Genomic DNA, 53,096 nt, shown 5'->3' with positions numbered 1-53,096 from the left:
AAAGAATTTAATAATATAATTAAACCAAGATAAGGTTAAAGCAGTTATACTAAGCTTAAAATTATCCAAGTAAATTCTACGTTATACAAAGCAAGAAAGCGGATATTTCGCGGCGCTTTTATCCGTGAGTGCGGCAAGGAATAGGGTGATAAACTCCTCGAAGTTATGCGCGATGACCAGGGTATCCTCATAGATCGGTTCCGCGCCGAATACGATCCTGCCCGCGTCCGCACCCTGCGCGAGGATGCCCGCGAAGCAGCGCTCGCCCCTGACCGAAAACAAAAACGGCAAGCACCCGCTCCAAAACGCGCTCACGGCGGCTCTTTCCGCATCATTAGCCGCGCATTCCAGGCTATCTTTTTCAAAATCTCCGTAGCAAAATTCCGCCTCGTCCGCGCCTGACGACGCATAATCCCTAGCAGACACAAACCAAACGGCGTCCGCAGCGTCATGCAAAGTCTCAAAAGAGCAAACGAAGCGGTAAAAATCTTCGCTTAAATTTTTAAATCTGCCGCCCAAAAATTCGCTTTGCGGCGAGCAAATTTCATCCCTACGCCGTATCTGCCAGCCGTTTTTCGCCAGCGCATCCATAAGTTCGTCAAAAATCATCTCGCCTCCCGTAATTTGGCGCCGATTATAGCATCTTACTCAGCGCAGCGGTTAAATGCGGCTAAATTTATAAATTTGCCTACCCGTCGCGCATTAAAGAGAAATTTTGCGCGAAATTTTATAAATTCGGCTAAAAATAAAATGGCGTTTCCAAATCGCCGCTAAATTTAGGCTCGGCGGAAGGCGTAAGCCGCAGATGAAAAACGGGCGTATCGTCGCAGGAAGCGGGCTCTCCGTTAAAATTTGCGCTTCTGTATCCGCCTAAAATTTCCAAGCGGTACCGACCGCGCTTTAACTTAAAGCTTAGGCTGTTTTGCTCGCCGATGCGGCTCATATCTTTCAAATAGCCGATGCCTGCGATCTTTAGCGTGCCTGATGAGTGAAAGACCCAACCGCGAGAGATGATTTCCGCTCCGTTTTGTGCGAATATCTTCTCATCCGCCTCGCCCACGGTAACCGCAAAATCGTAATAATCGCTGCGAACGCCCAATATCGGCACGGCGATGCCCTCTCTTGTGACCGCGTTCTCGTGCTCGGTCTGCGTAAAATAAGCAAGAACGTCTCCGTTCGCAAGCCCGTACTCATCCAGATAGCGCGCTAGCAGCGCGAGGACCCTTTATCACGAAGCCGCCCAGCTCGGAGAAAATTCGCCTTTTCATTCGCGCCTTTCTTTGATCGCCGTGCGCGTCGTACGCAGAAATTTTACCGCTCATTTGCCCTCTTTATCTTTGTTTTTGCAGCGCCGATGAAATTTTATCACAGTGTCCTCGGCAGGCTAAATTTTATCTCTGCAGTCGCGTCGCGGATGAAATTTGAGCTCCGTTTCGCGCTCAAATTTTACAGCCCGCGGTTTTTGCCGTCCATGCCTTGGCATCTGTCTACGAGCCAGCGTCCGTCCTTACGCACGAGTAGGAAGCGGCGCGCAAAGCCGTGTTCGTCCTTGGCGTAGATGTAAATTTTATTTTTGCTCTCGCATTCGGCGTCCGTTAGCTCGTATCCGCCGTAGGTGCCGCCTTCCGCCATCGAAAACGAAATGCCCTCGGGGCGGAAGCCGCTGCGCCTAACGGGCGTGCAGTAGCGCGCAAAGAGTTCGTCGCATCTGCGCTGCACCTCGCCGTCGTCCAGATCATCAATTCGCGATGTGGCAAATTTCTCCCACTCGCTCATCGCCGTGAAAAATTCTAAAAGCGCACTCTGCGCTGCCGCCAGGTCATCTGGATCGAGCTTCTTTTTGTTCTTTGCGGCGTCTCTTTGCGCCTGCTCAAACTCCGCAATCTGCTCCTTGCTAAACTGCCCGCCGTCTAGATAAAACTGGATTTTCGTATCCGCTACGGCTAGCAGCCCCGCAAAGCTCACGCGCGAATTGACCAGGCGCAGCGATTTTAGCTTCGGGATTTGCACGATCGCTTTTAGCCCCTCATCCGTGATGCTAACGTTTTCGATACCGATGTGTTCGAGCTTGGCGTGTTCTGCAAAGTATCTAAAGCCCTCGCCGCTTATCTTATCGCTATCTTGCAAAAACAGATACGCAAGCTTCGGCAGCGTGGCTAGATGCTGTAGCGCCGTGTCCGTAATCGCCGTGGCTATAAAGCCCATATTTATGAGGCTTTTTACCTCGCAGATGCGGCGCACCATCTCATCGGTGAGTGCTACGTTTTCGTAGTGATGGCCTTTGCAGTAGCGCTCGCTAATCGCGTCCAAAGCCTCCTGCATCGTGATCTGCCTCATCATCTATCCTTTAAATTTGATTTTAAAATTTTAGTGAAATTTTACGATTTACGCAAGGCGCTGAAATTTACGCGCGGATTTGCACGCCGCCGATGTGTTTTAAGGCGCCGCGCCGCCGCACGCTAAATTTCAGCCGCCGTCCACTCGCCTAAAATTTTACTAAAATCCTCTATCATCGCGGCGAAATCATACTTAAGCCTGCTTTGCTTTTGCGCGATCTGCTTTAGCGCCGTCAAAAAATACTCGCCCACCTTTCGCTTTTGCTCCATGGGCGCTAGCTCGCTAAACTCGCGCTCGAAATGTATCAGCGCGCCCGTTTTGCCCGTATCTTTTCTAAACGGCGAATACTCAAATCTATTTCGCAGATAGTAACCGCCCGCGCGCCTCTGCTCCTCGCTCATCATTTCGTGTATCAGCTCCCAGGCGCGCTGCGAGCTTAGGCGCGGCTTATCGGGCGCGATGATGTAGTTTGTTTTGCAGCCGTCATCCGAGAAGCTAAATGCGCACGATAGCTTTATGTAGTTGATCGCGCAGCCGTAAATTTTTAGGGCGTATTTTAGCATTAAGCGCCGGTTGTAGATCCTCAAATAGGCTTTCTATCGCGGCGCGCGAGTTTTCGTAGCAGTTGCTGATAGCGCGCGTGATGCGGACCGGATTTTTGGCTATCCAGTTGCGCTGGCTATTTAGCTTGAGGTCACAAATGTCCTCTTTTACGGGGCGTGCGAGCGTTTTGCCCGCCGCGTCCGGGCTTTCGTGAAAGAACGTATCGTCGTCTTGCATACTTAGCCCAGTTTTGCGTTTCGACCACGTAGCTTCTACAAAGCGCGGCTCGCCGTGCGCATTTAAAAAATAGGTCGCGGGCTGCCCGTTGTAAAATTTCCCGCGCAGCGCTTCTAAGCTCTCGCGCTCGTCCCAGCCTACGATCGCTAGGCATTCGCAAATTTTAACGGCCCTGTTCCACTCGCTAGCGTTTTTATAAAAGGCGTAGCGGTCAAATTCGCCTAGCAGCCGCTCGCGGATTAAAATTCGATCCCAAGCGCGCAGAAAAATTTCTAATTCGGCGATGTTTTCTATTTCGTAAATTCGCTCTAAAATTTCGTTCATTATCGACCTTTAAATTTGCGTCCGCGGCGTAAAATCGCCTCCGAGTTTTACGGCTCGCTTCAGGCGTGCTTTGCTCTAAATAAACTCGCGGTCGCCGCAAGGCAGAATTAGCTTTTTTCGCGACGACGCTTTTCTTCGATGCCGCTTTGCCCTTGCCTGCGCGCTAGCTCGTCAAGTAGGGCGTCCGGGTGGATATTGTGCGCCGTAAGTGCGAGCAGAAGGTGAAATAAAAGATCGGCTCCCTCGTAAATCACATCGTATCGCGGCTCGCCCACTCTGTGTTCGCCGAAGCTCTCACGCGCGACGTCTGCGTAAAGCTCGCTGCGCGAGAGGTCCTTGCACGCCAGCGCGAACTCGCACGCCTCCTCGGCGATCTTTTTGAGATAGGCGTTTTCGCCCTTCGCGTAGAGCGAGGCGACGTAGGAGAGCGCGGGCTCGCCGTTTAGTTTGCGATCCAAGCAGACGTGATAAATTTCGTCCAAAATGCCGTACGGGCCTTTTTCTGTGGAGCTTTCGAGCGTGGAATTTTGCGCGGCGGCGTCTAAATTTTGCTCGCTGCGCTCTGCGGCGGAATTCGTCGCGATGAAATTTGCTGCCGTAAAATTTTGTGTCGCAGAGCTTTGTCGATCGCAAGAGGCAGTGGAATTTTGAGGCATAAAATTTTGCGAGCCGTCACGGGCAATAGAATTTTGGGGCGCGTAATCCACCGAGCCGTCGCAAGAAGCGGAATTCTGCCCTGCGCGGGAATTCGCGGAATGTTTCTGCACGAGAGAGGCTGCAGAGCCGTACTCTGCAAAATTTATCGCGCCGCAAGCACTCGAGCTCCCCACATTTTCGCCGTATTTTTGCAGAGAAATCTCTTTGAAAAAGCAGCTTCGCGCGCCCGTGTGGCAGGCGGATCCGCCGCACTGCTCGACTTTAAGCAGCAGCGCGTCGTTGTCGCAGTCCAAAAACGCCTCTCGCACAAGCTGAACATGACCGCTCTCTTCACCCTTTTTCCAGATGCGTCCCTTGCTGCGCGAAAAGTAGTGCGCGTAGCCGGTACGCAGCGTCAGGCTTAGCGCCTCTTCGTTCATATACGCGAGCATCAAAACCGCGTCGTCACCCGCGTCCTGAACGATCGCAGGGAGCAGCCCGCCTAATTTTTGCCAATCTACCTTCATCTTTGATCCTTAGTTTGCGAAGTCACGCGCCTTAAATTTAGCCGCCGCACGCGGAATTTGAGTTATGAATTTACGAAGCGGCACGCCTCGTAAATTTAAAGGACAAATCTAGCGGCTAAATTTTAAGCGACCGCTAGGCTCAAGTTACGACGAGCGCGAGTTCTGTTTATCACAAGCTTTCGCACTCGCCGCTAAGATTAACTCACGAAGTCGCGAGTTAATCTTATTCGCCCGGAGCAACTCGCTATTAAATTTAGTTCGCGAAATCGGGGCGTATAACTGCCTGAAATTTTAATTTTCCCGCTCGATGGCGCTTTGCTTCGCCTTATCTTTCGTATCGACCCAGATATTAGGTACCGCGCCGCCCGGCGTTAGGAAAATTTTCGCGTCGCTGTTTTCGCGCAACGCCTCATTAAATTTAGCCTGCGTCTCGATCTGCTTGAGGCTTAAAAGATTTGCATCCAAGCTCTTTGCGATCTCTTTGTTGGCGTAGGCTTGCGCGTCGGCTTCGATCTTGGCGGCATCGGCGCGACCTTGAGCCTCGATTTTAACGGCGTCTGCGTTACCTTTGGCAAGAGCTGCCTTTTTAAGAGCCTCTTGGTTTGCGCGCTCGACCTCGTATTTGGTGCGCTCGGCCTCCTGCTTGGCGATCTGCACGCGCTCGATCTGCTCCTTTACCTTCGCCGGTAGGATGATCTCGCGAAGCTGCACGGCTAGCAGATCCACGGGCGAATTCGCCAGCGCTTCGATATTTTTGCGGATGCCGTCGTCGATCGCTTTAGCGATCTCGTCGCGTTTGGTCGGCAGCTCCTCGGCGGTGTAGTTGCCGATGACGCTACGTACGACGTCCTTTACGCGCGGATCGATGATCTTGTCTTCCCACAAAAAGCCCCACTCGGCGATCGTGTTGGGCGCCGTAGCTTCGTTGAGCCTGTATTGCACGGTTATGTCGATGCTGACGGGCAAGTTTCTCGAATCCAAAACAGAGAGGGAATTTTTGCGGATGATGCCGCCCGCGCCGCTTTTAGCCGGTATATCCGAGCTCAAATCCTCGCTGCTGGTGTAGTTGATGATACGCATACGGGTATCGACTACGAAGATGTTTTGTATGAACGGCACGAAAAAGTGAAGTCCCGCGCCAAGAGGCGTCGGATCGTATTTACCTAAATTTGACTTGATCCCCACTTCGCCCGATTGGATCGTAACGAAGGGCTTTGCAATCACGAGCAGCGCGATTAGCGCGATTATCACGTAAAGCACGCCGCTAAACTTGCCCATCCCTCCGAAATTAGGAATTTTAAAATTTAAATTCCCGCCTTTTTTGTCGCTGTTTTTCTTATTAAAATAATCATTCAAATCCGCAGGCATGCGCGTCCTTATTTAACGTAAGTGAGCCAGTGCTCAAATTTCGGGTCTTTGCCCGTAACGACAGCGAAATACGCCTTCTGCAAGCGGCTCGTGACCTCGCCCATCTCACCCTTGCCGATGATCCTGCCGTCGATGTTGCTAATCGGCGTGACCTCCGCGGCGGTGCCGGTAAAAAACGCCTCGTCAGCGGCATAGAGCTGATCGCGAGCGATGCGCTCTCTGCGGACTTCGTAGCCCAGGCTGCGCGCGATTTCTATGACCGAATTTTGAGTGATGCTCTCTAAGCTGGTGTCGTTCGGCGGAGTGATGATGAGCCCATCTTTTACGATAAATAGGCACTCGCCCGGCCCCTCCGCGACGAAGCCCTGCGGATCGAGCAGTATCGCCTCATCGTACCCCGCATCGACCGCTTCGAAATTTGCCATCTGCGAGTTGAAATAATTCGCGCTCGCTTTGGCTTTTGCCATCATCGAAAATTGCGCCGGCTTTATCCACGATGAAATTTTGGCTTTGATGCCCTTGCGTAGCGCCTCTTCGCCCATATACGCGCCCCACTGCCACGCTGCGACGACGACATTTACAGAGCAGTCCTTGGACGAAACGCCCATCGAGCCGTAGCCGAAGTACGCTAGCGGGCGGATATAAACGGTCTGATCGAAGCGGTTTTTCGCGACAACGTCGATCTGGGCCTGACGAAGCTGCTCGAAGCTAAACGGAAGCTTGATTAGGCAGAGTTTTGCCGAAATTTCAAGACGGGCAGTGTGCTCGTCTAGGCGAAAAATCGCGTAGCCTTTGTCGGTTTTATAAGCGCGTACGCCCTCAAATACGGCGTTTCCGTAGTGCAGAGAATGCGTCAAAACGTGGGTAGTGGCCTCCGCCCAGGGGATTAGTTTGCCGTCTTTCCAGATGAACTCGGCCTCTTGAATTTGTGCCATTTTTTTGATCCTTTTGTTTAAAATTTAATCTGTGATTTTAGCTAAAACAATATTAATTTCTAAGAAATTTAAAAGCGGTTGAAATTTGATGCGATTTTAAGACGCACAACGAGTCGTGAGTTTAAATTTGGCCCGCAACTCGGTGCAGATGGCATTAAAATTCTACGAAAGAAAGCCCGATGCCGATCTTATTGACACTGCGTTTATAATCCGCGAGGCTTTCGCCGTAGCCATTGAAGTAGCGCAGATAGCCGTAAAATCCGCTATTAAAGATCGGGAAGCTGTAGTTTAGCTCGATCGCGCCGCGGTTACTGCCGTCAAAATGCAGGTTGTTTCGCCACAGAGCGCTAAGTCGTTGTTTGCCGAAGGTGTATGACGCGCGCAGATCGCCGTAGCCCATATAATCCGCGATGTCCTCGTTCGTGCGGTCCAGCCAAAACGCATACCACACTCTGGGGGTGATAGAAAATCCGTCCGCACTCCAGGTACTTTGGGCGTAGAGCCTATTCCATGAGCGCGATTCCTCGCCGCCCTTGCCGTTTGACTCGTGCATTGCGCCTAATTTTAACTCGTCCGCAAACGGCACCGGCGCGCTAACGTAAAGCTCGGGGCGGTAGTTACTCTCGCGGAAAGGGGCGCTATCCTGCGTGATCTGCCACCAGGAATTTTGCGCGTAAGCAAACGAAATTTTCTCTCCAAGTCCCAGCGCGTCGTAGGCAATCGGGCGCTCGAAGCTAAACTCAAAATGCAGCTCATCCGCCTTGCGATCGGGTTTTTTGCTAAAATCGTGAGTAAAGAGCATATAGATCGGCTCGTAGTATTTAAGCCCTAAAAATCCAAAATTTCGACCATTTTGATCGCCTTGCGGCGTGGAATCCAGCGCAGTGGAATTTTGCGAGAGCGAGGCGGAATTCGATGTTAAATTTGACGCGGAGCCTGACTCAGCCGAGCCTGCGTCTGCGAAATTTGATGCAGCGGAATTTAGCGCGCTGGATTCCGCCATGGCGGAATTTTGTGCTAAAGAATTTTGCGGCACCGCAGAGTTTAAAACGGCGGTATCATCGTGCGAAGCGCGGTTTTCTGCGGGCGCGATAGAATTTGTTTCCGTAGAATTTCGGCGCGACTTTTCGCCCCTTTCCGCTAGACTTGCCGCGGCGATCTTTTTGTAATAGATCATCGCATTTTTGTAATCGCCCCTGGCCTCGTATTCGCCGGCCTTTGCGTACAGCTCGGTCAGGTCTTGCGCGGCTAGGCTCATAGCGCAAAGCGCGAGCGCTAAAGCTTTAAATTTCATCTACGCCCTTTAAATCGTTTTGATAATTTATATTTAAAAACTGCTCTTTGTTTTTGAAATTTAGCACTTTGGAATTTGCAGATCCGATGAGTGCGCCGATCTTATGCTCTCCTGCGCGGTAGAGCTCAAGCGCGCGCGGCGCGAGATCTGCGTCAAAAAATCCGCACAGGCTGTGTCTGTGCAGGTCGTCGCCCGCTACGCAAATTTGCCCCTCCTGCTCGCTAAGCGCGCGAATGGTGGCAATTTCTACAAATGGCATATCGGCGGGGATAATAAAAATGCGCTCGCCGCTAAATGGTTTCAGCGCCGAATACAGCGCGCCCATCGGCGAAAATTCCTCAAATTCGTCGTAGATCATAGGAAGCGGCGGGTTAAATTTAGGGCTTTTGGCGCAGGCGAAAACCCGCTCAAACTCGCGGCTTAGGCGCGAGAAAAGAAAGTGCGTCATGCTGGGATGCCCGCGGAATGGAAACAGCGTTTTGTCGCTGCCGAAACGCGAGCTTTTGCCGCCGCAGAGAATGACGCAGGTTTTCATCGAAATTTCACCGGCTTTTATCGATCTTTATCGCGGCGAAATTTTAAATTTGAAAGTAAAATTTGAAAGAAGCGCGAACATATCAGTCTTTTTGCATATATTTAGCTTTGCCAAGAGCGTTATTTGCGATGAACTGATAAAGGCTCGGCGCTTGAAGCTTGGCTAGCTCGGGGTATTTGGCCTTAAGCGTCTTCCAGATATCGTAGACGCGCATGCCGCTTGCGTAAAGCTTCATAATCTCGCTAAAATGCGGATCATAAAGGCTCGGCTTTTTATACAGCGAGAGTTTGCGGTCGGTATCAAGCACGGCGTTTGCCTCGATAAAAGCGGCAAGATCGCGCTCGCTTACTTTTGCAAAATCCTTTTCGTATTGAGATTTCATATACTTTAAAATTTCTTTATTGCTAACGCCTTGGAAGTGCATTTTCTTGATCTCGAAGCGATACGCGTATAAGAAATCCTCGCTTTTTTTGGCGGTTGCGCGAAGCCTTGTTTTTTCATCTTTGAATGTCACGGAGATAAAGTGCGTAAGCCCTGCGGCGGTGACGGCGCTTTTAAACGCTTCGTCCTCCTCGCCGATCTTTTTTAAGATCGCCTTGACGGTGTAGCCCTGGGCGATGAGGTTTGAAATTTTATCTTTATACGGTTTGTAGTCGAATCGCACGCGTCTAAAGCCCGTCTCGGCGCTGATTTTTTTATAAATTCTAGCATGCTCGTTGGCCGTAAAATAAGAGGATTTCAGTGCTTTGCGGAGCTGCTCGGCGACTGCGGTAAAATCGTCGTAGTCGATGATGCCTGCGATCAGCTCTTTTTCGTTTACGACCTTGCCGTTAACGATCGCGATGGTAATGACCTTCATATTTTCTCCTTTGATTGGGCACAATTCTAACTTAAAACTATAAACTCAAATTTAATTATTTATTATCAAGGATTGCGGAGGATTTGCGTTTGCAAGGCAGAATTTTAGGCGCTAAGATTTAGTATTTTGATTGATTTTTATATCTTTTTTACGCTTGTTCTCACGCTGCTTTTTTATACTTTTTTGTGTAGAGATGAAGCGGGTTTGCAGAGATAAATTTTACCCGCAAACTTTAACTAAATTGCCCGCACAAATTAGCTTTTTCTAAACGAAAAAATCTTTTTGATCTTCGTAAGCCCAAGCTTCATGCCGCTATATTTCATCATCTTAGCCATATTTACCCACATTTCACGCTCGTAGCACGGATGCGGGCAGTGGTGACAGCGTGGCTTTTCGGTATGCGGGCAGGCGCGCAGGCGCGCGTAGGCGTAACGTAGCATCCGCTCGCAGTCGCTACAGAGATGAAAGTGGGTCTGCACGAGCCCCTTATCGTCTTTGTAGTCATGAAGCACAGCGCCATCTTTTTTAGGCGCATCCGCATGCTTGCCATCGCAGTAAATTTGAATAAATTTCGTCACCGTGTTTACTTCGTAAATAAATTTTTCACTCGTCATCTTTGATCCTTTGGGGCAGATTTTATCTAAAAGAGACAAAAATACTCTTGAGCGCGCTCAAGCTAAAATTTATAGAATTTTAAATTCCGCGGAATTTCGCTTTATCTCTCGACCTTGTTGCTTAATAGAGTCGCAATGAAGCGTGTTTTGTCGTTTGAAGCAAGCGCGATTTGCAAGCTCATCGTAAGCGGCACAGCCAAAAATAGCCCGCCGATACCAAGCACGAAGCCCCACAGCAGTAGTCCTGCAAGCACACTGATCGTTGAAAGCCCGAGCCCTTGCCCTAAAAATCGCGGCTCGATGATATTTCCGATCGCTACGTTTACGACTAAATAGATTGCGATAGTCCAGATGCTAGAGCTTATATCCATCGTAGCTAGCGTCACGAAAAGCGTCGGAAAGACCGCTACGATCGAGCCTATCGTAGGAATAAAATTTAGCACGAAAGCTAAAATCCCCCATAGCGCAGCATAAGGAACTCCGAGCGCCCACAGCCCAAGTCCGATGAGCGCGCCGGTGCAAGCTGAAGCGATAGTTTTGATTAGTAGATATTTTTTGAGGCTGGAGGCAAATTTCTTCACGAAAGTGTGCGTAGCACGGCTACTTTGCGAAAAATAGCGGATTTTTTCGTCTATTACGGAGCTTTCAAAGACCATAAATGAAACCATTATAAAAATGAAAAATCCCGTCGAGACTATCGAGCCTGTTTTGCGCAGTAGCGCAGATAGCTGCGCGGCGGCTTCGCTCGGATCGATGCCCAGACTTGCGGCGTTAAGCTCTATGCCGAATCGAGAGAGCTTCGCACTCACGCCTCCTAGCACCTCTTCAAATTTTGCTTGAAGCTCGGGCAGGCGCGCTGAAAATTCCTTGATCGCATCGAAGATGACCGCACCGAAAAACACTATAATCGCCACGAAAGCGAAAGTAATGATGAGGAAGCTAAAAACACGCCCGACGCGGATCTTTTGGACGTAAAGCACCAGTGGCGATACAAGCACCGTGATGAAAATAGCTAGCAAAAATGGCACGACGATAGCCTGCGCGGCTTTAAGACCAGCCAGGATGATTACGACGCAGGCAACCGACATCAAGGACATTTGAAGCTTCAAGGATTCTCCTAAATTTGACATTTTCGCAGAGCTTTTACGCGAAATTTTGATGAAAGGATTTTAACTAAAATTCCATAAATTTATGACTAAAATTTTATATATCATTTCTTATCCCATAAATTCAGTTCACTTTGAATTTCTGTCTTTATATAATAAGAATTTTCTGTAATACCTGCAAATTTTGCCAATATTTTTGTCTCATCGGAGGAGTTTAAATGTACTGGAAATGATTTTACTCCATTAGAAAGCAGCCAAATAGTACGTGTTATTCCGTCAGAAAATGAACAAGCGTATTTTGTTTCTTTCACATATTTCTTTTTAAAAAACGGAATACATCTTGCTTTTATTGGTACATAATACTCATCAGAATAACAACAAACTCTAGCCAATGGCACAGGATTACCAAGACCCTGTTTAAAGCCCTCTTCTGCCCAACTATATTTGTAATCGTCTCGCCAACCATCTTCCGTTTTATTGCTTATTTCTTTATCTACATCAATTTTACTATTACGCCATAATTCTAAGAATTTTATGCTATCAACAAACGCAATACCTCCAGTGTTATTTGTAAATGGGTGGCACATATATACAGATTTTTGGTTTTTAATTTTTAATTCGAAAATAACACGTTTTTCTTCAACTATAATGTTTATACCAGGAAAACGTTCAAGCTCCATATTACATTCGAATCCTTATAGGCCTATCACACAAAATACTCGCGGGCGGCATCCTTGCTCTCAAAGGGGCTTGCGCTCAGCTCGCTGCCCTCTATGAGCAGGGCGTAGCTGCGCGCGGCATCCGTTTTGGCGTATGTCAGCGCCAGACTCGCCGCAAGCTCTCTATCCGCCTCGCTCGCGCCCCTGCTTATGAGGCTTAGCGCGCCCACGACGTCATCTTTAAATTTTATCTCGCTAAATTTCGGATTTTGCACTTCGGCAAGCTTTTTGTTATCGCTCTCATCTCGCCCGATTATGAGCTTCGCGCCCTCAGGCAGGCGCAGATGGCGACCGAATTTTAAAATTTCAGCGTCCGCGGGCGTTTCGATCTTTTCAAATTTTACCGCATCCTTGATCCGCTCGCTGAAGCTCTGCACGGTCAGCAGACAGCCTCCTGCGGGCGTTTCGTAATCCTCAAAGCCGAACTCCGCCGCCAGCTGCATCTGCCTAGCCCGCCCGCGCCCGCTGATATCAAGCAGCGCGCCCCTATCGACCCAGCCCTTGATCTCAGGCGTCGTGGGCGGCAGCAGTTTCGCGCACAGCGGACGCAGTATCAGCCCCTCCTCATCGCCGCTAAGCCCGCCGACCTGCGCTAGAGCCTGCGCGCGTTGGCTCATCGGGCGCTGTCCGAGCACCTCGCCAGTGATGATGAAGCTCGCCCCTTCGCTTTGCAGCATCGCAAGCGCGGTCTTAAACATATATCCGTGGCAGTCGATGCAGGGGTTAAAGTGCTTGCCGTAGCCGTATTTGGGCTCGAAAAGCACCTGCCGCAGATATTCGCTTCTGATATCGACGCTTTTAAAATCTGCCCCCGCGGCTGCGGCTCTGCGGCGCATAATCTCGCTCTTATCGTCCTTACCGCTAAATCCGATATCCATATTCAGCGCGAGCACCTCGATGCCTTGCGAGACGATGAGTTTGATCGCGAGCATGGAATCAAGCCCGCCGCTAAAGAGCGCCAATGCCTTCATTTCGTTCCTTTACTTGAGTTGATTGATCTTTTTTTGATACTCCAAGATACGCTCGATCTTGTCGGGCGCATCGGAGTTTTTGAGCTTTTGCATCAGATCTTGCAGGGCGTTGCGGCGTAAAATTTTGCACGCGTCGTTAAAAAGTGCCGCGCCGCCGATCGGCAAAATTTCATCGTCCAGTGCTAGAGCGCGCAGATTTTCAAGGGCTTTGCTTTCGGCGTTTTGAGTATTTTGGATACTTTGAGCGCTTTGAACATTTTGAGCGGCAGCTTTCTTTTCGCCTTGCTTTGCGACGTTGTTTGAGCTCCGTTTCTCGCCGTTATTTGCACCCTCTTGCTTCTCGCCGCCGTTTGCGCCCTGCTGCGCAGAATCTTTTAAATTTACGACGCTTGCGGAGCCCTGCCCGTTAAAATTTTGCTCGCTAGAATTCTCGCCGCTTTTTAAATTTACGCTCTCGCTACGGATAAAATTTTCTCCAGCGCCGTCTGCGGTAAAATTTTCGGAGGCGCTGTCTACATTACCGTCCTCGCCCGCGATGAAATTTTTAAAATCCCCGCCGCTGCGAGCGAAAGCCAAAAACGCCTCAAAAATATCGCCGTGCATGCGAAAATCACGCCGCTCCAAGCAGCCGAGCCCGAGCTGTGCCATCTCGCCATCAAGCAGCATAGATTTTATGATCTGAAGTTCCGCGATCTCCTTGCGGCGCAGTAGCGTCCGCCCACCCCTCGCCGAAGCCGCAGGCGGCGCAGAGCTCTCGTAGCGCGCCGTGTTTTGCGTGCGAACAAAATTTCCGCCGTTTAAGCTCCCGCTCGCACCGCCCCTGCCGTCTGCACCGCGCCCTTCGAAAGAGCCGAAATTTCCGCTTGCATTAAAATTTTGCGAGCCGAAATCCGCGCCGCCGTTAAAATTTCGCCCCTCAAAGTCCGCGCCGAAATTTTTACCGCCGTCAGCGAGATTGAACGAGCCCGGCGAGACGTTTAAAATTTGCGCCACTAAACTCTGATAGGACTCGGCGAGCACGGGGCCGAGCGCTGCGGTAAATTCTTTGATCTCATTTAGCGCCGCTTCTTTTTGCACGGGGCGGGCGAGGTCGTATTTTTTAGCGATTCTTCGGATCAGAAACTCCCCACTTTCCATGCCGCTAGCATAAATTTGCTCTAGCTCGCGTACCTTGCCCGCCGCGATCATATCCGCAGGATCGGCGCCGCCGCCGATTATAGCGACGCTTGAGTCGATCTTATTCAGGCACAAAAGCCGCGCCGATTTTATCGCCGCATTGATGCCCGCAGCGTCGCCGTCGAAGCTAAGCACGACGTTAAGCTCCGCGCGCTTTATAAGCGGCAGATGAGCAGGCGTCAGCGCCGTGCCGAGTACCGCTACGGCGTTATCGATGCCCGCTTGATGAAGCATGATAACGTCCATGTAGCCCTCGGTGATGATGAGGGTTTTTTTAGCGATCGCGCTTTTTTTCGCAAGGTCGAATGCGTAGAAAATTTTAGATTTATCAAACAGCGCGCACTGCGGCGAATTGACGTATTTGGCGGGGTTATCGCTTATCGTACGACCGCCGAAGCCCACAAGCTTGCTCGCGTGATTGTAGATCGGAAAGGTAATCCGCTCGATGAAGCTAGCATAAAGCCCGCGCTCGTTTTGCTTCACCGCGCCCGCATTTAGCGCGTCTTGCGGCGGAATTTCTTCGTTTTGCAAAACCCTGATCGTCTGCGCGCTAGCTCCAGCGTAGCCAAGGCCGAATTTGCGAATGCTTTGATCGCTCAGTCCGCGATCGTGCAGGTACTTCACGGCGACAGGATTTTGATAAAGGCAGCTTTGGTAGTAGGCATTTAAAATCCCGAGCACCTTCTTCTCTTCGCTGCGCTCCTGGACTTTGGCGCCGGTGTATTGCAGCGCGAAATTATACATCCCCGCAAGCTTTTCGACCGCTTCGGGAAAGCTTATCTTTTCGTAATCTTGGATAAATTTAATCGCGTTTCCGCCTGCTTTGCACGAAAAGCAGTGAAAAATTCCAAGCTTTGAACTCACGCTCATGCTCGGGTGCGAATCGTCGTGGAAAGGGCAGACGCCTACGAAATTTGCGCCGCTGCGCTTAAGCGGGACATATTTTTCTACGACGTCTACGATATCTACGGTGGCCAGCAGATTTTCTATGCTTTCGTTTTTAATCATAAGCGAAATTATACCCGCACTTTGCTATAATTGCCCTTTATTTTTGCGACGAGGTTTGATTTGGATAATTTTTTCTTAGACGATCGCGACCCGATTTTCGGGCTTATCATGCTGATAAGCATAATCTTGCTAGTGTCGATTCTAAGCTACATTTGGGGAGTTTTTTCTAAAAAAAACGAGAGGCAGAGTTTAGAGAATTTCATCAAAAAATTTGACACCCTAGACGCGCTTAGCTCGGAGCACAGGCAGCTTTTGGCAAGCCCGCAGATAGACATCCCGACGCTTGGAATTTTAGCTAGCTCTTTCGTCAAAAGCGGCGACTTCGAGCGCGCGATAGAAATTTATCTAATCGCGCTAGGCAAGGCTAGCGGCGGCGTGCAGAGGGAGTTTATCCTCACCAATCTCGGTATCGTATATTTCAAAGCGGGCTTTTTAGGGCGCGCCGAAGAGGTGTTTTTGCAGGCGCTGAAGCTGCGCCCGAGAAACAAAGAGGCTCTTACGCATCTTACGGTGATTTATGAGCGGCTGAAGCGCTTTAATGAGGCGCTTGAGGTGCTTGACGCGCTGCGCGAGCAGGACGCCGAAGTATATGCCCAAAGCCAGTTCGAGCGCGCCCAGATCATCGCAAACGACGCCAATACGCCGTTTAATAAAAAGATCGCTAAAATTTCAAAGCTAAATTTCAAAGGCGCGGGGCGGTTCTGCATGGAGCTTTTTATCAAAAACAAAGAGCCTATGGATGGCTTTGACCGCTTCCCGCCGATCGAGCAGGCTATCGATCTGATCTATGATTCCCCTGCGGCGGTAAATACGCAGGATGCGGAATACAACGCGCTTTTTTACGCGCTTGGAAAAAGCGATCAAAAGCCGCAGAGCGCGAGTAAAATTTTTGAGATCAATGCGCTTATGGCTATGAAGGACGCGGGCTTTGAGGACGCGGGGCTTAGCTTTAGCTACACCTGCGCGAAGTGCAAAAGCTCGGTGGGGCTCTTCTCGCACCGCTGCCCGGTCTGCTACGAGCTAGGCAGCATGGGGATTAGAGCGCAAATTTCGGAGAAAAGCGGTGAAATCGGTCAAACTTTTTAGCGACGGCAGCTGTCTCGGAAACCCTGGAGCGGGCGGCTGGGCTTACATCTTGCAATACGGCGACGCGATAAAAAAGGCAAGCGGCGCGGAAGCGATGACTACCAATAATCAAATGGAGCTAACGGCCGCTATAATGGGGCTTAGCGCGCTTAAGCAGCCCTGCCGCGTCGAGCTTTTTACCGATAGCGAATATGTCGTTAAAGCGGTAAATTCCTGGCTTGCAAAGTGGATCGTTACCGATTTTAAGGGCAAGAAAAACGCGGATCTGTGGCGCAGATACCTTGCGGCGGCAGCACCTCACGAGATCAAAGCCTCGTGGGTCAAGGGGCATGCGGGTCATCCGCAAAACGAGGAGTGCGACGCTATGGCTCGCGCGGCGGCGGAAGCGATAAAGGGCTAAAATTCTGCGGCGAAGCTTGCGGTTGCGCGGATTAAGCATAGATTTACCCGCGTTTGCTTTGCACGCAGAGCCGCTTCGGCGTAAATTTTATCGCTAAAGTCGGTTTTAGTGCGTTTGCTTACACAATCGGGCTTCGGTGCGCTCTATTCATTTGCGTCGTTCGCGCAAGCTCGCACTTATTTGTGCGTGGATTGGGTCTATGAGCGGACGAGCTTCGGCGGAGATTTCGTTAGCAGCGAGCAGGCTTTAGTGCGACTTATATTCTCGGCGGGTCTGTTTTTAGTGTAGATTTCGTTTGCGGCAAGTGGGCTTCGGCGCGGTTTGCGTTAGAATTGGCGGGCACGTTTAAATTTTATTCGCCGCAGATTGGCGCTAGCGCGTTTCATTCGGCGTTAATACAAATTTAGCGCGGGCTGTGCTTGCGCTCGTTCGCTTCGCTTGCGTAGGTTTTGTTCGCACCGGATGCCGTTTGCGTGCGAGCTGCCGCGGATTTTGTAAAATTTTATAAAAAAGGGCAAAGATGCAAAATTTAGAAAAATTACAAGAAAAACTGGGCTACAAATTTAAAAATTTAACCCACCTCAAGATCGCTCTTACGCACAAAAGCGCCAAAAACGGGCATAACAACGAGAGGCTGGAATTTTTAGGCGATGCGGTGATGGATCTGATCGTGGGCGAGTATCTTTTCAAAAAATTTAGTAGCGACGAGGGCGATCTGAGCAAGCTGCGCGCCGCACTCGTGAACGAAAGCAGCTTTTCTAAATTTGCAAAATTTTTGGGCATCGGCGAGAACCTGAATATGTCGCTGTCCGAGGAGCGCAACGGCGGGCGTGAGAAGCCATCGCTGCTTTCGGACGCCTTTGAGGCGATAATGGGCGCCGTCTATCTTGAGAGCGGGCTGCAAAACACCGCCCGCATCGCGACCGCAATCTTAGAAATCCTCTATCCGCGCATCAGCTTTAACGAGCTCGTGCGAGACTACAAAACCGCGCTGCAAGAGCTCACGCAGGCAAAATTCGGCGTCACGCCCGAATACGTCCTTTTAGGCTCGAGCGGCCCCGATCACAAAAAAAGCTTCGAAATGGCGGCGCTTGTTGGCGGCAGGCGGCTCTCATCCGCCGTGGGAGCTAGCAAAAAAGAAGCCGAGCAAAAATGCGCGCAAATCGCGATAGAGCTTTTACAAAACGGCGCCTCGCACGGCACTAGCGCGACAAATGGCGAGCAAACAGCATGCGGCGACGCACAAAGCGGCGCAAACCGCGCTCAGAACGGTGAAAAAGGCTCAAGAAATGGCGGCGGACGAGCGCGGGGCAGCACAAAGAGCGAGCATAATGATAGAGGCGGCAAAAAGAGCGACCGTGCCGGCACATCGGGCGGCACGCCGAGCGCTAAAAAAAGCAATGAGCGAAGCGTGCGCGATACGGATAAGCAAAGCAGCGGCGACCAAGGAGACGCACTATGAACACCTTCGGCGAGAGATTGCGCCTTAGCACCTTCGGCGAGAGCCACGGCGCGGCGATCGGCGGCGTTTTGGACGGCTTTCCGGCAGGCGTGGCGATCGAGATTTCAAATATCCAAAGCGAGCTTGACCGCCGCAAGCCGGGCGGCAAATACGCTACGCCGCGCAAAGAAGCCGACGAGATCGAAATTTTAAGCGGAATTTTTGACGGTCGCAGCACCGGCGCGCCGATCGGATTTATCATCCGCAATGCAAATCAGCACTCAAAGGACTACGAAAATCTCAAGGATATTTTCCGCCCCGCACACGCCGATTTTTCGTATTTTGCCAAATACGGACTGCGCGATCACCGAGGCGGCGGACGGGCAAGCGCGCGCGAAACCGCCGTACGCGTGGCCGCGGGAGCGTTTGCGCAAATTTTGCTAAATCACTTTAAAATTTCCGTAAAAAGTGGGGTTTACGGCGTGGGCGAAATTTACGCGGAAAATTTGGACTTCGACTTTGTGCAAAACAGCGAAATTTTCGCGCTCGATCCCGCTGTGGAGGGCGCACAGAAGGAACTAATCCTAAGCGTCAAAAATGCGGGCGATAGTATCGGCGGCTGCGTGATAACGCGCGTTACGGGCGTGCCTGCTGGGCTCGGCGAGCCGCTGTATGGTAAGCTGGATGCGACGCTTGCGGGCGCGATGATGGGCATAAACGGCGTAAAGGCCGTGCAGATCGGCGCGGGAGTGAAGGCAAGCACGCTAAAAGGCAGCGAAAATAACGATTTCATGGGCGCTAGCAAGGATGCGATCCGCACCAACGGCGGCAAGATCGGCGCAAGTTTCGCGAGCAACAACGCAGGCGGGATCCTAGGCGGCATAAGTAGCGGCGCACCTATCGAGATTGCGACGCATTTTAAGCCCACTCCGAGCATTTTCATGGCGCAGCACAGCGTGGACGTGCGCGGCGCAGACGCGATCTACGAGCTGCGCGGGCGGCACGATCCGTGTATCGCCGTGCGCGGCAGCGTCGTAGCCACCGCGATGGCGCGGCTGGCGATCGCCGATGCGCTGCTGCTAAACGCGAGCGCGACGCTGGGGAATTTAAAGCGAATTTACGGCGAGGATTAAATTTAGACGGGCGCCCTTAAATTTTGCGAAATTTAATGAAATTTTAAGGGCCGAGCGATGAAATTCCCGCGAGTGGGGCTGGCAAATTTTAAATTTACGCGGTAAGCCTATCGCGACAAGGAGGCAAAATGAGACTTGAGCGTATCGGCGAGGACTCGGCACTGATCGTGCGCATAGAGGCGATCAACGTCGCAGCCTTCCCCGAAATCGAGCGCATCAGCATAAAAAATTTTTTAAAAATGTCGCGTAAAGGACAGCTTGAAATCGCAGCGATTTTCGAAGATTTTACTGCCCTGGTCGCTGGCGGCGCTACGGGTAAAAATCGTGCGGCGGCGAGTGAAAATTTATGCGTGGGATCGCAAGATCGCGGCGAAGCTAGCCAAGATCGTGACGCTGCGGGTAAAAATTTCAATGCGAGCAACTGCGGCGCGGCAGAATTAGCCTCTTTGAGTTCCGAAAATCGCAGCGCGATAGGCAAAAAATCCAATGCGGCGTGTGAAAAATCCAGCTTGGAAAGTAAAAATCCCAGCGCGGAGGCAAGCGAAAATTCAAATGCGGCGGCGCAAAATTTAAGCGGCGAGGAGCTGGTGGGCTTTTTCGTCTATAGAACCGAGCAAACTTACAAGCGCGCGGTTTCGCACCACAAACAGCCGCCGCCGCGCCTAAATGCGGATAAAATTTTAAGATCCAAAGCCTATAGCGGTGCGGAATTTGACGGCGCAGATGATAAAATTTCAAGCGACGAAGTAAAATTTTCAGAAGCAAAATTTTTTAGCGTTACAAGCGGTAAAATCGCAGACCGAAAAACGCAGCCTTTTAGCGGCGATGAAATTTTAAATGCGAGCGCAGATAGCAAAATTTCAATCGCCGCGGACGGTTCTATTTGCGGTACGGGCGGCGAAATTTTATCAAGCGCCAGAAGGGGTGAAATTTCATCAAGCGCCGCAGAGGGCAAAATTTCGTCAGGTACCGCGGAAGGCGAAATTTCGCGCTACGATGAGAGCGAACCCTCAAGCGGCGGGGAGAGCGAGATTTTTTACGTGGCCTACCTCGGCATCGATGCGAAATTTCGCGGGCTGGGGATCGGCTCAAGGCTGCTCGCGCTCATCGCCGAGCAAAATCCGAGCGCGCAAATCGTCCTTGACGTCGAGCCGCCGCACGAGGACGCGCCCAACCTCGCGCAGCGCCTGCGCCGCATAGAATTCTACGGCAGGCACGGCTTTCGGCGCTGCGGCAAGTTTTTCAACTACGCGGGGCTAAGCTTCGAGATCCTTGCTAAGCCGCCGCTAAGCGCGTCGCAGCAGGGATTTGACGTAGCGAGCTTCGTGAAATTTATCGGCGCGGGTAATAAATTTAGATTTAAAATCACCGACACGCCGCTATATAAAAACTAATGCAAAAGCCCGAATTTAGCCTCATCTGCGACGATACATTTTATAGAATTTTCTCCGCCTCTATCCTTGCGTTTTTTTGCATTTTTATCTCTTTAGACATCGGCGGATCGGGGGAGCTGTTTTACACGGACAGCCCGCTACGCTCGCAGCAAGCCAAGCCCAGCCTGACGATCGTTTTTATGTTTTTGGCGTTACTTTATCTGCGAAGCGGTAGCAAAGAGGCGGCGCGCGTGGAATTTGACGAGCTTAAAATATCCTTTCGCAGAGGGCTAGACAAATACGATCTTATGCTTGGATGCGTCGATCTGATAGAGCCGTCGTTCGGCTTCGTGCGGACGTTTCGCGTGCCGTTTCTAAGCTACGAACGGTTTTTGAAACTGCAAGAAATTTTAAAATTCTTGCTTCTTTTCGCATACGTCGCAGGCGTGTTTTTGACGATCAAATTCGGCTTTGCCGAGGCTGCGATCTATGCAGCGGCGGGCATTTTTGCGATTTTGATCGCTTCAAAGCTCGTCGTCGCGCGAAGGCTAGACGGACGAGCGGGGCTACGACTGCGCGATTGCCTGCTACTGCGCGGGAGAGACGATACGGGCGCGGCGGTATTTTTTTGCATCCGTCCCAGCCGCGCCGAGCGCGAAGCTTTACGGATATATTTTTTGAAAAATTTCAGCTACGACATTAAGGCGTGAAATTTAGACCCGCTGGATGTCTGGGTAAAACTAAACGTAAACGAAGCGCAAAGGCGGATACTGCGCGAGTATTTTGCGGCGAGATTGGGGCTGGATTCGAGCAAAATTCTACTCACAGCAATCGTAGATGGGATCTCTCGGTACTCGAAGCAGTCGCAGATGAGATCGCTCGGCACCCGAAGCAATCCTCTAAGCAGCTTCAGATGAGTTGCTAGTGTCTGCTTGACTGAGATAACCACGGCTTGTCGCAACTCGCCTCGCCGCAAGCGCCTCTGCAAATATCCTGCGCTCTTAAACGCGTCGAAAGCGAGACGGTGATAAAATGCGCTTCGTCAAAAATCATACCGAAAAGGAATTTTATGAGGGATTACGACAAAGAGCCGATCAAAATCATAGACAGAGCGGTGTATTTCCAAGCAAATAGCCTATTTATCGCCTTAATATCTTTTTACGCTCTGTATAGATCCGACACTACAGCCATCAATCTCTTAAAATTTAACAACAAAGATTCGTTCCTGCTCCTTATAGCCGCAGTTTTATTTATCGCACAAATACAATGGTATGTAAAGTGCAGGCGCAAAATTTCGTATTTTGAGTTTTTTAACGATAAAATCTCTTACGAATTTGCGCACGATTCAGAGCGCAATAAATGTATCGATGCTTCAAATGCCGATAAGATAAACTTCTGCATCGTATCCGAGCTCATAGATAGCTTCGGTAGATTTCACTACTTTACCTCCTACGAGCTTTATAAAAAATCATCTATTGGAGTGCATATCGGCAAACTGGCGCTGTTTTTATACTATACGATAAATTTTATCTTGCTTGTTTTGCCGTTTAAAATTTTTATGTTGATTAAAAATAAAGAGCCGCTAAGTCTGCTAAATAAAAATGTCGTGATTAAATTTAAAAATCGTAACTATTTTTTGATAAACATCTACTCAAAGCGCGAACTGGATGAAATTTTGTGGTATTGCAAGGACAAAAATATAGCCATAGAGCAGAAAACAAATTTTATCCCGCATTGGCAAAATTTTACCTATTTCACTGACAAGAACGAAATTTGGAGCGATGATTTTAGCGATACGCAAATTCCAAAAGACACGTTTAAGCGAAAGCTTAGGCGGTTTTTTAGCTTGGATTGAAGAGCGATTCCGCCCGTTTCAGCGTAAAATTTAGACCCGCGGGGTAGAATTACAAAAATTTTTACATGGAGCAAACAATGAAAAATTTCTTTCTAGCCGCAATAGTTTGCGCGCTTTTTAACGGTTGCGCATATGAAGCGCAGTTTAATCAAAACGCCGATGTGGCGCCGTTTGACGACACTATAAGCGCGACCAACGCCATGCAAAGTGCGCTCATTTATATCCCTAGCGAGCTAATGGGGACGAAAAGCTACGCCGCAAGCTCGAAGTTAGGCAGAGACGATGAGCTTAAAATCGACGTTGGCGAGTTCGTCGCAGGCGAGGCAAAGCGCTTCTTCGGCACCTACCTAAGGCGCGTAAGCGTTACCGACGACGAAAAAGCGCTGCAAGGTAAAGGGCTCGTTATCGCGCCTGAGCTTAGCTCATTCGGCTTTGGCTTTTACAGCTCCGACGGCATCGATGTTTCGGCAAAGCCCTATGTGCGCTACAATCTACGCCTAAAAATGTTTAAAAACGGAAAGCCGATCTACAACCAAAATATCGCCGTAAACGAGCGCAACTTCGGCGAGGAGGAATTCTTCGGCGGCGGTCAGGGCTCATACGCGCAGATCGGCGGGATCTTTCAAAAATCGATGGCGAATGATTACGCCGTGCACGCTAGAGAAATTTTGGACGTAATCAACGATAACTAATCGCGCTTGCGCCTTTGTGCGTGGTAAGCGGCATCTGGTCGATTATTTTTGCCTGCCGTCTTGTGATAAAATTTGTCGCGGCGATCTTACGACACGCGCTTGCGGATCGTTGCGCCTAAGCTCTGCGATATAATTAGCATAGCTTTAAAATACTCAAATGCGCGCTTGCTTGTAAGATTTATCCCGCCTGCGACATTAAATCATTTTGATACCGAGTTTGCCAGCGCTCTAGGCATCAAATTTAATCCCGCAAGCTGGGTAAATTCCGTAAAATGCACTATGAAATTTAACTCAGCAGTTTATATTTAAGTGCGGCGAGCCGATAAATTCCGCACCTTGGCATACTGCCTAATTCCATTTTTTAGGGCTAAGCTCCGCAAATAAACTTTTCGCGTTCGCTGCTACGCTTGGATCAAATTATATGCTCGTGGCACCAAAAAATTCGCCCTAAATTTAAAGCACCGATTAATATTAATTTTTATATCATTACTAAATTTTTTAAGGAGAGAATTATGAAAAAGTTTTTATTGCTTCCGTTTGCTTTCGCGGCGCTTTTTGCGGCACCAAGCTGCGATAATGTCCAGCTCAAAGCGGCCGTGGAAGGTATCAATAAGAGTGCGCCGATGCGAGTCGACGAGATTACAACGTTAACTGGCGCTGAGTGCAAAGATGGCAGTTTCATCTACAACTACGAGCTAAATGACGGCATGGGGATGAAATTTGACAGTGTCGGAAATGATCAAAAAACCGTGATACAAAATGTCATAGATAGCCAAAATAAGCAAATTTTTTGCAACCAGATGAAGGTAATGCATCCGCTAATAAACAGCGCGATATGGAGCTATAAGATAAAAAGTGGCGAAGAATTTATAAGGGTAGAATTTAAGCCTAGCGACTGCAAGTAGCGCTTGCGCGAGATTTAAAATTTAGCGCGGCGTGAGCCTTTGCCTGCTCGCCCGCGCCGAATTCGCTTAAAATTTATCCGCTTCGCTTTCGATTTCGCCTGCGCAAAAGCAATATGCTAAAATCTCTGCTTGGCTTTTATCGCGCCGCCGCGTATAGCATGACGCGGATCGGCGTGTATTTCGTCACCACAAAGCGCTAAAACGCGCGAGTCCTTTTTAAGCCGCGATCTAATTTTGCGTCAGATTCTGCCAGCGGCGTTTTTCATTAAAATTTCACTATTTCACACGGAATTATATCTGTGCAGCAGCGCAAATACCGCGTAAAGCTTTAACGCGAAATTCTATAATTTGCGCGGAACTTTATTTGAAATAGCATCGTAGATTTTGAGTCAGAATTTTATGATTTATTACTACGCTGCACTTGCTGCGATAAAATCTTGCTAAATTTTATCCGCGACCTGCTCACATAAATTCTGCGTCAAAGCATGAGCCTGTTCACAAACTTGCAGATATGTCAGCCGCCAATGTGCCGCCACACAAAACGCGACTAATCAAATACCTCGCTTGGGTTTTAAAATTCACCGTTCGCAGCTATTTTTATCAAGCTTTAGCTGTATCGGCGGCAAGCCCTCTATTTCGTAATTTAACACCATCGTTTTGCCGAGCTCCCGCAGGCGCCGCGAAAATTCCGCGCTGCAAAAGCCGGCCTTCGCCTTAGCAAACAGCATCTCTTTTAAAATTTCCGCATCACCCGCATCCAGCGCACTGAGATCTAAATTTGACGAGCTATTTAGCGCGTAATCGTATATGAAGCTACCCTCTTCGCATGCGGCGCCTTTTAAAGTCGTAGCATCGTCGATCCTACGCGGCGCGCCCTCGTTTATCCGCGCTAGCGCATCTCGCACCTGCTTGCTTTCGCAGAAGTTTCGCTCTAGCTCGCCGCGTTTTTTCTCCGCATAAAATTCCATCGCCACATTTGCTAAAATTCCGATTCCAAAGAGCACTAGCAAAATTTTAATTGGCTTATTTAGCTGCGCGCTTAAGCTTCGCGCGTCCATCATCGTGCCCTTTCGCAGCACAGCAGCGTATGTCCGACGCCCAGCCCGTCGTGAATTTGCGAAATTTTAAGTCCCGCGCGCTGAGCAAATTTAATCATATCGTCCGAGTGATAAATTTTGCTATTGCCGTTTGCCATCGCGGCGAAATACACGCTGATCTGCGTCATACTATACGCGGCGGTTTCGTAGCGCTGCCTATCCCAAAACGGCTCCAAAATATAAAGCCGCGCCTGCTCGCTCATCGACTCCGCCGCGCGCGAGAGGATGCTTACGATCTGCTCCTCTGCAAAGCAGTCCAGAAACTGACTAAGCCAGATCGCATCAAAGCCGCGCGGAAAGCGCGTGGCGGGATCAAGCAGATCGGCTGCAAGCCCGTCTATGCGCTCCGCGCCCTGCGCGCCTGCGACGGCGTCTTTCATCATCGAAATTTGCCCTGCAAGATCCATTATTGTGACGCGCACATTTTCGTCGTAGCCTACGCACCGCTTGGCAAAGCGCCCCGTGTTGCCGCCTACGTCTAAAATTTTATCCGTCTTGCGCGAGAAAATGATCTTTAGCGCGGGCTCAAACGCCAAATCCGAATAAAAATGATCAAACGCGAGCCAGCTTTTGCGCACGTGCGGCGGCAGATGCGAAAGTGCCTCGTAGATCGTAGCCCACTGCCCAAAAACCTTTAGCCCCTCTGGTTTGCCTGATTTTAGCGTCTCTTCGAGCCTAAATAGCCCCTCGTAGCACACGTCGTGGATGAAGTCCATATCCACGCCGACGAGCTCGTCGGTGAGTAGAAAATACCCCGCCTTGCTAAGCCGAAATTTCTCGCCGCTAAGTAGCACCGTGCCGATGCTAAGCGAGCTTTCCAAAAGCAGCTTTACGGCGTATTCGCTAAGCGAGAGCTTCTTCGCGATCTCTTCTATGCTTAGCCCGTCACGTGCCTCATTAAGCGCGCTTAAAATTCCAAATTTTTTCATCAGTCGCGAGACCTGAAAGACCACCGGCGCAAAGGCGATCTCATTCGCCGTCCGCTGTGCCTCACCCGCGCTTTGATGCTCGGTGCCGTAGCGGTCTAAAAGCTGTTTGGGAAGTTTCATTTTTAATCCTGCTTATGTAAATTTCGCAAAATTTTAGCAAAAAATTCTAACTTTTCTTGCGCCCGCTAAGAATTTGCGCATATCTTAGAATTCTGCGATGAAATTTTAAAATTCCGTCTTAAAATTTAAGTCGTTTTGCAGCTGTATGTTTATTGAGATAGATTTTATTTTGAGATCCTAAAAAATTTTAAATCTCGCCGCACAAGATTTGCGGGCGAGAAAAAAGGCTAAAGCGCGGTAAATTCCTAAAAAACGCGCTTGCCGCTTCGCGCGCCGACTTTGGAATTTTGTGCGCTGTAAATTTAACGCCTTAAAGCCGTTTTAATTTATTCGATCCACTTTACCACATCATCCATGCTGCGGCGGATCTTTTGCGGCTGTGGATTTACGCGGTAGCCGAAAGGCACGAGTAGCGCCACGCGACGCTCATTCCATTTTAGATTCAAAATCTCTCCGAGCGCTGCGCGATCAAAGCCCTCCATTGGGCAGCTGTCGATACCGCGGCTTGCGGCCTCGTTCATCATCGCAAGTGCTGCAAACATGCACTGCGCGTGCGACCAATTAAATAGCTCCTCATCGTCGTTGTGAAAATAACCGCTTAAAAAATCTTGATAAAATTTATGCCTGTCGCCGATATATTTGGGCGCTTCATCTTTTTTACGCGTAATCATTCGCTTGATATAATCACTTCCTAGCTTTATGTCCTTGATCTTTGCTAAAATCACGACCAGATGTGAGCAAGAGGTGATCTGCGGCTGATTCCACGATTTTTCGCGGATCTGCTCGCGCAACGCCTTGTTTTGCACAACCAAAAAGTCCCATTGCTCTAGCCCCGTAGAACTAGGTGCTAAGATGCCTGCCTGCAAAATGGCGTCAAAATCTGCTTTGCCGATTTTTTTGTTCTCGTCAAAAATTTTGCACGCGTGGCGAAATTTCATAATCTCTAAATGTGTCATAGTCTCTCCTTAATTAGAATTTTTGTAAATCAAATACCCGCCATCTTTGGGTCTGATGCTGAGGTTGCCCTCGCGCGAGCGCACGCCGATGCGGTAGTAGCCGTCCTCTTTAGTGACATTGATGTCGCTAAAGCCGCCGATATTTACAGCAAAGCTCGCGCCGCTAAGCGGGATATCTTGCCGCCAAAACTCCGCTTCAAGCGTGCCAGAAGCATTTGCGTCAGAGCTTTTGAAATCGTCTGCGGTGATGAGCTGCACGCTGTCTTTGCGGATGACAAATTTTAGTCCATCGTCAAATTTAAGCGTCTCTAGCGGTAGCTCCAGGCGCGGCGCGAAGCTAGGCGTGATGCCACTTTGCGAGGCCTGCTTTTGTAAATTTGGATCAGTCGAAGTAACCGAGACGTCCAGTGCCCTATGTAGCGCGGGTTTGGCGCTAGCGCTTAGCACGAAGTCATCGTGCCAATCAATCGAGCGATTGATATCAACGATCTTTTCGTGCAGGACCCCGTCGTCGTCCCTATATCGCACAATTAAGCTTTCGATCGTAAGGGCGTCGGAGGGAAGCGCAAAGGTTTGCTGCGTAAAATTTTTAGGCGCGGGAGTATTTTGCGACGTGGCGGCGGAACTTTGCGTCGGATTGGAATTTTGCGGAGCAGATTGCGCGTTTTGTTGCGCAGTGGAATTTTGCACTGTAGAATTTTGCGCTGTAGAATTCTGTGCCGCCCTAAAATTTTGCGCTATCGTAGAATTTGGCTCGCTTACTTCCGGCAAGATCGGTAACTCATCAGGAGGCGGAAGCATTGCAACTGAAGGCTGCGCAGAAGAGTTCAGCTCCGTTTTTATGACCTGCAAAGGAGCGCCGATGCCCACTTTGGGGCCAGGAGCTTTTTTTTCGGTCTGCGAGAGCTGTGCGCTCACGGCTTTTTTGGCGGCGCTTGCTTTAATACTGGAATTAGCTTCTGTGGCGCTTTTTTGCATTGCTGCGATAGGACTTTTAGATGTTTCAGGTCTCATTACAGCTTGCTTTTTAGCGTTTGGGCTTTGTGCACCTGTTTTTGGCTCTTTAATCGCCAAATCGGTAGAATTTTGCTCTTTTACCGCGACGATGCTAGGTTTCGTAGCGTTTGAATTTGCGCCATTTAAATTCTCAGCGTTTAAAAAAGCGCAAAGACCTAAAATTAGCAAAGAAATTTTTCTCATTTTTTAAGGTCCGGATCGAGCGAGCGACGCTCTAAATAAAGCTTTTGCATCTCAGCGTTTTCCTCTTTTAGCCGCTCGACGTCGGTGAATAAAAACGCCTTTTCTTTTTGCAGCTGGCGCAGCACTTCAAACGATCGCTTGCCAAACAGCACATCACCCACGAAGATGCCTGCAAAAACAACGCAGACGATCAGCGCAAGAGCTGCAAAAATCTGCTTAAGCGGCGAAAACGGATTGATAAAATTCAGCCGTTCTTTTAAATTTTTACGCTTTTTTAAAGCTTTTTTAGCTGTGGGGGCTGCATTTTGCGGCGCAAAAGAAAATCCTTGCGTGGCAGAATTTATGTCTTGCGCCATAAAGCCCGTGCCTTGAGAGCTGCAGTCTACGCTCTGAGCCACAAAATCCGCGTCGTTTGGGAAGTGGTTTTCTTTCGCGTATAATTCTGCATTCTTTAAATCACCACTCCCAATAAATTCTGCGCCGTAAAAGCCCGCATCTGCTTGCACGCTGCCTTCGTAGTTTCCGCTTGCAGCGGAGCTTTTGCCACTTAAATTAGAGCTGCTGCTTGTGGCATCAGAGGCAGAGCCTGTTTCGTCTACGCCGTGTGAGGTTCCGTTGCGATTTTTGCGGAAGCCAGCCCCTACTGCGCTAAAACCTCCGCCAAAATTTTCATCGCTATAAAATTCATCATCGTCAAAAAAATCGTCCTCGTCAAAGTCTGCGTCTGAATATCTGCCTTGCGTGTCCGTATAATTCGCTCCGTCCGTATAGGGGCGTTGCGCACCGCCTTTTAAGCCCCGCTTGGACTTTTTTTTAAAAAACATTTTAAATTCGGTTTCCTAAAAACTCGTCCGTCTCGCGCTCGATCTCAAGCAGGCGGTTGTATTTGGCGTTGCGTTCGCTTCTTGAGGTCGCGCCAGTTTTGATTTGGCCCGTATTCATCGCGACGGCGAAGTCCGCGATAAAGCTATCCTCGCTCTCGCCGCTTCTGTGGCTCATCACGCAGCGATAGCCTTTGCGCTGCGCTAGGCGGATCGTCTGCATAGTTTGGCTAACGGTGCCGATTTGATTTGGTTTGATTAGGATCGCGTTAGCTACGCCTTTAGCGATGCCTTCGCGCAAAATTTTCTCATTCGTTACAAATAGATCGTCGCCCACGAGCTGCACTTTAGAGCCAAGCTTGCTAGTTAGCTTCGCCCAGCCCGCCCAGTCGTCCTCGCTTAGGCCGTCTTCGATCGAAAATATCGGATACTTATCGCAAAGCTGCGCGTATCGCTCTATCAGCTCTTCGCTGCTAAATTCCTTGCCTTCAAGCTTATATTTGCCGTTTTCGTACAGCTCGCTAGCCGCGACATCAAGGGCTAGCTTGATCTGCTCGCCTGCCTTGTAGCCCGCTTTTTCGATAGCCTGCATGATTAGTTTGATCGGCTCTTCGTTATCGTTTAAATTTGGCGCAAATCCGCCCTCGTCGCCCACTGCCGTGCTGTGGCCTGCCGCGTTTAGAAGGCCTTTTAGCGTGTGGTAAATTTCAGTCGCCGCTCTCAGCGCATCGCTAAATTTATCAAATCCAAACGGCATAATCATAAATTCTTGAAAATCCACGCTGTTGTTCGCGTGCGCGCCGCCGTTGATGATATTAAACATCGGCACCGGCAGTACGCTAGCGTTCGCGCCGCCCAGGTAGCGATACAAAGGCACGTCAAGGCTTTTTGCAGCCGCGCGCGCTACCGCCATAGATACGCCAAGCACGGCGTTCGCGCCTAAATTTGAGTAATTATCGGTGCCGTCAAGCTCGCGCATCTCATCGTCAAGCGCCTTTTGACCAAAAGCATCCAGTCCGATCACGGCTTCGGCGATCTGCGAATTTACGTTTTCTACCGCCTTTAGCACGCCCTTGCCGCAGTATCTATCGCCCCCGTCGCGAAGCTCCAGCGCCTCGCGTTTGCCAGTACTTGCGCCGCTTGGCACTATCGCGCTTGCTACGGTGCCATCGCTTAGGGCCACGGTCGCTTTCACGGTCGGGTTGCCACGGCTGTCAAGTACTTCTATCGCATAAACATCTTCGATATAAATCATCATTCATCTCCACTTTGTAAATTTTCTTCATCGTCCGCGTCTGCGCTGAAATTTACGCTACCCATCTGCTCGCGGATCTTTGCAGTGATCTCTTCGGCGACAGCAGGGTTATTCTCTAGATAAATTTTAGCATTTTCGCGTCCTTGACCCAGCTTAGTGTCGCCGTAGCTGAACCATGCGCCGCTTTTATCGACGATGTCGAGCTTGACGCCGTAATCGATCAACTCGCCCACCTTGCTGATACCCTTGCCGAACATTATGTCAAATTCCGCGATTTTAAACGGCGGCGCCACCTTATTTTTCACGACTTTGACCTTGGCGCGGTTGCCGATGCTCTCTTCATTTTGTTTTAAAGTAGCGATCTTGCGTATATCGATGCGCACCGAAGCGTAAAATTTAAGCGCATTGCCGCCAGTCGTCGTCTCGGGCGTGCCGTAGCCCATCGCGCCAATCTTCATACGGATTTGGTTGATAAAGATCACTGTCGTATTCATCTTATGCACGACGCCCGCGAGTTTGCGCAGCGCCTGGCTCATAAGTCGCGCCTGAAGCCCCACGTGCTGATCGCCCATGTCGCCCTCGATCTCGTTTTTCGGGGTGAGCGCGGCGACGCTATCTACGACGATAAGATCGATCGCGCCGCTCTTTGCTAAGGTTTCTACGATGTCAAGAGCCTGTTCGCCGAAGTCGGGCTGGCTGACGTAGAGATTGTCGGTATCGACGCCTAAATTTGAAGCGTATTTGACATCCAGCGCGTGCTCAGCGTCCACAAATGCGCAAATTCCGCCGGCCTTTTGGCACTCGGCGATGATATGAAGCGTAAGCGTCGTCTTGCCCGAGCTCTCAGGCCCGTAAACCTCGATGATACGTCCCTTCGGCACGCCGCCGATGCCAAGCGCGATGTCAAGCCCCACAGAGCCCGTAGAGATGGCGTCTATCGGCTCGACCTGCTTATCGCCTAGCCGCACGAGCGTGCCCTTGCCGAAAGCTTTGTCGATCGATTTTAGCGCCGCATCCAGCGTCTTTTTCTTTCCCTCGTCCATGTTTTTCCTTAAAAATAAATTCACTTGATTTTACCAAATTTGAAATGAATTTTTGATTATTCGCGCAAATTCGGCGCGGCATCGGAATTTGAAATTTTTAAGAAGCGCAAAAGCTCTGCGCGGCAAGCGGAGAGCATTAAATTTACACTTCTAAGCACGCCTGGTTTTCACGTTTTTCTTTAGAAATTCCTCATTTTTATGAGGGTTGTAGCAAAATTTCACTATAATTTCGCAACATTTCAAAATCAGGCCGCGCACCGCGCGCGAAATTTAAAGTGGAGCAAAAAGGATAAAATTTGAAGATTTTTAAGCATATAAACGTCGCCCACTCGCCCGACGCGGATGATATTTTTATGTATAAGGCGATTGATTTTGGCTGGGTGAGCTCCAAAAATCTAAAGCTTAGCGCAACCGCGCTTGATATCCAGACGCTAAACGACGAGGCGCTAAAAGGCACCTATGAGGCCACGGCGATCAGCTTCGCGCTGTATCCGCTCATCTGCGACGAATACGCGCTTTTACGCACGGCGGTGAGCTTTGGCGAGGGCTACGGCCCAAAGCTAGTTAAGAAAAAGGGCGCGGTTTTAAAGCGAAATTTTAAGGTCGCGCTAAGCGGCAAACACACGACAAACGCCTTGCTTTTTCGCATGGCCTACCCGCAGGCGCGCATAGTTTATAAAAACTTTCTCGAGATCGAGAGCGCGGTTTTAAGCGGCGAGGTGGACGCGGGCGTGCTGATACACGAGAGCATTCTTGACTTTTCGGAAGAGCTTTGCGTGGAGCGCGAGATCTGGGATATCTGGAGCGAGCTAGCTGGCGAAAATTTGCCGCTACCGCTGGGCGGTATGGCGGTTCGCCGCAGCCTGCCTATAACGGACGCTATCGAGTGCGAGCGCGTATTAACCGAGGGCGTGCGCATCGCCACCGCGCATAAGCCGTTTTTATCGCATATGCTCCTCGAGCGAAATCTCATACGCGTGGACGACGCAAAGCTCGAAAAATATCTGAGCCTTTATGCCAACGAGGCCTCGATCGAGCTTTCGGGGGCGCAGATAAGGGCGATAGATAGGCTATTTGAGCTTGGTTACGAGCACGGATTTTACCCTGCGCCGCTTAGCGCGCAGGAGAATTTTATCCCGCGCGAATATAATGAGATCCGTTTTGCGGACTGCGGCGGGCAAAACCCAATGTAAAGCCGGGCGAGGTTAAAATTTGCGCGCAAATTTAACGCCGAGTTTGCCTCGGATCGCCGCCAAGTTCGTCAATCGACCGCGTGCTGTGGCGTCATTGTCGCGGTGCGATGTGCCGCGTTAATTTACGGCTACGCGGCGATGAAATTTTACACGCGGTGCTACATTGCGCGGCTGTATTTTGTGCCGCAGAGTGCGAGCTGCGCGTGTGACGTAGTGCGCCGCTGAAAATGTATCGCAATCGAGCTAAATTTAATCGCAGCAGCAGCGTTAAATTTTGAAATAGCGTTCGCGTTTCGCACCGTGCGGTGCGGTGGTATCGCTAAATTTTAAAACGATACGGGGCGAGCGGCAAGCGCGAAATTTAGAAATGAAATTTAAAAGGCAAAATTTTGAAAACAAAGCAGATAGATTTTAGCAAATACACCTCCGTGCGCATCGGCGGGAGCTTTGCGGTGCAAATTTTAAAGGACGAGGCCGATTGTGCGGAGTTTGAGAGTATCCGCGAGCGCGCGATCATCGGCGGCGGCAATAATCTACTCATCTCGCCCGCGCCGCCGCACCTTGCGATGCTAAGCGAGGAGTTCGACCGCATAAGCCTAAGCGGAGATGTCCTTAGCATCGGGGCTGCGACGAAGTCGGGCAAAATTTATAATTTCGCCAAAAAGCAGGGTCTTGGCGGCTTTGAGTTTCTGCGAAACATCCCGGGCACGCTCGGCGGGCTAATCAAAATGAATGCGGGGCTCGCCGGCGCTAGCATCAGCGATAGCCTGCTTGCCGTGCGCCTAACGCGCGGCTGGGTGGAGCGCGAGCGGATAAACTTCGGCTACCGAAGAAGCGGGATCGAGGAGCCGATTTTGGGCGCCGAGTTTAAAATTTCGCGCGGCTTTGATGCCGAACTCGCCGCGGATTTCGCCGCCAAACGCGCCAACCAGCCAAAGGGAGCTAGCTTTGGAAGCTGCTTCAAAAATCCGCCGAATGATGCCGCGGGCAGGCTGATCGAAGCGGCGGGATTAAAAGGCCACGCGATCGGCGGAGCGAAATTTAGTGAGCAGCACGCCAATTTCATCATAAATTTCGGCGGCGCAAGCTTTGAGGATGTGATTGCGCTCATAAATTTAGCGCAAAGCCGCGTTTTTGAGGAATTCGGTATCGAACTGGAAACCGAGGTCGTGGTGCTATAAAAGGAAATTCGTATATTTTGCTCCGACTAAACTTACTCGGTTGTCCATTCCGTCTTTTTGCACTGGATTTTTTTATGCTTTGAAATTTTAAAATACCGACGAAATCGTCAAATTTAAAAGCGCTCGAATACAGTGCGCCGATGATACTAACTGTCGTTTCATCGCTTAAAATAGTCGCTACAAAAATAGTCCGCAAAAGCAATCAATTTTATCCCGTTTATCTCGCCGTGAAAAACAGTTGTTGAATTTTGCGCGCCAAACCGACGCGGCCGTCTAAATCGGCGTTCCGTAACCGTCTAAGCGAGCAACGAATTTAGCTCAGATAGTAACCCACAAAAGCCGCGGCAGCAACGACGATAGTAAGCGCGGCCGTTAGTTTATATAGCCGCAAAGCTCCCGCGCAGCGACTTTTCATATCGCGGATTTTGGGCGGCTTGCTAGCTAAATTTAGCTCCGCAAGCGCCGCGTCAAATTTACCGCAATTTAGCCTCCCCTCCGCAAAATCTCTAAAAATCAACGTATCAAAATGCAGCCTAACGTGCAGATAAAATAGCCCCGCAAAAGCCGTCAAAAAGCTCGCAATCACGGCAAAATTCGTAAAAATCGTAAGACAGACGGCTAGCTGGAGTAAATTTAACAAGAAAAACAGCCTATGTGTCGCCAAAAACCTAGCTGTAACCAGCGCCAAGGCTCTATCGTCCGCCCTTTGGCGGCATTCCCGCTCCCCGTCTTGCGCCGCTTTTTTGCTTTGCTCCGCATTCGTCATTTTCTCTCCTCATTTTGGGCGTTTGTCTTTAGTTAAATTCTCGTTTGTTTTCGCCGAGAATTTTGCCATGCCGCTTGTTTCCAGCCTGTAGATTTTTTCAATTTGATCCCTCAAACCGGACTTGATCAAATTTGGCCCGCATCTATTTCGCGCTTAAATTTGCCGCTTCTTTACTCCGCTTTCAAATTTAGCTGGTGCGGACGGCTATCTGCTCTATCCGCTCGCGCAGCGAGCTAGCGACTGCAATCTTTTCTCGGCGAGATTTTAGTAAATTTAGCGCGTCCTCAAAACTAAATCCCGCGTAAATCACCATCCAAGCTAGCAGCACAGACGCGCTCCTGCCGTAGCCAAGCGCGCAGCACACTAACACCTTTTTATCGTTTTGTTCGGCGGCTCGTTCGTTTGAACCCGTGAGAATTTGCCCAACCTCGGCGATCTTGCTTTCGTTTGCCGAGCCGCACGTTTGCAAATTTACCCGCGAGCTCGCTTGCTCATGAAATTTAAAATCTCGCCCGTGCGCGCAGCCTGCCTTGGCGCTAAAATTTAATCCTAGCTCCGCCGCCCTTTGCGGTAAAGTTTCGCCGCCGCAAAGAGCCCTTTTTACGAGCCGTTCAAGCTCGCCCGCGCTGCGTTTTAGCTCGTCCGCGCTCGGCGTTATCATATCTAGCATAGGCACGCTCGCGTAAATTTGCGCGCCGCCAGGCCGCTCAAACTCGGCCGCGCAGTCTAGCACCGCGCCAAATTTGCCCGCCTGCTTAACCGAGCCTAGATACAGCCCGGGCAAAATCTCGTCTGAAAGCCGGCGTCCGCGCAGCCAAAAAAGAGCATTTAACCGAGCGACGCAAAGATAGGGAAAAAGTAAAGCTTTAGCAGCGGCGGCGTGACGGCCTTGCCCGTTTTTAGCAAAAACTCCCGCGCCCAAAAACGCGTAACCGCAAGCGACCAGCGCGAAACTAAGGCTCACCCAAGATAGCCACAGCATCCACGCGCCCCAAATTTTAGCTCCCAAAATCGCCGCAAAAAGCGTCATAAACGCAAGTCCTAGATATAGCGCCGCCCATTTGTAGCGAGCAGCCTCCCTAGCTATAGCGAAACCAAGCGGCGCGCCCTCTAGCGGGCGAATTAGTAGCACGAAACAACCGGCGGCTAACCCCGTCGGAATGTCGATAAAATGGTGCTGATACGTGGTCAGCACGCTAAGGCCGATGAGCGCAAACCACGCGACAAGCGCCGCCTTAAGCCAAACCGAGCGCGCCTTGCGAAGGTAAAATGCGCCCACCACGACGCAAAGTATGATGTGTAGCGAGGGAGCTTGATTAAACGGGAGGTCAAAGGCGGCGAGGCTTGAGAATAAAAAGCCGCTAAAGCCCGAAACCGCGGGCTTTTCCCACGACATTTGCAGAGGAAAAGCGATAAAAAACAGCGTCGCGATCATTTGAGCGACTAGCAGCTGCGTAACGTAGCGCGCGAGCTCCCCGGCGTCACGGCAGAGGAAAAATCCAAGCGCGTAGAGCAAATTTAGCGACCAGTACGGCACGATGCTCCACGCCCAAAACGGTAGCGCGCGCTCCCACGCGAAATAGATCTCCGGCACGTTCGCGCGAGCGCTCGCGAGGGCATTCGTGGCGCCGTAGCTAGCGTAAAATATCGCCGCAACGACGACTAGCGCGGCCAGCTGATATAAAAACGGTTTTGTTTTCATTTTTGCCTTTTTTGCTAATTCTATCAAATTTTAGCGGATTTGCGCTTTGGCGGCTTAATGGGCCGAGATCGCTCGCTTGACGCAAAAGGCGTAAAATTTACTCGCCGAGACCCGTATCTTTAAGGTGCTAAATTTTAGTTTTGTCAAATTTAAGATTCTCTAAATTTTTTTAGTTTTTCTTTTTCTTGGGTGGCGGAAGGGGTTTCTACTTACGAAGCGTCGCCCCTTCCGCCTCCCAAACCCCCACCTACCCCACTGCATGTGAGAGGTGGCGACACTGCTTTGCTGACGCAAAGCGTCGCAAGTTTAAATTTAGCATTTTTGAGGTGCAGGTCTCGGTGGGTAGAATTTGAAGCCGAAACAATAAGGCGAAGTATTTTGAGATCATTTTTGGGGTTTTGAAGTTAAAATTTGACGAAGATAAGGCATGTAGCCTATCGAGTCAAATTTTAACGAAATCCACAAAAAGCGCTCAAAAGACAAGCCGCAAAAGGCTAAATTTTAACAGCCAAACTCACGCTAAATATCCCATCCCCATCTATCCATTCGCGCACCTTTTTAAACCCCGCCTTTTCCACGAGCTGATCCATCTCGGCCTGACTGCGGCGGCGCATGATCCATGCAGCGCCCTGCCTGTGACTGGATAGAGCGCGCGCGATCATCTCGAGCTGCGGGTGCCACGGCTGGTTGGTGTAGATGAGGTAGCCGCCGCTTTTTACGCTACTTGCAAAGCCTTGTAGCGCGGTGCGCACGACCGAGTTATCAGGAAAAAGCTCAAACAGCCCCGACACGACGCCTAGCGTATATGCGCCCTGCAGACCCTCGTAACTAGCGGCTTCGAACGCATTTGCCTGCGTAAAGCTCGCGACGTCCTGTAGCCCGCGCTCTTTTATCATTTCGCCGCCGGCTTTTACGTTTATGTCGCTGTAGTCGCGTAGCGTTATGCGCTCAAATTTATGCCCCTGCGCGGCGTCTAGTATGTATCTGCCGTGCCCCGAGGCGATGTCTAGCAGTCGTAGCGGCTCGCCTCGCTCCTGCAGCTTTGCTACGGCTTGATCGATCGCTAGTTTGATATTTCGCTTGCGCTCTCTGATGCCGCGCCAGCCGATGGCATTTAGGTAAAATTTGTCGATAAATTTGAAAAATTTATTCGCCCCTTGCGGCTCGTTTCGGTAAACATAATCAAGCGTACTGCCGCTATCGTAGCCCGTATTTTCGCCCACTTTTAGCCCGCCGACCCACGGCGAGAGCGCCTGCATACCAACTCTTTGAAACTTAAACCACAAATTTTTCGGGTAAAATCTCGGCAGCGGCGTAGCCAGCCTATCGGCCTCCTCGCGGCTAAAGCCGTATTCGTCCGCGTGCGTGCAGTCCACCTCGCTAAAAGGCGCTCTAAAGCGCTCGCCGACGAACTCGCGCACTATCTCAAACGCCCTCTCCCGCTCGCTTTCGCCCAGCGTATCGTGGTAAAATCCATCTAAAACCTCGCGCCTCTTTACGCGCGCGCCAAGAGCGTTGTAAAACTCGTGCTGCAGGGCGTGCTCCACGACCCAATCATCGCCTGAAACCAGCAGCAGCGTAGGCGTCGTGATCGCGGCCGCGTCAGAGACCACGCGCTGCGCCGCTTCGTAAAGCCCAAGCAATATGCGCACCGAGATCGCGCGAGTGATGAGCGCATCGGCGTCGTAGCTGGCCTGACGCTGTTTGTCGTGAGTGAGATAGTGAGCCTTGACGTAGCTGTTTACGAAAAAATTTCCGCGGGCGCGGTAGATCGCCTTTAGCCCCGCCCTAGCAAACGGTACGTAAAGCTTCACGCTAAACGCCGGACTAGCTAGCACCGCGCAGCGAACGCGCACAGCGTAGTCGTGCAGCCACGCCGAGACCAGCACGGCGCCCACGCTCTGGGCTATCACGGCTAGATTTTGCGTCTCAAAGCCAAATCTCTGCTCGATATGCGCCACAAACTCGTCCACGTCGGCGATGAGGCGGCCGATACTCGGCGCATCGCCCCGCTCTCCGTCGCTCCTGCCGTGTCCGCGCTGATCCCAGGCAAAATAGCTAAAACTATCATCCGCCAGCCCGTCCGCTACGTGCGTCGTCCTGCCAGAGTGCTCGTGTCCGCGGTGAAATATCGCTACGGCTTTGGCATTCGGCGCGGCTTTAAATTTAAGATTTTGCTCGGCGTTTTCGCTCAAATTTGACGCGCCGCATTTGCCCGTTTCGTTTAAATTTGAGTCCGAGTTTTCGCCGCCGTTTGGTAAATTTTGCTCCTCAAATTTACCCGCGCCGCCAAAACCCGGCTCCGCATTTTCATCCACGCCGCCTGTTTGCTCGCCGGTCAAATTTGATGTTTCGTTTGCAGTTTGGACGCTCAAATTTGATCCGTCAAATTTGCCGTCCTCGCTCAAATTTACTTCATTTGCGCACGGGTTTTCGCACGCTACGTCCGCAGCCAGGCGGTATCTGTAAAATATCCTCGCCCCGTCGCTCGTTATAAAATAGCTCTCTTTAAACTCCATTTTTCGCCTTTCTTACTTAAATTTATCGATTTTTACGCTTATTTTATCCTAAAATGCCCCGTTATCTCGTACTCGTTTAGCACGTCCTCTTCCTGCGCGCCAAGCCCGATGTTGTGGATCACGAGCGGGGTTTTGCTGGCGGCAAAATTATCCGAAACTATGCCGATATGAGGCCTGCCGTTATCCAGCCGCCACGTCACGATATCGCCCGCCTTAAACTCGCCTTTCGCCTCGTAGCCTTTGCGTTTTAGGTAGGTGGCGATGTTTGGCACGCGGCGATGATCGATGTTTTTGTCGGTCTTTTTCGCGCCCCAGTTTTTTGGATAGGCGCTAAAATTTGCGCTCATATCCTCGTGGATGAGCCGCTGCAGATCGACACTCTGTCCACGCAGCGCCCTAACTACGACGTCGGTACAAACGCCTCTTATCATATCCACGTCGCCCATCGGATAGGCTAGCCTCTCGTACGAAGGATCGTAAAACAGCGTCCGTCCGACCTGCGCTCTAGCGTCTTGCACGAGCTTTTCGGCTGAAAATGCAAAGGCAAAATTTGCCGCGAGCGCTAAAAGTAAAATTTTGCTCCAAATTTTCATCAAAACCTCACGCGTAAAAATATCTAACTATGTGAAAAAATATCGGCGCCGCAAAGCACAGCGAGTCCATACGGTCAAGCATCCCGCCGTGCCCGCTGATCATATAACCCCAGTCCTTGACGCCTAGATCGCGCTTGATCGCAGACATAACGAGCCCTCCTAAAAAGCCCATCATACAAACGGCAAGCCCGATGAAAAACGCCCCCACCGCGCCAAAAGGCGTGAGATGATGCAGACACGCAGCCAGCGCGCTAGCGCTAAGAACCCCTCCCGCAAAGCCGACCACCGTTTTAGACGGGCTGATGCTAGGAGCGATCTTGCGCTTGCCAAAAAGCTTGCCCCAGATATACTGCAGCACGTCGCTTGATTGCACGACTATGATCAAAAATAGCATCAGCTCCATGCTGCTACCGCGCTCAAGATCCAGCAAAAGAAGCGCGGGGATGTGCGAGATACAAAACACGCAGATCATCAGCGCCCACTGGATCTTCGTCGAGCGCTCCAAAAAATAGGCCGCATCGCCGCAAATAGCCGCCAAAATCGGCAAAAACAAAAATCCGTAAACCGGGATAAATATCATCGCCATCGCGTACCAATCAGCGTAGATAAAGATATACTGCATCGGCAAAATCACGTAAAAGCACGCCACGAGCGCGATGTGATCGCCTCTGCGGATGTAGATGAGCGACAAAAACTCGCGCAAAGCGGCAAAAGATACGAGCAAAAACAAAAATATCACGGCGTTTTTGCCAAGATAAGTAAATGCAAAAATGACCAAAATCATCGCCCACCAGGCGTTTATGCGCGAGGTCAAATTTGAGACGGTTTTGTTCTCGGCGCCGAATTTCGCCTTTAGGATAAAGGCAATGGCGCTAGAGACGACTAGCACCGCGATGAGTCCTAAAAATAGATTTAAGATATGATTTTGCGGGTTCATTTTAGAGCCTTTTGGTTAAATTTGAAGCTAAATTTAACGCCTGCTTCGGAGCTATCCGAGCGAGTCAAATTTACGCGCGTTTGGTCTGCCGCGCGGACGGCTTGATCGGTTAAATTTTTTACGCGGTTTAAATTTGCGTTTGGGTCAAATTTGATTTGCGGCGAGGCGAGCGTTTTGATCCGGGTTTCGCGCTCAAATTTGACGTTTTTAGCCGCCGCTATAAAAGGCTCGCCGTCAAATTTGTCGTAAAAATCGGTCGCAAATTTTCCCGTCTTGCGTGGCGGATTTACGGGGCTTAAATTTACCGCTCTCGCCAGAGCCGCCAAATCAGGCTTTTGTTCTGTCATTTTGCATATCGCTCATCGCTAGCAGCGCGTCTTGCGCCTTTTGTAAAAACTCGCCCTTTCCCTCGCCGCCGTAGGTTATCTCCTCGCCCACTATCAGCTCGCAAAGCAGCGGAATAGGCACGAAAAAGCCCTTAGGCAGGACGTTTCGCGCGTTTTTGATCCATACGGGTACTAGCGGGACGTTAGGACACTGCTGCGCCAAACGGAAAATCCCGCTCTTAAACGGTTGCAACGCAAGGTCGTCGTTCATCTTGCGCGTGCCTTCGGGAAAGATGATGAGAGAGTGCGTCTGCAGCGCCTCGCTCATTTGCGTTAGCGCTTCTAGCGGATCTTTGTGGCGACTTATTAGCACCATGTTAAACACGTTTTTAGCAAGAAATCTGCGCACGGGTCCGCTTTCCCAGTACTCCGCCGCCGCGACGGGGCGCACGCGCTTTCTCACGCGGTAAGGCAGCGAGACGAAAATCAGCAAAAAATCGCCGTGGCTAGCGTGGTTTGCGTAGTAAATTTTAATGCCGTCGCCGATGTTTAAAAGCTCCTGCGGCGGTCTCACGCCCGTAATAAATATCGTGATGCGGCAAAGGATAAAATCAAGTGCGGCCGCTAAAAAATTTTTCATCTTGTATCCTTTTTACTCTTTTGTTTTTCAAATTCATTTTTTTTGACGTCCTCAATTTTACGATTGCGTGCGGCAAATGAGCTTCTTACCCGCCTCGCCGAAAACGAGCTAGACATAAATTTTAGGCGATTAAAGCAGATACGGTTTAAGTAATGCCTGCAATTTGCCGCTTTTTCTACTTGCCTTTGATTTCACCGACTTTGATAAAACGCTCGAAATTAACCGAGCACGTTTTGCACGCCTAGCGTCTTTTAAAATGTCTAAATTAAGCGGACAAATTCGCCGTGATATTTTATCCTCGCCTCAAAAAATCTCGTAAATTTAAACAAGATCAAATTTATAACGATTGCGTGCCCGCGTCGAGGCGAGCTTAAAACTTTTGCAATTATATCAAATTTAGGCGAATTTACCTTGCGTCGATTTTGGAGATAGATATTAAATTTATCCTCGTCCGAGGCGCCTTATTCCCCGCTTTTTAGTCCCATCCTCACGCGGTTTGCGCAAGTAAGCGCGAGTAAAAATATCGCGGCGTAAAGTACCCAGCTAAACCACTCCGGTAGTCGCCCAGATAGCGCATATACCGTACCGATAAGCCCGAATATAAACGCGCGGTCGCTCTTGCCCATAGGCCCGTCGTATCGCCTGCCGCAACCGTGCACCTGCCCTAGGACGCCCAAAAACTCACTCATAAAAGATAGAAAGATAACGAGCACGATAACGCCCCAGTCAAACGGCGCCACGAAGGCAAACGGCAGATACAGCGCGGCGTCCGAGATGACGTCCGTGGCTTCGTTTAGGTAGCCGCCCAGCGGGCTTTTTTGATTAAACTCGCGAGCCAGCATGCCGTCGATGGCATTTAGCGCCATACGCAAAAACATCCAAACGGGCAGCAGAAAGAATAGCGTCGAAATTTCGGCGAATTTTATCAGAAGTCCGCCCAGCAGAACGGAAATGACGCAGGCTGTGATCGTAACTTGATTTGCGCTGACGCCCGCGCCGTGAAGGCGTCTTACTAACGGACGAAGTAAATTTTGAAATTTGGGCTTTAACTCGTAAATCGTCATGAGAACTCCGAAAATTTGATTTTCGTATTGTCGCTTAAAAATGCTTGGAGGCAGATTAAATGTGTGGCCGGCTTTTGTGTAGGCTTTTTAATCGTCGATTTTTAAAAGCGTTAGGATGGCGAAATGAACGATGAAAATATAAGTAAATTATCTCTTCTATCATTGCCGTGATCGGCACTCAATTTTTTTGACGCGGGCTCGCGACGGTAAAAGTAGTATTTGTGGCACGATGATAGGCAGCGTGGTAATCTCCATTATGGAAAGCGTACGGCGCAATCATCGTCATATCAGTATCCATCTTTGCTCAACTCCTCTATGCGGACCGCAAAAATTTATAAACCGCATGGGATTTCATCGCGATAGATTTCAAACTTCGCTCTCCGCCGAAAATGTAATAGACCTTGTCGCGAAAATTCTAAATCATAGCGGCGCCGAGCCAGAAAGAGTACTTTTAAATTTTAAAATTCCACGGCGGTGCAAAGCCTCTGTATTTGCGGATTTAAAGTCAAATTTAAAATTTAATCTAGCCAGATATTTTCGTTTAATTTTAGACTTTTTACTATGGAGAGAAAGAATAAAAGCTCGTGCTTGATAGACGCGGCGGGATCGAAACTAAGTACGCTGCGATCTACGCTAGGCTCGAAACTATCGTATCCCGTGCGGATGAAAATATAGACGTTTCTACCGAAAAAGCTTAATCTGATCGGTCTGCCGGCACCGCTTCTAAAGCGAAGCAAGCGCCGCATAAAGGCGGGCGTGAGGGCATACATTGCAGACACTGCATCGGCGCTATATACGCTAAATGCGGAGCTAAACTCGCTATCGTCCATCGCAATCTTCTTAAGTCCGCCAAGTGTTGGTCTCGCGCTGAGCGAAGGCAGGATCACGGCCACCGAGTTTATGCACTTTTTAAATTCCGCGTAGAAAAATATCCCCCTGCTGCTACGTCGTTCGTCAGTATGAGTCACGCAAACATCCGCAAAGCTGAAAAATACTCCGTCATAGACGCCGGAAATTTTATCTTCGCAATCAAAATAGCTTATGCCGTCCACAAATAGGCCGCTAGCGCGCAGATACGCCGGCCGAAACGAGCCTGAAATTTCGTAGCGATAACCTAGGCTTGCGATATATGGCGCGATATATTGGTGTTTAAAGGCGCGGACGAATTTTTTGGATCTGTTGTATTTGATCCGCTCCAGCGCGGCATCCGCGATATTAAACAAAGAAAGGCAGATGGTTACGAGTGCGATGACGAAGCGCAAGGTATCATTCTCGCACATCTCTACGCCTTTGGCAAGCATCCACAGCAAGGTGCAAAAGATAAATACGCGCACTATATTTGCATCTTTATTCACTACTCTATAAGAGATGCTGCCGCAGCTAAATACCACTATGATCCAGCAGAGGCCTACTGCTGCTTCTTGATCTCTAAAATTGAAAAATAGCCACAGCGCCGAGGCTAGCACCGCTAGTACTATTATCGAAAACGCCGTACCTTTGTGCCGCTCCGCCTCATCCAGGATGCTAAGTCTTAGTTTTTCCAGTTCGTTTGCGGTCATCTTTCTCTTTCTAAATTTATCGAAGCAAATTTTAAAATTTAGCCTCGAACCGCTCCTAAATTTAAAGGACTAAGCTTTAAAATTTACAAAATTCCGCGGAACTTCGCTCTTTAAATTTAGCGCGAATTTCCGCGCTAAATTTAGCTTTGGCACAAAATTTCTACGATCACTTGCGGCAATAGCTCATGTTCGATCTCATGGATTTTGGCCTCATAAGCTTCAAGGCTCATTCCTGCGCTCTTTTCAAACGCGCGCTGAGCGATGATTTTACCGCCGTCTAGCTCCTCGCTGACCCAGTGCACGCTCACGCCGCCCACCTTCATATCGCTCTCAAAGCTCTGCTCTATCGCGTGCGCGCCCTTAAAAAGCGGCAGTAGCGACGGGTGCAAATTTATCGCGCGAACCCTGCTCGTAAAAACGGGCGTGAGAATCCGCATAAAGCCCGCAAGCACCGTAAGCTCCGCGCCGCTTTTTTCGATCTCGCGCACGAGTGCGGCGTCGAATTCCTCGCGGCTAGCAAAATCTTTGTGATTTAGGATCACGCTTTTAAGCCCGAATTTTGCGGCTTTTGCTATGCCTCCCGCATCCGCTTTGTTGCTTAGCGTTAGCGCGACTTCAATCTTGGTTTCGCCGAAAATTTTGCCGTGCAGCTTCTGCAGGATCGCCTCCAAATTTGAGCCGTTGCCGCTAAAAAGCACGGCGAGCTTTTTCACAACCATTTTACCTCCTCGATGAGATCGAGCGGACTTAGCGCGTAGGAGTTTTTGGCGAAGGCTCGCGCGGCGAGCGCGTGGGCTAGGACGCCGCAGATTGAGGCTTGCAGAGGCGGGTAGCCTTGCGCGAGCAGCCCGCCGATGAGCCCTGCGAGTACGTCGCCGCTGCCGCCCTTTGCGAGCGCGGCGCTGCCCTTGTCGCAGACATAAATGACGCCAGCTTGCGCGATGAGCGTGTTTGCGCCCTTTAGCACGAGCACGCCGCTAAATTTCTCGCTCCATGCCCGCGCAAGCTCGAAGCGCCGCTCTTGCAACTCGCTCACGCTAAGATCTGTGATGCCCGCGATCTTTAAAAGCGAGCAAAACTCCTTCGGATGGGGCGTTATGATTAAATTTGAATTGGCGTTTAGTAAGCTTAAAATTTCGCTATCGTAGCACAGATCGGCGTCGATGACGCAGCTTTTGCCTCGCAGCGCGGCAAGATCGATCTTCCGCTCCCCGAGACCACAACCGCAGACTACCACCCGCGCGTGCTCAAATGAGCTTTTTTGCATCAAAATCGGGCTTAGATTTAACGGCTCATCGCTAACGACGCTAACGAGCCCGCTGCCGATGGCGTGAGCCGCCAGAGCCGCCATCTGCGCCGCTCCGCTCATCTGTCCGCTTATGACGTAGGTGTGCCCGAAGTCGCCCTTGTTGGTGTTTTGCTTCCTGCGTAGCGGTAGCTTCAGATCGCTTTTTTGAAGCAGAAAATATTCGCTCCGCTCTTCGAAATTTGAGCGCGAAATTCCAAGATTTGCGACCTTGATCCGCCCTACCTGATCCTTCGCGCCGTCCGAAAACAGCGCGAGTTTGAGCGCTCCCATCGCGATCGTCAGATCCGCGCAAAAGGCAGCTCCTAAAATGCGCCCGCTTTTATCGATGCCGCTTGGGATATCGACTGCGATTTTTAGGGATTTTGAGCTATTTGCGAGAGATAAAATTTCACAAATTTCAGAGCTTAAGGCTTTGTTTAAACCGCTGCCGAAAATCCCGTCGATTATGCAGTCTGCGCTTGTAATCTCATCGTGCAGGACGCTTAGCTTGCCGCACTCGTTGCCTAGTTTGCGGCACTCGCCGTTGCGTCCAGCGATCTCAAATTTAGTGCTCGTAAATTTCGTGCTTAATTTATCGCCGCTGCCTGAAACGTCCGCGCCGCTTAGGCTTTCGCCCTCGCGCCGCGGCTCGCTCGCGCCCTTTAAAGAGAAGCCGCCTGCGCTTTCATGCGCGCAGGCATCCTTGCTAGACGCGTCCTCTACGTGCCCGCAATCGTCTTTCGCGCTCGCGATACCAATAAACTTAACGCCCGCAGCCTGCGCCGCATCAGCTTGAAATTTGCCAGCCGCGCTTCTATTTTCCAGCACGCAAAGCGCAGTGCAGCTAAAATCGCCGCTTAGCTTTCGTAGCGCCGCCATCGCGTCGGCGCCGTTATTTCCGCCGCCGCAAAGCGCCAAAACGCGCGAGCCCTTTTTGAGCCGTTTTCTGATCTCGCCCTCGATCCTGCCGGCGGCATTTTCCATTAAAATTTGCTCGCCAAGTCCAAATTTTGCGCTAGCTCGCGCGTCGAGCTCCTCGGTGCTAAAGAAAATTTTTTTCAAATTTCGCTCCTTATGCGAAAGCTAAGAGCCTCCAAAATATGCGCCTTAGCGATGATTTCGGCGCCTGCTAGATCGGCGATCGTGCGCGCGAGCTTTAGCGTCTTATTCACGCCGCGCTGCGAAAGATCGTAGCGGGTGATCGCCATTTGCAAAACATCCCGCGCAGCGCTTTCGCAGACGCAAAATTTTTCGGTTTCCTCGTCGCGCAGCTTTGCGTTTAGCTCGCTCTGTCCGCGAGCCTTTTGCGCGCGAAATGCCCGCAGCACCGCATCTGCCATCTCCTCGCTACAAACGTCGCTTCTGTCGTCCGCGCCAGTCTCGTCCATCGCGACATATATGTCGATGCGGTCGAGCAAGGGCGCGGAGATCGTGTTTTTGTAGCGCCTGATGTCGTTTAGCGAGCAGGTGCAGGTGAGGTTTTTGGAGAATAGATTTCCGCACGGGCAGGGATTTTGCGCCGCTACGAAGATAAATTTCGTTTGGTATTCGACCTTGGAATTTACGCGCGAAATCAAAATTCTATTATCCTCCAGTGGCTCGCGCAGGCTTTCTAAAATTTGCTTGCCGAAGTGCGGCAGCTCGTCGAAAAACAGCTCGCCGCCGTTTGCAAGCGCGACCTCGCCGATTTTTGCACCGCTACTGCCGCCGCCGAAAATCGAGCTGCGCGTGCTGGTGTGGTGTGGCGAGCGGAAGGGGCGCAGCGCGCTAAAATCGACGTCTTTGTTATTTAGCGACTCGTAAGCGCACGAGAGCAGCACTTCGCTCAGGCTCTGCGGCGGTAGAATTCTGGCTATCCGCTTGGCGCACATGCTTTTGCCGCAGCCGGGACTGCCCTCGAAGAGGATGTTGTGCATGCCGCATGCGGCGATCAGGCTCGCGCGCTTGGCGCGCTTCTGTCCTTTGACGTCTTTGAAATTTAGCGAAAAATCGCGGTTGGGAACGTAAATTTGCTCATCAATCTCCACGACATTTTTAAAAAGCGGATGGGTTTCTCGCATTAGCTTGCTTGCGGCAAACTCCTCGTCTAAAAAAAATCTGACCGCATCGCTTAGGCTATCCACCGCATAAACGTCGTAGTTTGGGATCGTGCAAGCCTTTAGAGCAATGCTTTGTGGCACTAAAATTTTAGCACGCTTCACCTTCGTGCTTAAAAAAAGTAGGATCGAAAAGAGGCTCGCTGTACTCTTTAAGCTGCCGTCTAAACCGAGCTCCCCGAAGACGAAGAAATCGCCGTCGATGCGCTCTTTTTGCAGCGCGATGAGAAGCGCGATCGCAAGATCGAAGTGCGAGCCGTTTTTGGGCGTGTCGGAGGGGGAGAGATTTATGATGATTTTGGATGCGGGAAATTTAAAATTTAAGCTCATAAGCGCCGCTTTTACGCGACTTTCGCTCTCTTTTATCGTAGCGCCCGCAAGGCCAACGATATTAAATCCCGGCAGCCCCCGCACGAATGTCGACTCAACCTCTACGGGGATCAGAGCATCCGTGAAGGCAGCGCATTTTAGGGATTTCATTTCGATTTTTCTTTTAGGCTTTTTTTGAATTCTTTATCAAATTTTTTGCGTTTATTGTATCCGATGCGCTCGATAAAAAGATGTCCGTCGAGGTGGTCCATCTCGTGCTGGATACAGACGGCTAGCAGCTCGCTAGCGTCCATTTGCTGGGTATTGCCGGCGCGGTCTTGAAACTGCACCGTGATAAACTCGGCGCGCGTGACGTCCTCATAAAAGCCGGGTACCGACAAGCAGCCCTCCTGGTAAACGACCTCGCCTTCCTTTTTTAAAATTTGCGGATTGATGATCTCGATGAGGTCTTTTTTGTCTTGGATTTTTTCCTCATTAGCTAAATTTATAATCAAAGCGCGCACGGGCCTGCCTACCTGGATGGCGGCAAGGCCTATGCCGTTTTTTGCGATCATCGTCTCATACATATCGTCCAAAAGCTCGCCCAGCGCCGCGTCGAATTTCACGACCTCGGTCGATCTTTGATAAAGCTTTTTATTCGGATAGGTAAGGACGTCCAGGATCATCTATTTAAAGCTCTTTTGAAGTACTTGATCAATCAAGCCGTATTGCACGGCATCCTCGGCGCTCATAAAAAAGTCGCGATCGGTGTCCTTTTCGACCCGTGCGAGATCTTTGCCGGAATTTTGCGAAAGGATGCCATTTAAAATTTCTTTCATTCGTAAAATTTCTTTGGCTTGGATCTCGATGTCGGTAGCCTGACCCTGCGCGCCGCCGAGTGGCTGGTGGATCATTATGCGCGAGTTTGGAAGCGCGTAACGTTTGCCTTTGGCTCCGCAGCTTAGCAAAAACGCTCCCATCGACGCCGCTTGCCCGATACAGATCGTGCTAACGTCCGGTTTGATGTAATTCATCGTGTCATAAATGCTAAATCCGCTCGTAACCACGCCGCCCGGGGAGTTGATGTATAGATAGATATCCTTATCGGGATCCTCCGCTTCCAAAAACAGAAGCTGCGCGACGATCGAGCTTGCCACTGCGTCGTCGATCTCGCCGCTAAGCATTACGATACGATCTTTTAGCAGTCTCGAGTAGATGTCGTAGCTGCGCTCTCCGCGACTAGTTTGTTCGATAACGTAAGGAATCACCATCTATTCGCCCTTCTCTTCTTTTTTGCCCTGTTTGGAGAAAATATCGTTGAATAGCTTCTCCTCGATCAGCGCCATTTTGACGGCCGGCAACATGCCGTTGTTGCGGTACCTATCTAGGTGCTCTTTCGGGTTTGCGCCGTAGGTGTAGGCCTCCATATAGACCGCTTGGACGAGCTCCTGATCGCTTACGTCGATATTGCGTTTTTTAGCTAGCTCGTCGATTAAGAATGTAAGTTTTACGCTGTTTTCGGCAGCCTTTCTAAACTCTTCGCGTTTTTTGTCCAGGGCGTCTTTATTGTTTTTAAATTCCTCGATCTGCTCTTTTGAAAAGCCGCTCCAGGCGTTGTTAAACTGCAAATTTATCTCCTGCTCAACGATTGCTTTTGGAAGCGCGAAGTTAAATTTCTCGGCGAGCGCGTCGGCAAATTTAGGCTTTAGATCCTCATTTATTAGCTTTTGAAGCTTATCGTTTTTGATGCGCTCTTTGATGCGCGCTTCAAATTTCTCCTTGCTCGGCTCTTTCTCGCCCGGAAGCGCTTGCTTTAGCTCCTCCTCGCCGAGCTCTTTGGCAGGTTTTTTAGCCTGAATTTCGTGAAGCTTGACTTTAAAGATCGCGTCCTTGCCGGCTAAATTTTTTGCACCGTAATCTTGCGGAAATTTAACCGCCACGTCGCGCTCCTCGCCCACTCTAAGTCCGATCATACCGTCTTCAAAGCCGGGGATAAATTGATTTGAGCCGATCTGAAGGACGTAGTCCTCGGCCTTGCCGCCGTCGAATGGCTTGCCGTCCACGAAGCCTTCGAAGTCGAATTTTGCAAAATCGTCTTTGGCTAGAATTTTTTTATTGGTTTTAGAAAGCGGAGCGATCGTCTGCAAAAATTCCGCCACTTTCTCGTCGATCTCTTTTTGGGTAACGCGCGGGCTGCTAAACTTAGGAATCAGCTCCTCGTACCCCTCGACGCTAACCTCGGGTCTGAAAGAAATTTCGATCTCGACGTCAATGTCACCTTCTTTTTCGTCAAATTTAGAAAAGACCGGCTCAGATAAAATTTCATCTTGTTTTTTCTTTAAAATTTTAAGAGACTCGTCGATCATATTTTTAAGAAGCTCCTGCTTTGCGTCGCCCTCAAGCTGCTTGCCGTATCGCTTCAAAACTACCGCGGTAGGCACTTTGCCCTGTCTAAATCCGTCGATTCTTAGCTGCTTGGAGGCCTTTTTGGCTAGCTCTTCTACTTTGGCTGCGATCTGCTTTGCTTCAATCTTGCTCGCAGCGACCGCATTCGCGGCGTCTTTCATTTTTGCTTTTACTTCCATAAAATTCCTTTAAAAAATTTAAAAATAGCTCGTAATATATCAAAAAATTTCTTATTTAAAGTATAAATTCCTAAAATTTACCGAGCCTAAGCGGCTCGCGGCTTTTAAATTTTAAAATTTTAAGAGCCCGCCTTGAAATTTAAAGCGGGACTAAGGCTAAAATTTTACCGATACGTTAAACATAAACTGCCGCGCGTAGCCCATTTGAATAGGTATCACGCTCGTAGTCGTGCCGGTCGAGGATGAGGTATAGTATTTTTTGTCGGTCAAATTTTTGACGTTGAACGAAAAATTCGTATCATAGCCCAAAATTTTAGTATCGTAGCTCACGAAGGCGTCATAAACTACGGCATGAGGCAGCTTAAACGCCGTTCCTGCAGGCACGCTCGGTAGGTTCGTGCGCATATAGTAGGTGTACCACGAGCCGAAGTATCGCGCGCCGCCGCCAAGCCTAAGCCCCTTTGCGCCTAGATGCGCAAAATCGTAGTTGGCAAATAGGCTTGCTTGGTGCTTCGGCGTCGCTTCCAGCGGTTTGCCGATTAGCACCGCAAAAGCGCCGTCGTCCTCGCGCACCCTCGTTTTGGTGTATGCGTAGCTTGCCGACATGCTAAGTCCCTGCGTCACGCGCCCGTTTATATCGAGCTCAAATCCTCGCGAGCGAGCCTTGCCGATCGTCTCGCTTATATTATTTACCGTTCGCAGGATGTTTCTTTTATCGATATTAAACACCGCCGCGCCTGCAGTGACGCGATCGTTTTGAAATTTAGTGCCGAGCTCCACGGATTTGCCTTCCTCCGGCTTTAGATCGCCGCCTATCGCCTCGCCTATGGACATCTGCGGTGTGAAGCTTTGCGAGTAGTTAGTATATACTGACCACTGCGGGCTTAACAGGTACAAAAGCCCGCCCTGATAGGTCGTAGCGGCCTTTTTCTGATCGGTGTTGTTCGGTCCTTGCCAGCTTTGTTTGGCTACTTGATCGTAAAATTCCCTACGCACGCCCAAAGAAAGTATTAACTCGTCGGTTAAATTTATATTATCTTGGGTGTAAAGACCGATCGTTCTTAGCTTTTGATATTGTATTTTTGGCTCTCTATCGTTCGTTAAGACGGCGCCCGAAGCGGTCTGTCCGGTAAGCATATTGATGCGTCCAGCGGTGCCTTTTAGCGCGCCCGGGCGGTATCTGTAGTAGTTTTTGTAATCCGTGCCGAAAAGAACGTCGTGCTTAAGCGGGCCCGTTTCAAATTTGCCGTTTAGCGTGACGCTTGCTGCGTGCGTGCGGTGTATGAAATTATCGTAGTAGTTATACGATCGCGTCGTGCCGGTAAGGCCTTGGGGCGTGAATGGATTGTTCGGACGGACGTAGCCGTATTCGTGCTTGCTGCGCGAGAAAGCGTAGGCACCTTTTAATATCCAATCCTCGTTAAATTCCTTCTCAAAGCCCAAATCAACCGTATCGAGCTTGCTTTGTAGTTTATTTACCGGCTCGTCGAAGCGGACTTTGCCGCTGCCGTAAATTTTACCCGTACTCGGCACCAAAAACGCGCCGCGATCCACCGGATCGGTAGAGCGGCTATGGGTGTAGCCTAAGCTTATCGAATAATCATCTCCTTGATACGCAAGCGACGGCGCAAAGAGCGTGTTTTTTATACCGCCGAAGCTTCGCCAATAATCCTTCGCGTAGTAATCGAATATCAATCTATACGCAAAGCCGCTATCTGCGATCGGCCCTGTAGTATCAAATCCAGCGTCCCAATAGTTGCGGTTGCCCAGCCCGCCCCAAAGCTCATTTATAAACTCATACTGTGGCTTTTTAGTTACCATGTTTATGACGCCGCCCGGTTGCTGCGCACCGTAGAGCATGCTCGCGGGCCCTTTTAGAACCTCGACGGATTGAATAGTTTTATTGTAGTTGTGCATCACGGCGCCCGGTACGCCGTTACGCATAATCGAGCCGTCGCGACCCTCGCCGAAGCCGCGCTTGATGATCGCATCGAAAATATTTCCCGTCGTATTTGCGTAGCTTATGCCGCTTACGTTTTGTAACGATTCGGCTAGGGTCTCTGGCTTTTTGTCCTTTAGATGCTGCTGCGTTACGACATTTACGGTTTGCGGAATTTCTAAAATTCTCTTAGTCGTCTTGCCGATTTCGCTGCGTACGGCGCGGTAGCCGTCGTCGTTATTCGCCCATTCTACGACCTCGATATCGCCTAGGTTTTCGCCCGAGGCGGAGTTTGCTGCGGTGTTTTGTTCGGCGCAAGCAAAAGAAAAAAGCGCCAAAGCCGCGCCAAAACTCATCTTAAATTTCATTACCGAACTCCTTTTAGATAAAGCTTATCGAAACGGCGGATTTTAAACAAAAATTTCTTAAATTTAAATATATTATCATTAACATAATGAGATTGATAAAATTTCGCGCGAAATTTTAAAATTTATCAGCGTTATAAAAGGCGTTTTTGAGTAATATCGCGCATCGATCTTTAAGGAATTACTAAAAATGGACGAAAAAAGCCGAGCGAAATTTGAAAACTGCGTGTCGCAGATGCTTGAAATTTTAGGCGAGGATCCGAAGCGCGACGGGCTTGCAAAGACGCCTGAGCGCGTAGCTAAAGCCTATGAGTTTCTAACTAGCGGCTACGAGCTGGACCCAAAAGAAATTTTAAACGACGCGCTGTTTGAGAGTAGCAACAACGAGATGGTTTTGATAAAAGATATAGAATTTTATAGTCTCTGCGAGCACCATCTGCTGCCCTTCCACGGAACGGCGCACGTGGCCTACATCCCCGGGCCCGAGGGGAGGGTGACGGGGCTGAGCAAGGTGGCGCGGCTCGTGGACGGCTACGCCC

Annotated in this window: 53 protein-coding genes and 2 pseudogenes; 13 read left to right on the top strand and 42 right to left on the bottom strand. The window is 50.1% G+C overall.

Annotation, left to right across the window (positions count from 1 at the left end; genetic code table 11):
• Positions 1-81: 81 nt before the first annotated feature.
• From Q0393_RS02205 to dnaG, 18 genes and pseudogenes are all read right to left on the bottom strand, one after another.
• Positions 82-609 (bottom strand): hypothetical protein, encoded by a 528-nt coding sequence (locus Q0393_RS02205; protein ID WP_298977542.1) that lies wholly within the window; start codon positions 607-609, stop codon positions 82-84.
• 130 nt (positions 610-739) lie between these two features.
• Entirely contained in the window at positions 740-1,108 is a 369-nt protein-coding gene (locus tag Q0393_RS02200; RefSeq protein ID WP_298977541.1) for a hypothetical protein, read from the bottom strand.
• Between the two features lie 82 nt (positions 1,109-1,190).
• A complete protein-coding gene (locus Q0393_RS02195) occupies positions 1,191-1,322 on the bottom strand; it encodes a hypothetical protein (protein ID WP_298977539.1) in 132 nt (43 codons plus the stop codon).
• Between the two features lie 124 nt (positions 1,323-1,446).
• Positions 1,447-2,337 (bottom strand): NTF2 fold immunity protein, encoded by an 891-nt coding sequence (locus tag Q0393_RS02190; RefSeq protein ID WP_298977538.1) that lies wholly within the window; start codon positions 2,335-2,337, stop codon positions 1,447-1,449.
• A gap of 122 nt (positions 2,338-2,459) precedes the next feature.
• Positions 2,460-2,900, bottom strand: coding sequence for a hypothetical protein (locus Q0393_RS02185; RefSeq protein ID WP_298977536.1), 441 nt, complete (start codon positions 2,898-2,900; stop codon positions 2,460-2,462).
• Positions 2,833-3,441 (bottom strand): hypothetical protein, encoded by a 609-nt coding sequence (locus tag Q0393_RS02180; RefSeq protein WP_298977534.1) that lies wholly within the window; start codon positions 3,439-3,441, stop codon positions 2,833-2,835. Before Q0393_RS02180 ends, Q0393_RS02185 begins: the two co-directional genes overlap by 68 nt.
• 107 nt (positions 3,442-3,548) lie before the next feature.
• Positions 3,549-4,271, bottom strand: coding sequence for a phosphoribosyl-ATP diphosphatase (locus Q0393_RS02175; protein ID WP_367179163.1), 723 nt, complete (start codon positions 4,269-4,271; stop codon positions 3,549-3,551).
• 18 nt (positions 4,272-4,289) lie between these two features.
• A pseudogene (hisI, locus tag Q0393_RS02170) lies at positions 4,290-4,604 on the bottom strand (phosphoribosyl-AMP cyclohydrolase); the annotation flags it as partial.
• 291 nt (positions 4,605-4,895) lie between these two features.
• Complete coding sequence (locus Q0393_RS02165; RefSeq protein WP_298977532.1) at positions 4,896-5,972, bottom strand: SPFH domain-containing protein; 1,077 nt, start codon at positions 5,970-5,972, stop codon at positions 4,896-4,898.
• A gap of 8 nt (positions 5,973-5,980) precedes the next feature.
• Positions 5,981-6,907, bottom strand: a complete 927-nt coding sequence (locus Q0393_RS02160; RefSeq protein ID WP_298102814.1) for a branched-chain amino acid transaminase — start codon at positions 6,905-6,907, stop codon at positions 5,981-5,983.
• 154 nt (positions 6,908-7,061) lie between these two features.
• Positions 7,062-8,201, bottom strand: coding sequence for a phospholipase A (locus Q0393_RS02155; protein WP_298977530.1), 1,140 nt, complete (start codon positions 8,199-8,201; stop codon positions 7,062-7,064).
• Positions 8,191-8,736 carry a molybdenum cofactor guanylyltransferase gene (locus Q0393_RS02150; RefSeq protein WP_298977529.1) on the bottom strand — a complete coding sequence of 182 codons (546 nt, stop codon included), beginning with the start codon at positions 8,734-8,736 and terminating at the stop codon, positions 8,191-8,193. The genes Q0393_RS02155 and Q0393_RS02150 overlap by 11 nt, the downstream gene beginning before the upstream one ends.
• Positions 8,737-8,818: 82 nt before the next feature.
• Positions 8,819-9,595, bottom strand: a complete 777-nt coding sequence (locus Q0393_RS02145; RefSeq protein ID WP_298977527.1) for a hypothetical protein — start codon at positions 9,593-9,595, stop codon at positions 8,819-8,821.
• Between the two features lie 254 nt (positions 9,596-9,849).
• Positions 9,850-10,209 (bottom strand): nitrous oxide-stimulated promoter family protein, encoded by a 360-nt coding sequence (locus Q0393_RS02140; RefSeq protein WP_298977526.1) that lies wholly within the window; start codon positions 10,207-10,209, stop codon positions 9,850-9,852.
• Positions 10,210-10,310: 101 nt separating this feature from the next.
• Positions 10,311-11,318: an AI-2E family transporter gene (locus tag Q0393_RS02135; RefSeq protein WP_297942846.1), complete on the bottom strand. Its 1,008-nt coding sequence runs from the start codon at positions 11,316-11,318 to the stop codon at positions 10,311-10,313.
• A gap of 101 nt (positions 11,319-11,419) precedes the next feature.
• The gene (locus Q0393_RS02130; protein WP_298977524.1) at positions 11,420-11,995 is read right to left on the bottom strand and encodes a hypothetical protein; all 576 of its coding nucleotides are present in this window, start codon (positions 11,993-11,995) and stop codon (positions 11,420-11,422) included.
• Positions 11,996-12,021: 26 nt separating this feature from the next.
• Positions 12,022-13,005, bottom strand: coding sequence for an argininosuccinate synthase domain-containing protein (locus Q0393_RS02125; protein WP_298977523.1), 984 nt, complete (start codon positions 13,003-13,005; stop codon positions 12,022-12,024).
• A gap of 9 nt (positions 13,006-13,014) precedes the next feature.
• On the bottom strand, positions 13,015-15,189 hold the full coding sequence (gene dnaG, locus Q0393_RS02120) for a DNA primase (RefSeq protein WP_298977521.1): 2,175 nt from the start codon (positions 15,187-15,189) through the stop codon (positions 13,015-13,017).
• A 60-nt stretch (positions 15,190-15,249) separates the two neighbouring features.
• Between dnaG and Q0393_RS02115 the strand changes: the two genes are divergently transcribed.
• The 7 genes and pseudogenes from Q0393_RS02115 (at position 15,250) to Q0393_RS02085 (ending at position 21,332) form a co-directional block, all read left to right on the top strand.
• Positions 15,250-16,275: a tetratricopeptide repeat protein gene (locus tag Q0393_RS02115; protein ID WP_298977520.1), complete on the top strand. Its 1,026-nt coding sequence runs from the start codon at positions 15,250-15,252 to the stop codon at positions 16,273-16,275.
• Positions 16,253-16,675 carry a ribonuclease HI gene (rnhA, locus tag Q0393_RS02110; RefSeq protein WP_298977518.1) on the top strand — a complete coding sequence of 141 codons (423 nt, stop codon included), beginning with the start codon at positions 16,253-16,255 and terminating at the stop codon, positions 16,673-16,675. Before Q0393_RS02115 ends, rnhA begins: the two co-directional genes overlap by 23 nt.
• A 108-nt stretch (positions 16,676-16,783) precedes the next feature.
• A complete protein-coding gene (locus Q0393_RS02105; RefSeq protein ID WP_298977515.1) occupies positions 16,784-16,963 on the top strand; it encodes a hypothetical protein in 180 nt (59 codons plus the stop codon).
• Between the two features lie 232 nt (positions 16,964-17,195).
• A pseudogene (gene rnc, locus Q0393_RS02100) lies at positions 17,196-17,858 on the top strand (ribonuclease III); the annotation flags it as partial.
• Between the two features lie 275 nt (positions 17,859-18,133).
• On the top strand, positions 18,134-19,249 hold the full coding sequence (gene aroC / locus Q0393_RS02095) for a chorismate synthase (RefSeq protein ID WP_298977513.1): 1,116 nt from the start codon (positions 18,134-18,136) through the stop codon (positions 19,247-19,249).
• Between the two features lie 128 nt (positions 19,250-19,377).
• Positions 19,378-20,643: an N-acetyltransferase gene (locus Q0393_RS02090; protein WP_298977510.1), complete on the top strand. Its 1,266-nt coding sequence runs from the start codon at positions 19,378-19,380 to the stop codon at positions 20,641-20,643.
• Complete coding sequence (locus Q0393_RS02085; RefSeq protein WP_298977509.1) at positions 20,643-21,332, top strand: hypothetical protein; 690 nt, start codon at positions 20,643-20,645, stop codon at positions 21,330-21,332. Before Q0393_RS02090 ends, Q0393_RS02085 begins: the two co-directional genes overlap by 1 nt.
• Here the strand turns inward: Q0393_RS02085 and Q0393_RS02080 are convergent.
• Entirely contained in the window at positions 21,314-21,583 is a 270-nt protein-coding gene (locus Q0393_RS02080) for a hypothetical protein (protein ID WP_298977507.1), read from the bottom strand. The genes Q0393_RS02085 and Q0393_RS02080 overlap by 19 nt on opposite strands.
• Positions 21,584-21,691: 108 nt before the next feature.
• Here Q0393_RS02080 and Q0393_RS02075 point away from each other — a divergent pair, with 108 nt between their 5' ends.
• From Q0393_RS02075 to Q0393_RS02065, 3 genes are all read left to right on the top strand, one after another.
• Positions 21,692-22,477 carry a hypothetical protein gene (locus Q0393_RS02075; RefSeq protein WP_298977504.1) on the top strand — a complete coding sequence of 262 codons (786 nt, stop codon included), beginning with the start codon at positions 21,692-21,694 and terminating at the stop codon, positions 22,475-22,477.
• 77 nt (positions 22,478-22,554) lie between these two features.
• Positions 22,555-23,169: a hypothetical protein gene (locus Q0393_RS02070; RefSeq protein WP_298977502.1), complete on the top strand. Its 615-nt coding sequence runs from the start codon at positions 22,555-22,557 to the stop codon at positions 23,167-23,169.
• Between the two features lie 512 nt (positions 23,170-23,681).
• Entirely contained in the window at positions 23,682-24,074 is a 393-nt protein-coding gene (locus Q0393_RS02065) for a hypothetical protein (RefSeq protein WP_295150746.1), read from the top strand.
• Between the two features lie 578 nt (positions 24,075-24,652).
• Here Q0393_RS02065 and Q0393_RS02060 read toward each other — a convergent pair.
• From Q0393_RS02060 to recA, 7 genes are all read right to left on the bottom strand, one after another.
• Positions 24,653-25,132: a hypothetical protein gene (locus tag Q0393_RS02060; RefSeq protein WP_298977500.1), complete on the bottom strand. Its 480-nt coding sequence runs from the start codon at positions 25,130-25,132 to the stop codon at positions 24,653-24,655.
• Positions 25,132-26,220 (bottom strand): methyltransferase, encoded by a 1,089-nt coding sequence (locus Q0393_RS02055; RefSeq protein WP_298977498.1) that lies wholly within the window; start codon positions 26,218-26,220, stop codon positions 25,132-25,134. Before Q0393_RS02055 ends, Q0393_RS02060 begins: the two co-directional genes overlap by 1 nt.
• A gap of 326 nt (positions 26,221-26,546) precedes the next feature.
• Positions 26,547-27,176: an NAD(P)H-dependent oxidoreductase gene (locus tag Q0393_RS02050; RefSeq protein WP_298977496.1), complete on the bottom strand. Its 630-nt coding sequence runs from the start codon at positions 27,174-27,176 to the stop codon at positions 26,547-26,549.
• Positions 27,177-27,185: 9 nt separating this feature from the next.
• Positions 27,186-28,376 carry a hypothetical protein gene (locus Q0393_RS02045; protein WP_298977495.1) on the bottom strand — a complete coding sequence of 397 codons (1,191 nt, stop codon included), beginning with the start codon at positions 28,374-28,376 and terminating at the stop codon, positions 27,186-27,188.
• Positions 28,373-29,200 carry a hypothetical protein gene (locus tag Q0393_RS02040; protein WP_298977494.1) on the bottom strand — a complete coding sequence of 276 codons (828 nt, stop codon included), beginning with the start codon at positions 29,198-29,200 and terminating at the stop codon, positions 28,373-28,375. The genes Q0393_RS02045 and Q0393_RS02040 overlap by 4 nt, the downstream gene beginning before the upstream one ends.
• A 1-nt stretch (position 29,201) precedes the next feature.
• On the bottom strand, positions 29,202-30,452 hold the full coding sequence (gene eno, locus Q0393_RS02035; RefSeq protein ID WP_298977543.1) for a phosphopyruvate hydratase: 1,251 nt from the start codon (positions 30,450-30,452) through the stop codon (positions 29,202-29,204).
• Positions 30,452-31,495: a recombinase RecA gene (gene recA, locus Q0393_RS02030; RefSeq protein WP_297897512.1), complete on the bottom strand. Its 1,044-nt coding sequence runs from the start codon at positions 31,493-31,495 to the stop codon at positions 30,452-30,454. Before recA ends, eno begins: the two co-directional genes overlap by 1 nt.
• A 296-nt stretch (positions 31,496-31,791) precedes the next feature.
• Between recA and Q0393_RS02025 the strand changes: the two genes are divergently transcribed.
• Positions 31,792-32,688 (top strand): menaquinone biosynthesis family protein, encoded by an 897-nt coding sequence (locus Q0393_RS02025; RefSeq protein ID WP_298977492.1) that lies wholly within the window; start codon positions 31,792-31,794, stop codon positions 32,686-32,688.
• Between the two features lie 389 nt (positions 32,689-33,077).
• A complete protein-coding gene (locus Q0393_RS02020; RefSeq protein WP_298977490.1) occupies positions 33,078-33,869 on the top strand; it encodes a UDP-N-acetylmuramate dehydrogenase in 792 nt (263 codons plus the stop codon).
• Positions 33,870-34,182: 313 nt separating this feature from the next.
• Here the strand turns inward: Q0393_RS02020 and Q0393_RS02015 are convergent, their stop codons facing one another.
• The 16 genes from Q0393_RS02015 to Q0393_RS01940 all read right to left on the bottom strand — a co-directional run bounded on the left by Q0393_RS02015 (position 34,183) and on the right by Q0393_RS01940 (position 52,560).
• Positions 34,183-34,635, bottom strand: a complete 453-nt coding sequence (locus tag Q0393_RS02015) for a hypothetical protein (RefSeq protein ID WP_298977488.1) — start codon at positions 34,633-34,635, stop codon at positions 34,183-34,185.
• Between the two features lie 187 nt (positions 34,636-34,822).
• The gene (locus Q0393_RS02010; RefSeq protein ID WP_298977487.1) at positions 34,823-36,337 is read right to left on the bottom strand and encodes a phosphatase PAP2/dual specificity phosphatase family protein; all 1,515 of its coding nucleotides are present in this window, start codon (positions 36,335-36,337) and stop codon (positions 34,823-34,825) included.
• Positions 36,338-36,831: 494 nt separating this feature from the next.
• Positions 36,832-38,856, bottom strand: coding sequence for a bifunctional alpha/beta hydrolase/class I SAM-dependent methyltransferase (locus Q0393_RS02005; RefSeq protein ID WP_298977486.1), 2,025 nt, complete (start codon positions 38,854-38,856; stop codon positions 36,832-36,834).
• Between the two features lie 38 nt (positions 38,857-38,894).
• The gene (locus Q0393_RS02000; protein ID WP_298977485.1) at positions 38,895-39,449 is read right to left on the bottom strand and encodes a DUF1287 domain-containing protein; all 555 of its coding nucleotides are present in this window, start codon (positions 39,447-39,449) and stop codon (positions 38,895-38,897) included.
• Between the two features lie 7 nt (positions 39,450-39,456).
• On the bottom strand, positions 39,457-40,386 hold the full coding sequence (locus Q0393_RS01995) for a phosphatidate cytidylyltransferase (RefSeq protein ID WP_298977483.1): 930 nt from the start codon (positions 40,384-40,386) through the stop codon (positions 39,457-39,459).
• Complete coding sequence (locus Q0393_RS01990) at positions 40,383-40,733, bottom strand: hypothetical protein (RefSeq protein ID WP_298977480.1); 351 nt, start codon at positions 40,731-40,733, stop codon at positions 40,383-40,385. The genes Q0393_RS01995 and Q0393_RS01990 overlap by 4 nt, the downstream gene beginning before the upstream one ends.
• Positions 40,714-41,352, bottom strand: a complete 639-nt coding sequence (locus Q0393_RS01985; RefSeq protein ID WP_298977478.1) for a 1-acyl-sn-glycerol-3-phosphate acyltransferase — start codon at positions 41,350-41,352, stop codon at positions 40,714-40,716. The genes Q0393_RS01990 and Q0393_RS01985 overlap by 20 nt, the downstream gene beginning before the upstream one ends.
• 461 nt (positions 41,353-41,813) lie before the next feature.
• A complete protein-coding gene (locus Q0393_RS01980) occupies positions 41,814-42,416 on the bottom strand; it encodes a CDP-alcohol phosphatidyltransferase family protein (RefSeq protein WP_298977476.1) in 603 nt (200 codons plus the stop codon).
• Between the two features lie 518 nt (positions 42,417-42,934).
• Complete coding sequence (locus tag Q0393_RS01975; protein WP_298977475.1) at positions 42,935-43,975, bottom strand: DUF3137 domain-containing protein; 1,041 nt, start codon at positions 43,973-43,975, stop codon at positions 42,935-42,937.
• A 140-nt stretch (positions 43,976-44,115) separates the two neighbouring features.
• A complete protein-coding gene (gene purN / locus Q0393_RS01970) occupies positions 44,116-44,694 on the bottom strand; it encodes a phosphoribosylglycinamide formyltransferase (RefSeq protein ID WP_298977473.1) in 579 nt (192 codons plus the stop codon).
• Complete coding sequence (locus Q0393_RS01965) at positions 44,685-46,325, bottom strand: NAD(P)H-hydrate dehydratase (protein ID WP_298977472.1); 1,641 nt, start codon at positions 46,323-46,325, stop codon at positions 44,685-44,687. The genes purN and Q0393_RS01965 overlap by 10 nt, the downstream gene beginning before the upstream one ends.
• A complete protein-coding gene (locus Q0393_RS01960; RefSeq protein WP_298977471.1) occupies positions 46,322-47,839 on the bottom strand; it encodes a YifB family Mg chelatase-like AAA ATPase in 1,518 nt (505 codons plus the stop codon). Before Q0393_RS01960 ends, Q0393_RS01965 begins: the two co-directional genes overlap by 4 nt.
• Entirely contained in the window at positions 47,836-48,354 is a 519-nt protein-coding gene (gene def / locus Q0393_RS01955) for a peptide deformylase (RefSeq protein WP_298041353.1), read from the bottom strand. The genes Q0393_RS01960 and def overlap by 4 nt, the downstream gene beginning before the upstream one ends.
• Positions 48,355-48,939, bottom strand: coding sequence for an ATP-dependent Clp endopeptidase proteolytic subunit ClpP (gene clpP, locus Q0393_RS01950; protein ID WP_298977469.1), 585 nt, complete (start codon positions 48,937-48,939; stop codon positions 48,355-48,357).
• On the bottom strand, positions 48,940-50,253 hold the full coding sequence (tig, locus tag Q0393_RS01945) for a trigger factor (RefSeq protein WP_298977467.1): 1,314 nt from the start codon (positions 50,251-50,253) through the stop codon (positions 48,940-48,942).
• 156 nt (positions 50,254-50,409) lie between these two features.
• Positions 50,410-52,560, bottom strand: coding sequence for a TonB-dependent siderophore receptor (locus Q0393_RS01940; RefSeq protein WP_298977466.1), 2,151 nt, complete (start codon positions 52,558-52,560; stop codon positions 50,410-50,412).
• 187 nt (positions 52,561-52,747) lie between these two features.
• Between Q0393_RS01940 and folE the strand changes: the two genes are divergently transcribed.
• On the top strand, positions 52,748-53,096 hold a 349-nt coding region (folE, locus tag Q0393_RS01935), incomplete at its 3' end, for a GTP cyclohydrolase I (protein ID WP_298977464.1).

Origin of the sequence: uncultured Campylobacter sp. (assembly GCF_938015785.1) — a bacterium.
GTDB lineage: Bacteria > Campylobacterota > Campylobacteria > Campylobacterales > Campylobacteraceae > Campylobacter_B.
This window is presented reverse-complemented; position numbering and strand designations above follow the sequence as displayed.

Coding starts and splice junctions, on each gene's coding strand:
- Q0393_RS02075 (WP_298977504.1), top strand. CDS start 21,692: ATGAGGGATTACGACAAAGAGCCGATCAAAATCATAGACAGAGCGGTG.
- Q0393_RS02160 (WP_298102814.1), bottom strand. CDS start 6,907: ATGGCACAAATTCAAGAGGCCGAGTTCATCTGGAAAGACGGCAAACTA.
- Q0393_RS02195 (WP_298977539.1), bottom strand. CDS start 1,322: ATGAGCGGTAAAATTTCTGCGTACGACGCGCACGGCGATCAAAGAAAG.
- Q0393_RS02130 (WP_298977524.1), bottom strand. CDS start 11,995: ATGGAGCTTGAACGTTTTCCTGGTATAAACATTATAGTTGAAGAAAAA.
- Q0393_RS02055 (WP_298977498.1), bottom strand. CDS start 26,220: ATGAAACTTCCCAAACAGCTTTTAGACCGCTACGGCACCGAGCATCAA.
- aroC (WP_298977513.1), top strand. CDS start 18,134: ATGAACACCTTCGGCGAGAGATTGCGCCTTAGCACCTTCGGCGAGAGC.
- Q0393_RS02005 (WP_298977486.1), bottom strand. CDS start 38,856: ATGGAGTTTAAAGAGAGCTATTTTATAACGAGCGACGGGGCGAGGATA.
- Q0393_RS01995 (WP_298977483.1), bottom strand. CDS start 40,386: ATGAACCCGCAAAATCATATCTTAAATCTATTTTTAGGACTCATCGCG.
- recA (WP_297897512.1), bottom strand. CDS start 31,495: ATGGACGAGGGAAAGAAAAAGACGCTGGATGCGGCGCTAAAATCGATC.
- Q0393_RS02155 (WP_298977530.1), bottom strand. CDS start 8,201: ATGAAATTTAAAGCTTTAGCGCTCGCGCTTTGCGCTATGAGCCTAGCC.
- Q0393_RS01960 (WP_298977471.1), bottom strand. CDS start 47,839: ATGAAATCCCTAAAATGCGCTGCCTTCACGGATGCTCTGATCCCCGTA.
- Q0393_RS02165 (WP_298977532.1), bottom strand. CDS start 5,972: ATGCCTGCGGATTTGAATGATTATTTTAATAAGAAAAACAGCGACAAA.
- dnaG (WP_298977521.1), bottom strand. CDS start 15,189: ATGATTAAAAACGAAAGCATAGAAAATCTGCTGGCCACCGTAGATATC.
- Q0393_RS02125 (WP_298977523.1), bottom strand. CDS start 13,005: ATGAAGGCATTGGCGCTCTTTAGCGGCGGGCTTGATTCCATGCTCGCG.
- Q0393_RS02060 (WP_298977500.1), bottom strand. CDS start 25,132: ATGGACGCGCGAAGCTTAAGCGCGCAGCTAAATAAGCCAATTAAAATT.
- Q0393_RS02090 (WP_298977510.1), top strand. CDS start 19,378: ATGAGACTTGAGCGTATCGGCGAGGACTCGGCACTGATCGTGCGCATA.
- Q0393_RS02065 (WP_295150746.1), top strand. CDS start 23,682: ATGAAAAAGTTTTTATTGCTTCCGTTTGCTTTCGCGGCGCTTTTTGCG.
- Q0393_RS02190 (WP_298977538.1), bottom strand. CDS start 2,337: ATGAGGCAGATCACGATGCAGGAGGCTTTGGACGCGATTAGCGAGCGC.
- Q0393_RS02070 (WP_298977502.1), top strand. CDS start 22,555: ATGAAAAATTTCTTTCTAGCCGCAATAGTTTGCGCGCTTTTTAACGGT.
- Q0393_RS02085 (WP_298977509.1), top strand. CDS start 20,643: ATGCAAAAGCCCGAATTTAGCCTCATCTGCGACGATACATTTTATAGA.
- Q0393_RS02050 (WP_298977496.1), bottom strand. CDS start 27,176: ATGACACATTTAGAGATTATGAAATTTCGCCACGCGTGCAAAATTTTT.
- Q0393_RS02000 (WP_298977485.1), bottom strand. CDS start 39,449: ATGAAAATTTGGAGCAAAATTTTACTTTTAGCGCTCGCGGCAAATTTT.
- purN (WP_298977473.1), bottom strand. CDS start 44,694: ATGGTTGTGAAAAAGCTCGCCGTGCTTTTTAGCGGCAACGGCTCAAAT.
- Q0393_RS02145 (WP_298977527.1), bottom strand. CDS start 9,595: ATGAAGGTCATTACCATCGCGATCGTTAACGGCAAGGTCGTAAACGAA.
- Q0393_RS02185 (WP_298977536.1), bottom strand. CDS start 2,900: ATGCTAAAATACGCCCTAAAAATTTACGGCTGCGCGATCAACTACATA.
- Q0393_RS01990 (WP_298977480.1), bottom strand. CDS start 40,733: ATGACAGAACAAAAGCCTGATTTGGCGGCTCTGGCGAGAGCGGTAAAT.
- Q0393_RS01980 (WP_298977476.1), bottom strand. CDS start 42,416: ATGACGATTTACGAGTTAAAGCCCAAATTTCAAAATTTACTTCGTCCG.
- def (WP_298041353.1), bottom strand. CDS start 48,354: ATGATCCTGGACGTCCTTACCTATCCGAATAAAAAGCTTTATCAAAGA.
- Q0393_RS02015 (WP_298977488.1), bottom strand. CDS start 34,635: ATGACGAATGCGGAGCAAAGCAAAAAAGCGGCGCAAGACGGGGAGCGG.
- Q0393_RS02180 (WP_298977534.1), bottom strand. CDS start 3,441: ATGAACGAAATTTTAGAGCGAATTTACGAAATAGAAAACATCGCCGAA.
- Q0393_RS02045 (WP_298977495.1), bottom strand. CDS start 28,376: ATGAGAAAAATTTCTTTGCTAATTTTAGGTCTTTGCGCTTTTTTAAAC.
- Q0393_RS01975 (WP_298977475.1), bottom strand. CDS start 43,975: ATGACCGCAAACGAACTGGAAAAACTAAGACTTAGCATCCTGGATGAG.
- Q0393_RS02205 (WP_298977542.1), bottom strand. CDS start 609: ATGATTTTTGACGAACTTATGGATGCGCTGGCGAAAAACGGCTGGCAG.
- Q0393_RS01985 (WP_298977478.1), bottom strand. CDS start 41,352: ATGAAAAATTTTTTAGCGGCCGCACTTGATTTTATCCTTTGCCGCATC.
- Q0393_RS01940 (WP_298977466.1), bottom strand. CDS start 52,560: ATGAAATTTAAGATGAGTTTTGGCGCGGCTTTGGCGCTTTTTTCTTTT.
- Q0393_RS02040 (WP_298977494.1), bottom strand. CDS start 29,200: ATGTTTTTTAAAAAAAAGTCCAAGCGGGGCTTAAAAGGCGGTGCGCAA.
- tig (WP_298977467.1), bottom strand. CDS start 50,253: ATGGAAGTAAAAGCAAAAATGAAAGACGCCGCGAATGCGGTCGCTGCG.
- eno (WP_298977543.1), bottom strand. CDS start 30,452: ATGATTTATATCGAAGATGTTTATGCGATAGAAGTACTTGACAGCCGT.
- Q0393_RS02150 (WP_298977529.1), bottom strand. CDS start 8,736: ATGAAAACCTGCGTCATTCTCTGCGGCGGCAAAAGCTCGCGTTTCGGC.
- Q0393_RS02140 (WP_298977526.1), bottom strand. CDS start 10,209: ATGACGAGTGAAAAATTTATTTACGAAGTAAACACGGTGACGAAATTT.
- clpP (WP_298977469.1), bottom strand. CDS start 48,939: ATGGTGATTCCTTACGTTATCGAACAAACTAGTCGCGGAGAGCGCAGC.
- Q0393_RS02010 (WP_298977487.1), bottom strand. CDS start 36,337: ATGAAAACAAAACCGTTTTTATATCAGCTGGCCGCGCTAGTCGTCGTT.